The sequence below is a fragment of the Kribbella sp. NPDC050459 genome (assembly GCF_040655315.1).
GTDB lineage: Bacteria > Actinomycetota > Actinomycetes > Propionibacteriales > Kribbellaceae > Kribbella.
In genome coordinates this window covers 109599-165201 of the sequence record NZ_JBFAJQ010000017.1, presented here as the reverse complement: position 1 = coordinate 165201, position 55603 = coordinate 109599, and the positions used below count along the sequence as shown (strand labels likewise).

Here is a 55603-nt window from a genome sequence, read left to right as displayed (position 1 = left end):
GAAGGCCACACGCTCGTACGGCGATGCCTGCGCCGCAACCAGCCCGGTCCGTACCAGCTGCAGGCCGCGATCAACGCCGTCCACGCCGACGCCGCGACCCCCGAGGCCACCGACTGGCCGCAGATCCTCCAGCTCTACGACCACCTGCTCGCCCTCGACCCCACGCCCGTCGTGGCGCTCAACCGAGCCGTCGCCGTCTCCGAAGTCGAAGGCCCCGCCGCCGCCCTCGCCCTGGTCGATGCGTTGAACCTCGACTCCTACTACCTCTTCCACGCCATCCGGGCCGACCTCCTCACTCAGCTGGACCGTTCCGCCGACGCCCGAGCTGCCTACGAGTCGGCGCTGGGCCTCACCTCCAACGAAGCCGCGCAGGACTTCCTCCGGACCCGCATGAGATAACCCGGCCGGCGGCGTGCACCTTCGGTAGGGTCCCGAGGGTGTTCGAGTTGATCTGTGAGGTGGAGCCTCCGACGCGGCCGGACCTGAAGAAGGTGCGGCACCAGATCGGCGTGATGAGTCCGATCGCGGACGGTTTCCTGATCCCGGACAACCACATCGGGCGGGCGACCGTGTCGAGTGTCGCGGTCGCCAACGAGGTGCAGCTGATGGGCGCACGCGGGATCGCCTGCCTGAACTCGCGGGACCGGAACCTGCTCGGTTTCCGGCGCGACCTGCTGACCGCGGCGGCGTACGGCGTCGAGCAGTTCCTGTTCGTGCACGGTGACGACCCGGCCGAAGGTGCGCGGACCAGTCAGCTGACCGTGCGGCGGATGATCGAGCAGACCCGCGAGACGACGTACCCGGGCTGTGCCCCGTTCAAGGTCGGCGCCGCCACCCGCTTGTCGAAGGTCCCGCGCTGGAAAGCCGAGGCCGATTTCCTCTACGTCCAGGTCAGCTACGACCTGGACGAACTGCTGCGCTGGCGCGCGTCGGTCGACCTCGACATCCCGGTGTACGCCGGGGTGATGGTGCTCGCGTCCGCCCGGATGGCACGCAATCTCGCCGGGCTGCCGCAGCTGACGATCCCGGCCGAGCTGGTCGACGCGGTGGAGCGGGACCGGGACGCCGGTGTCGACCACGCCTGCGAGCAGATCCTGAAGATCCGTGACTCCGGGGCCTTCGAGGGCGTTCACCTGATACCGGTCAGCCGGTACCGCCAGGTCGCGGCCCGCCTAGAACGCGAGCTGTAAGGCGTGCAGATCGGCTAATGTCCTGCTAAGAGACCGGAGGTGGAGCGTGGGACTGCCTGGCAAGGGCCTGGTCGAGGGGTTGAAGGTCACCGCGAGGACCCTGGCCCGTCGTTCCGTCACCGAGCAGTACCCGGACGTCCAGCCGGAGTTGCCGCCGCGCAGCCGCGGCGTGATCGCGCTGATGGAGGAGAACTGCACCTCCTGCATGCTGTGCGCCCGCGAGTGCCCGAGCTGGTGCATCTACATCGACTCGCACACCGAGACCGCGCCGTCGGTCGGTGAGCAGGCCCGGGAGCGCAGCCGGAACGTGCTGGACCGGTTCGCGATCGACTTCAGCCTCTGCATGTACTGCGGGATCTGCATCGAGGCCTGCCCGTTCGACGCGCTGTTCTGGTCGCCCGAGTTCGAGTACGCCGAGACCGACATCCGCAACCTGACCCACGAGAAGGACCGGCTCCGCGACTGGATGTGGACGGTGCCGGCGCCGCAGCCGATCGACCCCGGTCCGGACTCCGGGGACGACGCGTGACCACAGTCCTGTTCTCCGTTGCCGGCGCGGTGGCGGTGGCCGCGGCCGTGCTCGTGGTGGTCTCCCGCCGGATCGTGCACGCCGCGCTCTGGCTGGTGGTCGCGCTCGGCGCCGTCGCCGGCTGCTTCGGCGCGCTGCACGCCGAGTTCGTCGCGCTGGTCCAGATCCTGGTGTACGTCGGAGCGATCGTCGTCCTGGTCCTGTTCGCGCTGATGCTCACGAAGGCGCCGACGAATCCGCTGCCGGAGCTCACCACCGGGCGCAGCCCGTTCGCGGCCGTGGTCGCCGCGGTGCTCGCGCTGATCCTCGGCGCCGGCGTGGTTCTTGCCTTCGGCAACGAGAAGATCGAGCCGGTGACCGGCGGGTCGGCGACGGCGATCGGCACCCAGGTGTTCAAGAACTGGGTGCTCCCGTTCGAGGTCTTGTCGGTGCTGCTGCTGGCGGCGCTGATCGGCGCGATCGCGCTGTCGCAGCGCAAGAAGGAGGACTGACGGTGCCGCTGATCCTCCCGCTGCTGCTGGCCGTCGTCCTGTTCTGCATCGGTGTGTACGGCGTCCTCGCGCGCCGCAACGTGATCACGATGCTGATGTCGTTCGAGCTGATGCTGAACGCGGTCAACCTGAACCTGGTCGCCTTCGACGCCTGGCGGGTGGACGAGGCCACCGGGCAGACGCTCGCGATCTTCGTGATCACGCTGGCCGCGGCCGAGATCGGCCTCGGCCTGGCGATCGTGCTGCTGTTGTTCCGCGGCCACGGCCATGTCGACGCCGACGCGGCCCGTGACCTGGTGGAGCGGCCATGATCGCGACGGTCTGGCGCGTCACCGGTGTGGCCTTCTCGCTGCTGATCTTGTTGTTCGCCGCCCTGCTGTACGGCGCTGCCCCGGATCAGGTCGCGTTCCTCGACTCGCCGGTCGGCGACCTCACCATCGGCTTCGCGGTCCGCACCGACGACCTGACGGTCCTGATGCTCGCGGTCGTCGGCGTGATCGCGACCTGCGTCCAGGTCTACTCGCTCGGGTACCTGCACCAGCGCCCGGCGTCGTACCACGCGCTGGTCACCTTGTTCACCGCGGCGATGGTGACCGTCGTGGTCTCGGACAGCTTGTTCTTCCTGCTGATCGGCTGGGAAGTGATGGGCGCCTGCTCGTACCTGCTGATCGGCCACTACTGGGAGCGCCGGGACGCCCGCTCCGGCGCAGTGAAGGCGTTCCTGATGACCCGGTTCGCCGACGTCGGGTTCCTGTTCGGCATCTTCGTGCTCGGTGTCGGCGCGGGGACGTTCCGGATTTCCGAACTCGATCCGGCGCGGATTTCCGCCGGGGTGCTGACGACCGGCACGCTGCTGCTGCTCGTCGGGGTCGTCGGCAAATCGGCGCAGGTCCCGTTGCAGACCTGGCTCCCGGACGCGATGCCCGGCCCGAGCCCGGTCAGCGCCCTGATCCACGCGGCCACGATGGTCGCCGCCGGCGTCTTCCTGATCGCCCGGCTCTACGACGTCTTCGCCGCGTCCGAGACCACACTGACCGTGCTCGCGATCGTCGCCTGCGTGACGATGCTCGTCGCCGCGCTCTGTGCGTCGGCCGCGGTCGAGGTGAAGCGCGTCCTCGCCTGGTCGACGGTGAGCCAGCTCGCGATCATGTTCTCCGCGCTGTCGCTCGGCACGGCCGAGGGCCGGCACGCCGCGCTCTTCCACCTCGTCACGCATGCCGCGTTCAAGGGTCTGCTGTTCCTCTGCGCGGGAGTGCTGCTGCACCAGGTCGGCAGCGCGGCCCTGGTCGTCCTGCGCCGCTACACGCGCCGCGGAAAGCTGCGGAAAGCGCTGCCGGTGACGTTCCTGACCATGAGCGTCGGTCTCGCGGCGCTGGCCGGCGTCCCGGGGTTCGCCGGGTTCTTCTCCAAGGACGCGGTGATCGAGGCGGCCTGGGAACAGGCGCACGACGGGTCGGTCGTCGGGTGGGTCGTGCTGCTGTCCGTCTGCCTGACCGCGGCGCTGACGGCCTTCTACTGCGTGCGGCTGTGGCTGTGGACCTTCTTCCGGACCCCGGCGCTGGCCGGCGGCATCGGCGCGTTCGAGGACGGTGACGCGGCGGCCGACCTCGACGAGCCCGACACCTCCAAGCTCCGTGACGCGCCGTGGGTGATGCTGGCGCCGCTCGTGCTGCTCGCGGTCGCCTCGATCGTGCTCGGGTACGTCGACGGCGTGCACCTCAGCTGGGTCATCGGGCTGGTCTCGACCGCGCTCGTGCTGCTCGGCGCGCTCCCGGCGTACTCGCTGTGGCGGCGCGGGGCGGATCCCCGGCCGGTGGTGTTCGAGCGCGAGTTCGGCGTCGACCCGGCGTACCACGGTCTGGTCGTCGTGCCCGTGCGGTGGCTGGCCAAGCTGACCGTGGCGGGGGACCGCGACGTCATCGGTGCGTACGTCCGCGCGGCCGGCCGCACCGGGACGCTGGCGTCGCAGGGGTTCCGCCGGCTGCAGACCGGGAACGTGCAGACCTACCTGACGGCGGCCGTCATCGGCGCGGTCGCGCTGGCCGTGCTCGCGGGGGTGATCGGCTCGTGAACGCGATCCTGCTGGCGATCCTCGTGCTGCCGGCGCTGGCCGCGGGAGCGTTGTGGTCGATCCCGGCCGCGATCGGCGACCGTCTCGCGGCGGCGTACGGGTCGGTGATCTCCGGGCTCGTGCTGGTCGGGGCACTGATCCTCTGGCCGCGGACCGGGGGATGGTTCGCCTATGTGCCCGCGCAGGAACAGCTGCTCGGCGACGCCGTCCACCCGCTCGAGGCCGTGATCGACGTACCGTGGATCCCGTCCCTCGACGTCCGGTTCCACATCGGCGTCGACTCGATCTCGGTGCCGCTGATCGTGCTGACGGCGCTGCTGACCTTCCTGTGCTGCCTGTACTCGCTGAAGATCACGCCGCGGATCGGCCGGACCCGTTCCCTGATCGCGCTGCTGCTGGTGATCGAGACCGGCGTGATCGGGACCTTCTCGGCGATGGACCTGGTGCTGTTCTTCGTCTGCTTCGAGATCGTGCTGATCCCGATGTGGCTGGTCATCGACATCTGGGGCGACCATCACGACCCGGCCGGACGGAAACGCGCCGCGACCACGTTCGTGCTGATGACCGTGTTCGGTTCCGCGCTGATGCTGCTCGGTTTCCTGCTGGTGCAACGGGTGACCGGGACGTTCGACATCGTCGCGCTGACCAACTCGCCGGTCGCCGGCGGGCACGGGGTCCCGCTGGCCGCCGCCGTACTGATCGCGGTCGGGCTGGCCGTGAAGGTGCCGCTCTGGCCCCTGCACATCTGGCTGCCGGACGCGCACGCGAAGGCGCCGACGGTGGGGTCGGTGCTGCTGGCCGGTGTGCTGCTGAAGCTCGGGACGTACGGCCTGATCCGGATCCTGGTCCCGGTGCTGCCGGACGCGACGGCGACGATCGCGCCGTACCTCGGGGCGTTCTCGACCGTGGCGATCGTCGCGGGGTCGCTGGCCTGTCTCGCGCAGACCGACGTCAAGCGGCTGATCGCGTACTCGAGCGTCGGGCACATGGGCTTCATCGGGCTCGGCATCGCGACCATGTCCCCGGCCGGCCTGCGCGGCGCGCTGTTCGCGAACATCGCGCACGGGCTGATCACCGGGCTGCTGTTCTTCCTGGCCGGAGCGATCAAGGACCGGCACGACACCAGCGACCTGCGCGCGATCGGCCGGGCCCTGTACGCCCGGTTGCCGCGGATCGCCGCGCTGCTGACGTTCGCGTGTCTCGCCTCGCTCGGGCTGCCGGGGCTGGCCGGCTTCTGGGGCGAGATGCTGGTGCTGCTCGGCGCCTACGACCCGGCCGCCTGGTTGCCGCGGACGACGTTCCTGGTGTTCATGGTGATCGCCGGACTCGGCACGGTGCTGACCGCCGCGTACTTCCTGCGGCTGGTCCGCAACCTGTGCCAGGGCGACCCGGCCGAGAACCCGCCGGCCGCTTTCGCGGTCGACCTCAGCCGGATCGAGCTGATCACCTGGGCGCCGCTGGTCACGCTGACCGTCCTGCTAGGCGTCTGGCCCGGCCTCCTCCTCCAGCAGTGGGGTGCCCTGTGACGGCGTTGAATGCCGCGCTGCCGCGCGGCGGGTCATGGGGCTGTGACTCCCGCCCTTCCCTCGTCGCTCCGGTCGCTTCGCTCCCTCCGCTCCTCAGTCCAGGGCGGGAGGCCCCATGACCCTGACATGGACCGATTGGCAGGCAATCGCGGTACCGCTGGTGCTGGCGATCGGCGCCGTCGCCGTACTGCTGGTCGACAGCTTCTGGAAGAGTGCCTCGGCCGAGCTGCGGCACACCGTCGTGACCTTGCTGACCAGCGCGGTCATCCTGTTCGGGCTCGTGTTCGCGTGGGCGCAGCGCGACGACTTCAAGCCCGCGTTCTGCCGGCCTGCGGTCGAAGGGCCGGCGCAGTGCAGCCTGGTCTTCGAGCCGTTGACGGCCGGGTTGTGGGCGGTGCTGCTGATCGGCGGGCTCGGCGTCGCCGGCCTGTCGACGTACCGCCTGCTGGCCGCGGACATTCCGATCGGGGAGTACCACTTCCTGCTGCTCAGCGCGCTCACCGGCGCGACGGTGCTGGCCGGCGCGCGGGACCTGGCGACGCTCGTGATCGCGCTCGAGGTGGTGTCGCTGCCGAGCTTCGCGATGGTCGGGCTGCGCCGGGACCGGCGCGGTTCCGAGGGCGCGATGAAGGCGTTCCTGGTGTCGGTGCTGTCGACGGCCGTGATGCTGTTCGGCATCTCCTACGTGTACGGCGTGACCGGCTCGCTGTACCTGTCGACGATCGCGAACCGGCTGACCGGGCTGGATCCGGACCTGGCCCGGGTGGCGTTCGCGGCCGGGCTGTTCGTGATCGTCGGGTTCGCGTTCAAGATCGCGGCGGTGCCGTTCCACGCCTGGCTGCCGGACACGTACGTCGGCGCGCCGGTGGAGGTCACCGCGTTCCTCGCGGTGGTGTCGAAGTCGGCCGGTGTCGCCGGACTCCTGGTGCTGGTGACGTCCGGGATCGCGCCGGACGGCTCGCAGTTGCGCACCGTGGTCGCGATCCTCGCCGCGGTCACGATGACGGTCGGAAACCTGGCCGCGCTCCGTCAGGTCGAGGCGGTGCGACTGCTCGCGTGGTCGTCGATCGGGCAGGTCGGCTTCCTGCTCGCGCCGCTCGCCGTCGACGACGCACAGGCCGTCGTCGGGTACTTGGCGGCGTACGTCGTCGTCACGCTCGGCGCCTTCGGAGCGGTCGCCGTCGTGCAGCGCCATCGCCCCGGGGGACTGCTCACGGACTACCGCGGCATGGTCCGCTCCGAGCCCGGTCTGGCCGCCGCCCTGATCTTCTTCCTGGTCGTCCTGGCCGGACTTCCGCCTGGTCTCGCGGGTCTCTTCACGAAGTTCGCCGCGTTCCAGGCCGTGATCGACGGCCACCTCGGCTGGCTCGCGATCGTCATGGCCGTCAACGTCATGATCGGCCTCGCCGTCTACCTGCGCTGGATCGCCGAGCTCTTCCGCCTGCCCGCCGACGACCCGTTCTCGGTCGACATCGAGACCCCAGCGGTCACGATGCTCTCACTGTGCACCGCAGTGGCCGCCGTCCTCTCGGTCCTGCCCAGCATCATGTTCGCGCTTGCGACCTGACGAAGTCCTCGTACTGGGACCAGACGCGACGCCACAGCGCGTCCCGGTCAGCTGCGGAGTAGTGCGGCAGGGGCAGGCGGAAAACATCCGCGAGGGCGGCGAAGTAGTCGGCGGGGGTCTCGAGCAGAGTGTTGTCGACCCGGTCGGAAAACGTTTCGCTCAGCCCGACGGAACGTAGTACGACAACGGATTCCGGTGTCCGGCGGAACGCGGAGGCGAGTCGCACGAACGGGGACGCCGGGTCGGCGGAAAGCTGCCGGTGCTGGGCGGCGAACGCGTCCAGGGAGACCGGGGCCGACTCGAAGTCCATGCCGATCAGGTTCGCGCGCGGATCGTGGTCGAGTCGCCAGCCGTCGGTCTTCTCCGACGGGCGCAGGCGCAGCGTGAACGGGTACTGCTCGGCCTCGCCGGTCTCCAACGGCATCGGATGGCGCAGACCGTCGCCGAGGCCCGCATCGACGAGCCACCAACGCTCCGGGTCCTCGACCAGCCCGCTGACCGTCAGCACCATGTGACTGCCGTCGATGTCGCCCGGCCGGTTGACTGTCTGTACGCCGCCCCGGTGCATCCGCACGCGGTACTCGAGCTCGGTCAGCAGCAGCGCGAACGTCCCGTTCAGCTGGAAGCAGTACCCGCCGGTCTCGCGCGCGACGATCCGCTTCGCCACGTCCTCCGGCTCGAACGCGCCACCCGGCGCGAGCTGGTACTGCACGGTCTCGTACGGCACCTGATCCACGTACGCCGCATGCAGCTGATTCAGACCCTCCAGCCGCGGCGGGCCGTCGTACCCGCTGAGTCCGACTCGCCGGAGGAACGCCTCGGTATCCATAGGAACCTAGGCTAAGCGGGGTGATCGACGTGTTCGACCGAGTTGCCGCTCACGATGTCGCCGGCGAGCTCGGCGAGGTGTTCGCGGCTGCCTTCGGTGCTCCGGGGTACGACGACGAGCGCGCCGACGCCCAGCGGTTCGCCGGCGAACAGTTGCCGACCCACGCCGCTCGCGACGACTTCAAACTCGTCGTCGCGCGCCTCCCGCGTCCTGTCGGCACACCGCCCGCCGGCAACGGCGTCGGCTCGCTCGACGTCGCGGGCGTGATGGGTGGCAGCGGCCCGATTGCCGGATTCGCCTACGGTTTCACCGGACACCTCGGGCAGTGGTGGTCGGACCGAGTCGCGGCGGCGATCGGTCCCGAACTCGCGGCGGAGTGGATCGGTGGGCACTTCGAGGTCGTCGAGCTCGCCGTCCTGCCCGCTGCCCAAGGGCAAGGCCTCGGGACCGCGTTGATGCAGGAACTGATGCGGGACCTCCCGAACCGGAAAGCGTTGCTGACGACGTACGCCGACGACCGGCCGGCACCGCGGCTGTACCGGCGGCTGGGCTGGCAGCTTCTCGTTTCCGACCTCGGCTGGGGGTCCGCGCTCTACGGGATGGACAGAGGTGTGCCCGTCGGCTCCTGACCTGGCAGGGTATGAGCCATGACCTCTGAGCGGATCTATGTCGGGAGCTACACGAGTCAGGCCGGCGGCGGGGACGGGATCGCGTTCGGGCCGCTGGACGGGATCGAGACGGCGGCGACGGTCGCCGACCCGTCGTTCCTGGTCAGGTCCGCGGACGGGGGGTTCCTGTACGCCACCAACGAGGAGCCGGACGGTAAGGTCTCGGCGTTCGCGATCGGCGCGGACGGCGCGCTCGAGCTGCTCAACCAGCAGTCCACCGGCGGCATGCACCCGTGCCACCTGGACATCGACCCGTCCGGCCGGTTCCTGCTCTCGGCGAACTACACCTCAGGCTCCGTCGCCGTGCACCCTGTGCGCGAGGACGGTTCGCTCGGTGAGCGGGCGTACTTCGTGCAGCGGTCCGGGACCGGACCGAACGCGGAGCGCCAGGAGGGACCGCACGCACACCAGATCGCGTTCGACCCGGCCGGTGAGTACGTGTTCGACGTCGACCTCGGGTCCGACACGGTCTACTCGTCGACACTCGGCGAGGACGGTGCGCTGCATGAGGTCGACCGGCTGCGGATCCACCCGGGCGCGGGGCCGCGGCACCTGGTGTTCCACCCGACGGCGGCCGCGGCGTACGTGATCAACGAGCTCGACTCGACGCTGACCGTCTGCAGCTACGCCGACGGGAAGCTGACGATCGTGCAGACGGTGTCCACCCGGCCGGCCGACTCGCCCGGCGAGAACTTCCCGGCCGAGCTGCTGATCTCCGCCGACGGCCGGTTCCTGTACGGATCGAACCGCGGCGACAACACGATCGCGGTTCTCGCGATCGCGGCCGACGGGCTGAGCGTGGAGCTGGTGCAGACGATCGGGTCCGGCGGGGACTGGCCGCGGCACCTCGCCTTCGGAAACGACCGGAACACGCTGTACGCCGCGAACGAGCGGTCCGGTCAGATCGCGACCTTCACCATCGCCGACGGCCGGCTCACCCAGGCGGGCGAGCCGGCCGCATGGCCGAAGCCGGTGTGCGTCCTGCCGGTCTAGACGAGCTTCTCGAAGAAGAACTCGTGCTTGAGGAAGGACACGTCGTACTCGTGCCCCGGGTACGGCGGGTTCAGCTGGGCCGCCTGGAAGAGGCGCCAGCCGTCCTTGAGCGCGTCGAGCCCGGTCTCGTACGGCGGTACGTCGCTGTCACCCGTCGTCGGGTGCGTCTCGCCCGTGCCGTCGTACACCGACCAGCCGACCACGCGCGCGTCGAGCGCCGAGGAGGCCAGGTAGAGGACCAGCACCTGCTGACGGAGGCCGGTCACCTGTGGGGTCTCTGCCGTGGCGGTCATGCCATCTCCTTCTTCGCTGCGTGCGGGTTGTTCGCGCGGTCGGTCACCACGCGCTGCGGACGGTTCGAGACGCGGGTGACCCAGTAGTTCGGGTCGTAGGTGTCGTCGCCGCTGATCGCGCGCCACAGCATGATGCGGTTGTACCGCTCCAGCCGGCCGGTCGCGTTCTCGTACCAGGGGAAGTTCTGCTCCAGCTCGGCCGCGACCTGGTCGTCGTACAGATCGTCGGTGTTCCACAGCCGCACCTGGCGGACGGTCGGGTTGAACCGGATCTTGAACATGTAGCGGTCGATCTCGCTGTCGTTCTTGCGGCCGCCGTGCCAGATGCCGTGGTGCAGGAACTGGACGGTGCCGGCCGGGCAGACCAGGCGGGTCTGGCCGAGCAGGTTCTGGTAGCGGCCGGTGTCGGACTCGTTGGTCCGGCGCAGGTGGCTGCCGGGGACGCTGAGCGTGCCGCCCATCTCCAGCGTCACGTCCTGCGGGTAGTACATCAGCTGGACGTCGAAGGCGTCGGTGCGGACGTCGATGATCGCGTCACCGTGCAGGTTCTGCGCCTCGCCCTCGTGGGCCTTGCGGATGTGGACCGCGTGGTGGTCGACGGTCGGCTCGGGGCCGACCAGGCTGTGGATCGCGCCGGCCACCTCGGGCAGCTGCACCAGGCGCTGGACGAAGTCGCTGTCCACGAACGCCTCCGACAGCGGGGTGCCGTACGGGACCCCCGGGATGCCGGCCTTCAGGACCTCGATCGCCTGCTGGTTCATCTCGTCCGGCACGACGGCGTCCATCCGGAGCGCGCCGGTGGCCACGAACTGCGCCATCTGTACCGAGGTGAGCAGGTGTTTGCGATGCGGATGGGGCATGGAAACTCCCATGGTGGGGTGGTGGTTGCTACTCCTCCAGGCTAGGCACGGAAAGCGTGATCTCGCGTGGGTTGTGTTCACCACTGCTGGTAAATTCTCACCATGGTCGAGTTGCACCTCACGCAACCCCCGGAGGTGCTGAACGTCGGCGCCGGGATCCACGGCGTGCGCGGACTGCGGGACGTCTTCCGCCTGCCGGACCTGTGGCAGCTGCACCTCTACAACTACTCGGCCGAGCTGACCCTGCTCGGTACGACGTTTTCCGTCGCGCCCGGCTACGTCTCGCTGACCCCCGCGGGCACGCAGGTGCAGTTCGACTACCGCGGGCGTTCCGAGCATCTTTACGCGCATTTCCGGCCGGTCGTCGCGGGCGTCCCGTCGTCGGTCCCCGTCGTCCAGGACGCCGGCGAGGCCGCGCCGCTGCTGTCCGGGCTGCTGCGCTCCGCGATCGAGTCCTCCCCGTCCGGCTCGTCCCGCACCACCGCGGACGTCTGGAGCGCGCTGTGGCGGATCGCGGAGCTCACGCCCGCGACCGCCGAGACCCGGCATCCGGCCGTCGCCACCGCGATCGCGCACATCGAGGCCAACCTCGCCCAGCCGCTCACGGTCCCCGGCCTGGCCCGGGTGGCCGGCGTCTCCCACAACCACCTGACCCGCCTGTTCCGGTCCGAGACCGGCGCCACGGTGATCGCGTACATCCGGCGCCGGCGCATGACCCGGGCCCGCCACCTGCTCGTCTCCTCCACCCTGTCCATCCCTGCGATCGCCGCGTCAGTGGGCATCCCCGACCTGCAGGCCTTCAACAAGACCTGCCACCGCGAACTCGGCACCTCACCGCGCGCCGTCCGGGGGAAAGCGGTGGCCGGTGAACGGGTGGGTGGTTAATGTCCGGGGCATGTACGAACTGATCCCGGTGGCCGCGGCGCCCGAGCTGGACGAAGAAGCGGGGCAGCGGTTCGTGGAGGAGTGGCCGGAGTTCATCTTCCACGACGAGGGCGTGAAGCCGTTCCGCGAGCGGCGGCTCGAGTATTTCCGCGACTGGGAGTTCTACTTCGTCGACGAGACCCGGCGGCTGATCGCGGGCTGCTGGGGCGTGCTGCTCGCGTGGGACGGCACGGTCGAGGACCTGCCCGGCGGGTTCACGGACTCGCTCGCGCGGTCGGTCACGGAGTACGAGGAAAACGTCGTACCGAACACGTTCGTGCTGATGGCGGCCGCCGTGCGTTCCGACGAGCAGGGGCAGGGCCACGCCGGCCGGGTCATCACCGCCGTTCGCGACCGCGCCGTCGCCTCCGGCCTCGGGCAGGTGATCGCGCCGGTCCGCCCGACGCTGAAGTCGCGCTACCCGCTGACTCCGATCGAGACCTTCATGACCTGGACCCGCGAGGACGGCCTGCCGCTGGACCCCTGGCTGCGCACCCACGTCCGCCTGGGCGCCACCCTCCTGGCGCCCGCTCCGGCCTCACAGACGATGACCGGCTCGGTGGCCGACTGGGAGAAATGGACCGGAATGCAGTTTCCGTCCTCCGGCACCTACACCATTCCCGACGGCCTCACCACGCTCGAGATCGACCGCGACGCCGGCACGGGCAGGTACGTCGAACCGAACATCTGGCTCCGGCACGTCTAGTTGGAGTGCGTGCGGGGGAACGCGGTCGCGACCGCGGCGGTGCGGCTGGTGACGCCGAGCCGTTCGTAGATGTTCTCCAGGTGCTTGCGCACGGTGCCCTCGGCGACGAAGAGGCGATGGGCGATCTGGGTGTTGCTGTGCCCGTCGGCGACCAGCCGGAGTAACTGCAGCTGGCGCGTGGTCAGGTCGGGGACACGGGCTCGGCGACGCTCGTGCGCGCGGAGCACCTCGATGAAGTGCGGGCGGAGCATCGTGAGCAGCAGCCGCTCGCGTTCGGTGAAGTCGCGGCCGGTGGCACGGAACAGCAGGATCCGGCGGTCCTCTGCGCCGCGCACCGGCAGCGGTACGGCGATCTCGTGGCGGGCACCGAGGACGCGGAACCACTCACCGACGATCGAGTTCGCCAGTTGGCGGCCGGACAGATAGTCGGAGACCTTCCAGACCGACTGGTAGTCGCCGGTGAGCTGCGGCCGGCAACAGGTCTCACCTTCCCAGTAGGACCGCCAGAACAGCTCCTCCCAGCCGTCCGGGAGCGGGTCCGGCACGATGCCGAACTCCTCCAGCGCGACAACCGCGCGGTCCAGCGGACGGCTCACCTGGAAGCTGATCTCCTCGGCCGGGACCAGTTCGGCGAGCGCGGCCAGCAGTTCGCGCGGGAACAGCTCCTCAGGATCAGCCCGACGGCCGGAGTCGACGACGTCGAGGATCTGACGCAGATCGCGTTCGGTGACAGTCATGACCATCTCCCCCTCCCCAGGCTAGGCCGATCCGGCCGATGGCAATACGGCGAACGTCGTATGGCTGTCAGCGATCGGCCGCGGTGAGCTAGCCGCGTGGGGCGGCGCCGTGCTGTTCCGCTGTTCGGAGGGGAACGTCATGAGATTGCTGTTTCGCCCAGCCGTATTGCTCATCACCGGCACGTTGGCATTGGCAGGTTCCGTCGTCGCACCTGCGAGCGCCGGGCGGGTGGACGCGGCGCCGGTGCTCGACTGGAGCCGGTACGCCACGCAGGTGATCGTCGCGGGGCGCCCACCGGCCAGTTCCGAAGTACTGCTCGGCATCGTGCACGTGGCGATCGCCGACACCGTGGCCGGGCTCGGGTACGGCCGGCCGTTCCAGGTCGCCGTACGACCGGAGCGGAAAGCGTCCGCCGCGGCCGCGGTCGCCACCGCGGCGTACGACGTACTGCGGGCCCGCGTACCGTCACCCGGGCTGGAAACGACGTACGCCGACTACCTGGCCGGCGTGCCGGACGGGGGCGGGAAGACGCGGGGTGTCCAGCTGGGCCGAACTGTGGCGGCGGGCGTACTCGCGTGGCGCGCGGGCGACGGCCTGAGCAACACCGTGCCCTACGTGCAGGCCCCACCAGGTCCAGGCGTGTGGGAGCCGACGGCCGCGACACCTCCTGTCGACATCGTGCTCACGCAGGTCAGGCCGCTCGCGCTGCGCTCTCGTGCGCAGTTCCGCCCGGACGGGCCGTATCCGCTGGTCAGTAAGCGTTACGCGCGTGACGTCGCGGAGGTGGCTTCAGTGGGTCGCAAGGACAGCCCGACGCGTACGGCGGCCCAGACGGAAACGGCGATGTTCTGGTCCGAGCAGACGGCTCAGCAGTGGGGCCGGGCGCTGCTGCAGTTGGCCTCTGACCGGCACCTCTCGCTGGGCAGTGCCGCGCAGATGCTGGCGCTGGCCCACGTCTCGGCCGGCGACGCGGTCATCGCCTGCTGGGACGCCAAGTTCCACTACCTGTCGTGGCGGCCGGTCCACGCCATCCAGCGCGCCGACACCGACGGAAACCGTCGTACTCAGGCCGATCCGACGTGGCAGGCCCTGCTGAACGTCAACCACCCGGAGTACCCGTCCGGCCACGCATGCCTCACCGCGGGCGTGACAGGTGCGTTGCAGGCCTTCTTCCACACGGACAGGGTCCCTCTGACGATGAGCAGTCTGGTCACGAACACCACCCGCTCCTATGCAAACCTGGCCGCAGTACGCAGCGACGTCCGTGAGGCCCGGATCCTGGCCGGCCTGCACTTTCGCCACTCCATGCTCGACGGCGAGGCGTTGGGCAGCCAGGTGGCGGCGTGGGTCGCTACTGGACGGCCAGGGCGGCTAGGCCAGTCGTGAGGATGCCTTTGGTCACCTGGAGCGCATAGGGCTCCTCCGGGCCGGTGATGGCCTGGTGGGACCAGCCGACAACGTCTTCGAAGGCTCTGACGTGCCGGTAGTAGTGGACGGCTTCCTGGTCGACGGTGTGGGGCCCGTAGCCGGCCAGGAAGGCGTCCATCTGGCCTGTCGTGGTGGGGCCGACGTCGCCCATGCCGCCGAGCATGAACATCAGGTCCTGTTCGCGGGGCGCGAAGATGACGTCGTCCCAGTCGATCAGGTGCAGCCCGTCCCGGATCAGGACGTTGCCCAGATGCGGGTCGCCGTGGCAGACGACCCGCGGGCCGGCCGGCGCGGGAGGCCGGTTCGTGAGCAGGTCCTCGATGATGTGGTCGTACTGCTTCCACACCGCGGCCAGCTCCTCCTCGACCTCACCCTCGGGCGTCTCCAGCCGCGTCCGCACCTCCGCCGCGAGCGCCGGCGTCCGCGCGTCGATATGGCTGTGCTTCGGCAGCGCGTCCCGCAGCCGATGGGGCGGCTCGGCGTCGTGAACGCGCCGCAGCAACGCGCCGTACTCGGACCACTGCTCGTCCGTCAGCCCCGTCCGCGCCGCCCGCGGCCCGTCGATCCACGGCGTGATCGTCAACCGCTTCTTCGCGTGCACGCTCCACAACCCGCCCTCGACGGTCCGGATCATCTCCGGTACGCCGGGCAGCCCGGAATCGGCCAGAAACGCCGCGACCTGATGCCCCGTGTTCGTCCCCGCGCCGCTCCACTTCACGGCGTACACGTTGGTCGCCGTACTCGCCCGCCACACCTGCGCGGCGATATCCGCGCCCTCCGCCACCGGTGTGAGCTCCACCACGTCGAGCCCGAAGTCCGCCAGCAACCACTTCCGCAGCAACGTCTCACCCACACCGCCAGCATGCCCGGCAAACAGGTCCGCAGCGAACCGATTACCGGGCAGGGCGCGTCAGCGGTAATTCACGAACTGGACGGCGAAGTCGTAGTCCTGGGACTTGATCAGGGACTGGACCGCCTGCAGGTCGTCGCGGCTCTTGCTGGACACCCGCAGCTCTTCGCCCTGGATCTGCGCCTTCACGCCCTTCGGGCCCTCGTCGCGGATCAGCTTCGAGAGCTTCTTCGCGTTCTCCTGCGTGATCCCGGCGTCGATCGTGGCGTTGATCTTGTAGATCTTCCCGGACAGCTTCGGCTCGTCGGCTTGCAGCCCCTTGAGCGAGATCTGCCGCTTCACCAGCTTGTCCTTGAACACGTCCAGGACGGCGCTCACCCGCTCCTCGGTGTTCGCCTGCATGTCGATCGCCTCACCGGACCACTTGATCCCGGCGTCGACGTTCTTGAAGTCGAACCGCTGGCTGATCTCCTTCGCCGCCTGGTTCACGGCGTTGTCCACCTCCTGACGGTCCACCTTGTTCACGATGTCGAAGGAGGACTCCGAAGCCATGGGCACTTCCTTTCCGATTTGCTGTCAGGGCCACTACCTGTTGTATCGTCTCCCACGCCGGTTCACGAACCGGCAGCACCCTGGCGGGTTGCCCGAGCGGCCAAAGGGAGCAGACTGTAAATCTGTCGGCGTATGCCTACGCAGGTTCGAACCCTGCACCCGCCACGAAGGCGATGGGCGAGGTGTGTCGCGCAGTTCCTGCGCTGACCGCCTCGCCTTCGTCGTGTTGTGCGGCTGCGCTTCGCTTGCCGCGGGCGGGGGCTCCGCCACCCGCGCCCCTGCGCCTTCGCTTCGCCCGGCGGTTGGGGTCGGGTTTGCCAGTTACCGCCGGTACGCCTGCGCCTTCGCTTCGCTCGGCGGTTGGGGCGGGTTCGTCTGTTACTCACGGGTTGATGTGTAGGGTCGGGCGTCCGGTCAGGTGTTCTGGGGAGGACTGTCGATGAAGCTTCGGCGTTGTGTGCTTGCTCTGGCTGCGTTCGGACTGGTGGCTGTCGGCACCACTACCACTGCTTCTGCGGCGCCCGCCGCTGCGGCGCAGGTGTGTTACGACTCGGTCGTCTGGCCTACCAAGGCGAACGTCGTGGACACGGTCGACATCACCGCGCACAAGCCGCCGACCCCGGTGACGCCGCCGTACGTGTACTCGAAGTTCTTCGCCAGCCGCTACATGGACAGGTGGTACCTGGCGTGGAACGCCACGGGCACGCAGTACTACGCCTTCGGTCTGTTCCTGCTGGGCTCGAACCTGTACCGGCAGACGACCGTCTTCTCGGGGCCGCGTCCGTGGCAGTCGAAGGCGGTTCGGGTCGGTACCGGCTGGGGGAGCTTCAAGTCCATCGCCACCTCGAACTATCCCCTCAAGGGAGCCCGGCCCGCGTACCTGTACGGCCTGAACACCAACGGCAACCTGTACCGCTACGCCCCGAATGGCACCGGCTACCGGTCGGCGAGCTCGTTCGCCGGTTTCCGGGGCTTCAAGGCGATGACCATGATCAGCGAGGAGCGGACGTACGACACCCTGCTGATGACGACGACGGCCGGCGCGCTCTACACCATCCACATCCCGGTCGCGGCCGGTGCGAAGCCGGTGGCGGAGCTGGTCCGGAAGTCCGGGTGGGCGGCGTTCGAGTCACTGGCCGTCAACAAGTGCGGCGTCAACGGCCCGACGGTCATCATCGCCGTCGACCACGACACCCAGGCCGGCTACCAGTACGGCTTCAGCAAGTTCAACGGCACAGCCACCGCGATGGTGTCGTACGGCAAGGTGCCGGCGGTCTTCAACGGGCTGAATCACACCTCCCAGGTCGGATTCCAGGACATCCTCCTGGGCGAGTAACGGCCTCGTCGGCCTCGGACCGCAGGGAATAGGGTCGGCTCGGGCGGGAGTTGAAGGTTGCGACGGAGTGTCTGAGCGAGGAGAACGATGAAACCCACCGAGTTCGTGAAGGTGAACGGTCAGTTCTGGGGGGAGCACCTCAAGGGAGTGGCCGGGCATCTGCCGGTGAGTCACCGCAGCGAGTTGCCGGGGCCGATGCTGTTCCCGCGGATGATGGTGCTGACCGAGACGCCGGACTGGAACATCCTCGAGCTCGTCGGCCTCAGCCGCGAGTACCGCAGCCTCGAGGTCCGGCGGCAGAAGGTGGGCAGCATCGAGGAGTACTTCGGGCTCGGCGGCGGCCGCACCGTGGTCGCGAACCTGCAGGGGCAGAACTGGTTCAAGGACGCGACGATCGCGACCGAGGCCGGCCGGAAAACGCTGGTCGAGCAGTTTCCGAAGGCCGGAAACATGCTCGGCGAAGAGCTTGTCGGCCCGGCCGACGAGCTGCTGCGGTTCGCGCCCGGAAACTACTCGACCTTCGACCGCGCCCTACTCGTGCAGACGTCCGGGGACTCGCTGCGGGCGCACTGGGTGTTCTTCGCGCTGGCGATCCACCGGTCGGAACCGGCCGACAAGTACCTCGATTTCCTGCGGAACTACATCAACTCCCGCCCGCACCTCGACCCGGTGGGCACGATCAGCCTGCCGATCGACCCGGCCGCGCTGAAGGCCGACGCGTTCGAGAGCACCTACCTCGCGCACGGCCTGCAGGACAGCGGCGTCGACGATTTCCTGGACAAGCACGAGGGCATCCTGCTGTCGGCGTTCGACGCGACGAAGCTGGTCCGCCGGCCGGCGCTCGGCGACCTGCACCCGGACTTCATCCTCGAGCGCTCCGACGGCAGCCACATCGTCGGGCGGCTCGAGCTCCCGGTCGTCGACTCCGTGAACGGAAAGAAGCGGCGCCGCGTTTTCCGTACGCCGGTGCAGGACAGCGCGGCCGAGCTCGCGCAGTACGCCGAGTACCTGAAGAACGCGGAGAACCGCGCGCAGGTGAAGTCGAAGTACGACGTCGACGTCGCCGACCCGCGCGAGGTCCTGATCGTCTCCTCCCACGAGCCGGTCACCCCGGCCGCCGGCGTGGAGGTCATCGACTACGACACCATCCTCCGCTTCCACCTCGCCACGAACGGCTGACGCGCCTCCCCACCACCGTGCCCCGGCTGGTCCGTAGGGTCTGCCTATGGAGTACTTCGTGTACGGCCGGGACGCGGTGGACGGGTTCGACATCAAGGTCGCTCTGAACGAAGAGCACTGGACCTTCATGGACGGGTACGCCGACGGGCTGATCGCCCGCGGCCCGACGCTGACCGAGGACGGCGAGCGGACCACCGGCAGCCTGCACATCGTCGACCTGCCCGACGACGAGGCGGTCCGATCCTTCGCGTACGACGAGCCGTACTATCGCGCCGGCGCCTTCGAAACCGTGGAGATCCACCGTTTCCGCAACCACTACCCAGGCCGCACGATGTGGGACTTCACCGGCACCCCCGAACGCCGCTACCTGGCACTCACCAAAGACGCCGCACGCCCGCTCACCTCGGAACACCTGATCATGTACGGCGACCTGCTCGACGGCGACACCCACGTCGGCCGCGCCGCACTCCTGGAAGCCCCGTCCGCGGAAGCAGCCGCCGCACTGATCCAGGCCGACGCCGCCGAAGTACACCCCTGGGAGTTCGGCGGCCGCCGCTAGTCAAACGCGGAGCAGGCGATCCGCAACGACCTGGGCGACGCGCTGGCCGTCGGCCGACGCGTCGCCCAGCCCGCACGTGCTGTGATTCAGACCGTCGAACTCCAGGTACTCGAACCCGATACCTTCCAGCACCGGCCGCAGCCGCCGGAAACGCCGGATCGCGGGGTCCGCGGTGCCGAGGTAGGCAACCTTGGCGCCGGCGTACAGCCGGAGCTCGTGATGCCAGTCGTACGAACGGTACGTCCGCCAGAACTCCAGTGCAGCCCGCGGCAGCCGAGGCTCCCGTTCCATCCGGCGCATCTCGCCGTCGGTCGGGAACCCGATCGGTGTGACCCCGCCCATGACGAGGGCCGCGGCACGGTCCGTCGACCTGGCAACGAGGGCCGCCATGCAGGCCGGCTGCGAGAATCCCCAGATCCCGAACCGGCCGATCCCTTCGTGATCGAGAACCGCGAGGACCTGGTCGCCGACGGAGCCGAAGCCGTAGTCGTCCGGCCGGTCGCCGGCGCCGAAGCCGACCGGATGGATCTGCAGCACCCGGAAACGCTGTGCGAGCGGCGTGACGACCGGATAGTCCAGTGGGCGGCGATTGTTCTTCATCAGCACGAGGGCCGGCCCGGCGCCGCTCACCCGGTACGCGATGCGCGCGCCCGAGCGCTCGACGTACCGGTAGGTCATCAGATGATGGATTGCAGGGCGGTTGCCAGGGTTTGGCGGGTTGTGGTGGGGAGGGTTGCCGTCAGGGTATTGATGCGGTCGACGACGGCGTTGTGGGCCTCGTGGGCCAGGGACAGGCCCTCGGGGGTCAGTTCGATCTGACAGGCGCGGCGGTCGGTCGGGCTGGGGATGCGGGCCACCAGGGTGCGGCGCTCGAGGCGGTCGACCATGCTCGTCAGGCTGGAGCGTTCGATGCTCAGGATGCGGCTGAGCTCGGTCATGCCCAGCGGGCCGGCGATCAGCACGCACAGAAGGTGCGCCTGTTGCGGGGTGAGGCCGAGCGGCCGACTGGTCTCGGCGTGCACGTCCTGCAGCCGGTGCATGGTCTGCACCAGCGCACTCGCGAGGTCGGTGTCCCGGGCCGTCGTCGTCACCATGGCTCCATGATAGTCCGCTGGCCTAATAGTTTGTGGTTCGAATGATTCGTGCTAGAACTAGTTAGAACAGCGAACTACCTGAGGAGTGCGACATGAACGTGCGGTTCGGATACGGCTCGCCGGACGCGGTGCGGGAGGCCGGCGCGATCGTCCGGCTCGCGCAGCAGGCGGACCGGGACGGTCTCGACCACGTCAGCCTCGCGGACCACCCGTACGTCGCGGACATGCTCGACGGGTACGCCGCGATCGCGTTCGTCCTCGGACGCACCGAGCGGCTGTCCGCGTTCGTGAACGTGACCAACCTGCCGCTGCGGCCCGCGCCGGTCCTCGCCCGGACGGCGACCTCGCTGTCGGCGCTGTCCGGCGGCCGCTTCGTCCTCGGCCTCGGCGCCGGCGGAGCGTGGGACCGGATCACGATGATGGGCGTCCCGGAGCTGCGCCCGGCCCAGGCGGTCGAGGCTTTCGAGGAGGCGATGCAGCTCGTCCACTCGCTGTCCGACGGAGGTTCGCCGGCGCCGACGAAGCACTACCCGATCGGCGCGCTCCGCCCGGCCGCCGTACCCGCACCGCTGATCTGGACCGGCTCGAACGGCCCGAAATCGCTGGCCGCGACCGGCCGGAACGCCGACGGCTGGATCCCCGGCCACGCCGCCGACTGGCTCAGCGACCGGTACCGCTGGTCCCGGCCGATCATCGACGAGGCAGCCCTGTCGGTCGGACGGAAACCGTCGGACGTGGCGACCGTCTACAACTTCCCCGGCGCGATCACCGCGACCCCGCTGCCCCGCACGCGGGACGAGGACGGGCGCTGGCTCGGCGGATCGCCGGCGCAATGGGTCGAGGAGCTCACCGACGCGGTCCTGAACCACGATGCGGCTGGTTTCACGCTGTTTCCGCGCGGTACCGACCCGTTCGAGACGCAGCTGTCCCGCTGGTCGCAGGAGGTCGTCCCCGCCGTCCGCGCCGCAATCAGCTGAGCGCCGCGAAGCCGGCCGAGCCCAGCCGAGGGCGCGAGGTCGGCCGCGACCCAGCCGAGGGCGCGAGGTCGGCCGAGCCCAGCCGAGCGACGCGAGGGATCAGCTGAGGGATGCGAGGTCGGTCGCGGACAACTCGAGCGCGCCGGCCGCGACGTTCTCCTCGAGGTGCCGGACGCTGCCGGTGCCGGGAATCGCGAGGATGTTGGGGGAGCGGTGCAGCGTCCAGGCGAGGCGGATCTGCTGCGGCGTGGCGTCGTGGGCCGCGGCGACCGCGTCGACGGCTGCCGAGGAGATGGCGTCGGCGATGGATCCGAAGGGGACATAGGCGATCCCCTGCTCGGCGCAGAAGCGGATCACCTCGTCTTCGTCGCCGCGGCGGTCGACGGCGTAGCTGTTCTGCACGCACACGACCGGCGCGATCGCGAGCGCTTCCCGGACGTGTTCGAGCCGCACGTTCGAGACGCCGAGCTGCCGGATCAGTCCCTCGTCCCGCAGCGCCACGAGCCACCCGAACCGCTCGGCGAGCGAGCCGTCGCCGGTGATCCGCAGATTCACGACGTCCAGACGGTCGACGCCGAGCTGCCGCAGATTGGTCTCCACCTGCTCGCGCAGCTCCGCGGCTGTTGTCGCGTTGTAGAACCCGCGCTCCGGATCGGTGCCCGGCCCGACCTTCGTCGCGATCACGAGGTCGGCCGGGTACGGCGCCAGGGCCTCGCGGATCAGCTCGTTCGCGGGTCCGTAGAACGCGGCCGTGTCGATGTGGTTGACGCCGAGCTCGACCGCGCGACGCAGTACGGCGAGCGCGGCCGGTCGATCCGGGCCGGCCTTGATCCGCATCGCTCCGAAACCGAGTCGGCTGACGGTGACGTCACCCAACTGCCATGTGGTCATTCCTCGATCGCTCCACGGACCGCGCGCAGGTGCTGCCGGAACGTCAGCGACGGGTCGGCGGCCCGGCGCTCGAGGTACTGCGCGAAGCTCACCTGCTCGCGCAACGACCGCCCGGCCCGGATCGCGTCCGCCTGTCGGCGCTCGGTGTCCCGGATCGACTCCGCCAGCCCGAACAGCTCCTCCAGCCGATCCGCCGGGACGAAGATCGCGCCGTCCTCGTCCGCCAGGACGACGTCGTCCCGGGTCACCGTCCAGTCGCCGATCGTTGCCGTGGACAACGCATCGGCCGACTGCGGGTCGAGCCGCAGCGGACCGGTCGGCAACGCGCCGAGGCTGAACACCGGCAGGCCGATCGCGGCGATGTCGACCGTGTCCCGGTGCAGTCCCCAGATCACGATCCCCACCACACCGGCGGCCGCGGCCTCCAGTGCGAGCAGGTCGCCGACGCAGGCCTCGTCCCGCCGCCCGCCGTTGTCGACGACCAGTACGTCGCCGTCGGCCGCGGACTCGAGCGCCTCCAGGAAAACGTCGACACTTCCGACGTGCTGCGCCGGTAGCACCCGGCCCGCGACCCTGCTGCCGGTCACCGCGGTCAACGACACCGTCCGCACGGGAACCTTGGCCCGCAGACAAGCATCGGCCACATGCGCCGTCGTCAGCCCGGCAAACCGCTCCAGCATGCCCATCACTCCTCAGGTGGTGCCCAACGACAGGAGGTCTCTCTGCCCTCCCCGCTCGCAGTCTCCTCCCGAACCGCGCCCGGTGGGGGCATGTCCTGTCGTTAGGTACCTCACTCCCGGCGCAGGAAGGCGAGGATCTCGTCCAGTGGCGGCTCGGTCGTGGTGTCCACGGTCAGCGAGGGAACCGGGAGATCGACGGCCTGGAAGGCGTTGTGGGTCCGCAGCCGCGCGTCCGGACTGATCTGCTTGTCCTCGTGCGCCGCCCGGCGCGGGTCGCTGGTCGTCCGGGCGGTGATCCGCTGCAGCGCGACCTCCGCCGGGACCGTGCAGTGCAGGATCCGGAGGTCGGCGCGGCCGAGCAGCGGGCTCAGGCCGGGCGTCCACAACCGGTCCTGGAACGCCGCCTCCGCGACCACCGTCGTACCGCGGCCGACCAGCAGGCCGATCACGTCGAAGAACGTCGACAGCGTGCGCATCGTCAGCGGGTCGCCCGGGCCCGGCACGAATCCGGGGGTGGCGTGCGCCATGCCTTCCTTGATCTCGTCGCGGCAGATCGCCGGGCAGCCGATCGCCGTCGCGATCCGGTGCGCCAGCGTCGTCTTGCCGGTCCCAGGAGGACCACTGACCACGACGAGCATCGGTTTCGGCTGCACCCGCCGTACCTTATCCGTCACCGTGGGCACTCGGTGTAAACCGCGTGTCAGGAACTGTCGGAGGCCGCCTCTAGCGTGGCTTCCGTGACCACGTACTCGGCGGTGCGGACGACCGGGATCTACTGCCGGCCGGGCTGCGGAGCCAAGCCGCTGGCGGAAAACGTGAGCACTTTCGAGCTGCCCGCCGCCGCGGAGGCGGCCGGGTATCGCGCCTGCCTGCGCTGCCGGCCGTACCGGGTGGCCGGGACGGTCGCGGACGAGACCCCCGAGCTGGTCTGCCGCGCGGTGCAGCTGATCATCGCCGGCCTGCTCGACGAGGCCGGCGAGGACGCTTTGGGGGCGCGGCTGGGGGTGTCGGCGCGGCACCTCCGGCGGATGTTCCACGAGCACCTGGGGGTCACGCCGGACCAGTTCGCCCGCTCCCGCCGGGCGCATTTCGCGCGCCGCCTGCTGGACGACACCGACCTCGGCATCGCGGAGGTCGCGTTCGCGGCCGGGTTCGGAAGCCTGCGGCAGTTCAACCGGGCGATGCGGGAGATCTTCCGGGCCACGCCGCGGGAGTTACGCGACCGGCGCCGTCGCGGCGATCGCCTCGCGGCCGACGGCGGGCTGGTGCTGCGGCTGCCGTTCACCCCGCCGTACGACTGGGAGGCCATGAGTTCGTACCTCGCTGCGCGGGCCGTCCCGGGCGTCGAGTCGGTCGTGGACGGTGTGTACCGGCGGACGATCTCGCTCGACGGCGAGCCCGGCCTGCTGGAGATCGGTGCGGGCGGCGAAGATCACCTGATCCTGCGTGCGCACCTGCCGTTCTGGGAGGGCGTCATCCATGTCGTCGACCGGGCCGCACGCCTGGTCGGGCTCGACTGCGAGCCGGTCCGTGCGCGTGCGCATCTGTCCGCGGATCCGGGGCTCGGGCCGCTGGTGACGGCTCGGCCCGGCGTTCGCGTGCCGGGGGCGTGGGGCCCGTTCGAGGTCGCCGTCCAGGCCGTCGTCCGGGACCGGCTCGCTCCGGACGAGGCGAGCGACGCGCTGCGCAAGCTCGTCGAGGTGTACGGCGTGCCGGTGCCCGGGCTCGGCCATGGCCTGACGCACGCGTTCCCCGGACCGGAGGCGCTGGCCGCGGCGGAAATGATCGGGCCGTTCGCCCGGGAAGTTGCTAACGGCAACATCAGGCTGGAGGACGCGGAGACGCTGGTCCCGGCGCTGGAGACCGTCGTCAGCGGCCGGGCGGCGCAGGAGATCGCGCTGCGCCTCGGCGCCCGGGACGCCTGGCCGCTCGGCGGCGAGGTCGAGCACCTCCGCCCATGGCGCTCGCTCGCCGCCGTCTACCAGCTGGTCGCCTAGTTGCCGACGGTCATTCCCAGATAGGTGCCACTCGTCAGCAGCTCCTGGGCCGCGGCCGTCGCGAGTGCGTACGCCGCGCTGGTGATCGCCGGCCCGACGCTGATCCGCGCCACGCCGACCTCCGCGAGCTCGGCGACCGACGGCGCCCCCGGACCGGCCATCACGTTGAGCGGCAGCGGCGAGTCCCGGACGAGTCCGGCGATCGTCGGCAGGTCGACCACGCCCGGTACGAACAGCACGTCCGCGCCGGCGTCGGCGTACAGCTTCGCGCGCTCGATCGTTCCGGTCCGGTCGCCGAACAGGTACGTATCGGTCCGTGCGTTGATCACCAGGCCGGCGTCGACGGCGCGGGCCGCCTTGATCCGCGTGGCGTGCACCTCCGGTTCGTCGAGGACCCGTTCGGTGCTGTCCTCGAGGTTGATGCCGACGGCACCTGCCTCGAGCACCGCGGCGACAGTGCCCGCGACGTCGCCGTACCCGGCCTCGACGTCGACCGTCACCGGCACCGAGACCGCCGCGCACACCGCGCGTATCATCGTGAGCGCCGCCGATTGCGTCAGCTCGCCCGCGTCGTCCACGCCGAATGCCCAGGCGACACCTGTGCTCGTCGTCGCGATCGCCGCCGCGCCCGCGGCCTCGATCGCCCGCGCCGAGCCGGCGTCCCAGGCGTTCGGCAGCACCAGCGGCGGCTGCCCGTGCAGTTCCCGCAGCCGCCGCGCCAGGTCGTTCACAGGCTGACCAGCAGTTCGTGGTCGACCTCGACGAACTCGACGATCAGGTCGGCGAACCGGCCCGCGATCAGTTCCTTGTACGCCGCCGACCCGGTGTGCGCGTCGTACGCCGCCTGGTCCGCGAAGTGCTCGACGAACAACAGGTAATCCGGGGTCGCCGGGTCGCGGTACACCCGGAAGGACAGCGTGCCTTCCTCGGCGCCCGGCCCCTTCGGCGCGAACTCCTGCACGATCGCCTCGGCGGCTGCCTGGTTGCCGTCCTTCAGCTTGATCGGAAACACCTTTGCCAGCATCGGATTCCTCCTCGATGGTCGAAGTACTGCAAGGTTCGCGCGCCCGAGGGGGTCCGGTCTGGCCATATTCGGCCATGAACGTGGTCTCGAATTGCAAGACAATATGTCTCATTGAGCAAGACTCTGGATTAGCGTGGGGTGCGATCGGCGAGGGCAAAGGAGCCTGGTATGAACAACGTCTACACCCACGGCCACCACGAGTCGGTGCTGCGGTCGCACAGCTGGCGGACCGCGCAGAACTCGGCCGGCTACCTGCTCGAGCAACTGCGGCCGGGGATGTCGCTGCTCGACGTCGGCGCCGGTCCCGGCACGATCACCGCCGATCTCGCCCGCCTGGTCGGGCCCGGCCGGACGACGGCGCTGGAGGCGAACGCCGCCGCGCTCGACATCACCAGGGCGGCGTTCGAGAACCTGGATCTCGACGTCGAGTTCGTCGTCGGTGACGTCCACGCGCTGGACCTGCCCGACGACACGTACGACGTCGTGCACGCCCACCAGGTCCTGCAGCATGTGGCCGATCCGGTGCAGGCGCTGCGGGAGATGCGGCGCGTCTGCAAGCCCGGCGGGCTCGTCGCGGTCCGCGACTCCGACTATCACGGGTTCGTCTGGTACCCGCAGCTTCCCGAGCTGGACGAGTGGATGGAGCTCTACCAGCGGATGGCGCGCGCCAACAGCGGCGAACCGGACGCGGGCCGGCGGCTGCTGTCGTGGGCGCTCGCGGCCGGCTTCGACAACGTCGAGGCGACCACGTCGACCTGGGCGTTCACGAACCCCGCGGACCGTGCGTTCTGGGGCGGCATGTGGGCGGACCGGATCCTCCAGTCGGCGCTCGCGGACCAGGCGCGCGCGGCCGGCGTACCGGAGGAGACGCTGACCGCGATCTCACAGGCCTGGCGAACCTGGACGGATACCCCCGACGCCACGATCTCGATCCTGCACGGCGAGATCCTCTGCAGGGCGTGAGGCCACCGGTGCTAGCGGACGCGGCGCTGGCGGGAGATCTCGTAGAGGACGGCGGTCGCGGCGTTGGCGGCGTTGAGCGAGCTCGCTGATCCGGTGATCGGGATCCGGACCAGGTGATCGGCGGCGTCCTTCCACGCCGTACTCAGGCCGGCGGTCTCGTTCCCGATCAGCAGCAGCACCGGTTGGGCGAAGTCGAAGGCGTCCACGTCGGTCGGCCCGTGCTCGTCGGTGCCGACCACGACGACGGGCACTGCGGACCGGCGTACCCAGTCGAGGACCTCGCGATGCGACGGCGCGCGGACGGCGGGGACCGCGAACAGCGATCCCGTCGTCGCGCGCACCGCCTTCGGGTCGTAGACGTCGGCGGCGTGTCCCGTCACGATCACGCCGTCGGCCCCGAACGCGTCGGCGGACCGGATGATCGACCCGATGTTCCCCGGTCCGGTCGGCCGGTCGAAGACGACGCCGAGGAACTCCGGCCCGACCGGGATCCGCTCGAGCTCGTCGGCCGGCAGTTCCAGTACGGCGATCAGCTCGGGATCGTCCTTCTCGCCGAGCTCGGCCAGCAGCTCCGGCGCCATCGCGACCCGCTCGACGTCCGGCAGCCGGCGGAGCAGGTCCGAAGCCCAGCGGGACAACGGGCGGGACGCGTCGGTGATGATCGTGCGCACCGGCCAGCCGTTGTCGACGGCAACCGATATCGGCCGGACGCCCTGCACCAGGAACTCGCCGGACCGCTGCCGTTTGGTGCGATTGGTCAGCGACGCCTGCCACACCTGGAACCGGGCGTTCCGCGACGAGATCCGTTGCACCGGGCTCATTTTACGACGGCGTCCGCTCCGCCGGCGGCGCGGTCGACTCGCGCACAATCAGCTCTGGACGGAACAGCAACGACTGGCCCTGCGTCGGCCCGGAGTCGTCGAGCCGGGACCGGAGCTGGGTGAAGGCGGCCGCGGCCATCTCCTTCATCGGCTGCCGGACCGTGGTCAGCGTCGGCGCGTAGAGGTCCGCGAGCACGATGTCGTCGAAACCGACCACCGAGACGTCCTTGCCCACCTCGAGCCCGCCGTCGCGCAGCCCGCGGCAGACGCCGAGCGCGCACATGTCGTTGATCGCGACGATCCCGGTCGGCGGCTCCTCCAGCGCCAGCAGCTCGGCCGCGGCGGCGCGACCCAGCTCGGAGGCCTCGACGTCACCGAAGTCGTCCGCGTCGCCCTTGACCGGCGCGCGCACCGACGTCGCCGGATCGATCCCCGCCTGCTCGAGAGCGGCCGTGAACCCGCGGTACCGCTCCTTGCGGTTGACGCTCGCCAGCGCGCCGGACACGAACGCGAGCCGGCGGTGCCCGAGATCGGTGAGGTGTTGCGCGGCGAGCTGGCTGCCGATCGCGTTGTCGACGCTGATGCTGACCAGCGACGCCGGGTCCCCAGCCTGCGACGTCCGGTCGAAGGCGACGAGCTGCAGTCCGCGCTCGACGAGCGGCATCACGTGCTCGAGCGACGGCAGCGACGAGCACAGTACGACGCCGTGGACGCCATCGGCCCACAACTCGTCGACGTAGTCGCGCTCGCGGCGCGGATCGCGCTCGGAGTTGCAGAGCAGCACGTGGTACCCCTCGGCCAGCGCCGCGGACTCCAGGTGCCGCGCGAGCGCACCCCAGAACGGGTTGCCCACCGACGGGACGACCAGCCCGATCGTGGTGTTCCGGCCGGTCCGGAGCTGCCGGGCGGCCCGGTTCGGCCGGTAGCCGAGCTTGTCGATCGCGCGCTCGATCCGCTGCCGGGTCTCGGGCAGCATCCGGTGGTTGCGCCCGTTGAGCAGGTTCGACACCGTGCTCGGCGAGACGCCCGCCTCGGTCGCGACCTGCTGGATCGTCACCTCGCCAGTTCTCAATTCACCGCCCACCCGCGCATTCTGTCACCCCGTGGTGCTGCCGTATCGCAGTGCAACGATGCATCAGGTATCGCCGAAAGTCCAGCGACAGCTCGTCGGCGTCTACCTCTTGACGTGCCGCGAAATCCGTTCCTAGCATGCGGTGCATCGTTGCACCAGCCGCGCATAGCTGCGCCGCTCCGGTTGGTAGATCGTTGCACCACTCCTCTTCCGCAGCACCACGAAAGGCGCGCCATGGAGTACACCCGCAGATCAGTCCTGACCGCCCTCGGGCTCGGCGCCGTCGCCGCGGCCACCGGGTGCTCCGCGTCGGGCGGCACCACCCAGGCGGCCGCCGACGGGCCCGTCGAAGGCGAGATCAGCCTGCTCACCCCGCTGTTCGAGGGCAGCACCGGCAAGGAGTTGCTGGAGGGCAAACTGCTGCCGGCGTTCAAGCAGAAGAACCCGAACGTCACGGTCAAGGTCGACTACACGACGTACGCGGCCCTGAACGAGAAGATCACCACCAGCCTGGCCGGCGGCCTGATGCCGGACGTCGTGATGCTCGGCGTCGGCTGGATCCCGCCCTTCGCGCACAAGAAGGTGCTCGCGCCGCTGCCCGACGAGCTCGCCAAGCGGTACGACTACGAGGACCGCGTCCTCGAGCCGTCGCGGTTCGACGGCAAGCTGTACGCGTTGCCGATGGTCCTGGACACCCGGATCGTCACCTACCGCAAGGACCTGTTCGCCGAGGCCGGGATCACCGCGCCGCCGAAGGACTGGGCCGAGCTGCGGTCGATGGCGAAGGAGCTGGCGCGGACCGATGCCTCCGGCAAACTCACCCGGGTCGGGTTCGACCCGTTCTCGATCGATCTGCGGCAGTGCTGGGAGACGTTCCTGTTCGCCAACGACGGGAACCTGTTCGACGAGGCCGGGCAGCAGGTCAAGTTCGACGACGAGCGTGGTGTCGAGGCGCTGCAGCTGTTCCTCGACGTCATCAAGGACAAGTCCGCGGACTACTCGTTCAAGTCGTCGGCCGGTCAGCCGACCACGCTGCAGCAGGGCCGCTCCGCGATGATGATGTCGAACAACTCGCTCTGGGTGCAGCTCAAGAAGCAGAACCCGGAGCTGCTCGCGGAGGACAAGGTCGGCGCGTTCATCCTGGCCAACAAGGTGCCCGCGATGCTGCAGGGCGGCACCATGGTGGCCCGGTCGGCCTCCTCGAAGCACGCCGCGGCGGCGCAGGCGCTGGTCGAGTTCATGGGTACGCCGGAATCGATCCTGCCGACCGCGGAACAACGCGGTTCCGTGCCGGGCGTCCAGGACCTGCGGACCTCGGACTACGTGAAGAACAACGGTTTCGTGAAGCTTGCCCTGGACAACATGAGCAAGGCCCGGTCGGAGGGCGGCACGGCGGCCTGGATGGAGATCCGGGAGAAGATCAAGACCACGCTGGAGACCGCTGTGGTCGGCAAGCGGACCGCCAAGGAAGCGATCGACGAGCTCGCGAACCTGAGCAAGGAAGCGATCTCGCGGCTGTGAGCGGAACGATGGTGTCGACGCGGGACCGGGTGCGGGCGACCGCATCCGGACCGTCCGCAGCCCCGCCGCGGCAGCGGGGGCTGCTGCGCGCCCGCCGCCGCGCCGGTCTGCTGATGGTCGCGCCCGCCGTGCTGCACGCGCTGATCTGGATCGGCATTCCGCTGGTCGCCGCGGTCGTGCTGAGCTTCACGTCGTACGACGTCCTGACGCCGCCGCGGTTCGTCGGGCTGGATAATTTCCGCGACCTGGTTTCCGACAGCGTTTTCCGGCGCGCTGTGCTGAACACCAGCATCTACACGTTCTTCACCGTTCCGGTGGCGATGGCGATCGCGCTGCTGATCGCGCTGATGCTGAACACCCGGCTGGCCGGGCGGGCGATCTTCCGGACCGCGATCTTCATCCCGCAGGTGACCGCGACGATCGCCGTCGCGCTCGTGTGGCTGTGGATCTATGACCCGCGCAGCGGCCTCGCCAACGCCGTCCTGTTGTTCCTCGGGCTGGACGGCCCGGCCTGGCTGTCCTCGACGGACTGGGCGATGCCGGCCGTGATCGTGGTCGGGATCTGGCAGGGGATCGGCCTGAAGATGCTGATCTACCTGGCGGCGCTGCAGAGCCTGCCGACCGACCTGTACGAGGCGGCGTCGGTGGATGGCGCCTCGAAGGTCCGGCAGTTCTTCAGCCTGACCCTGCCGCTGCTGCGGCCGGCGACGTTCTTCGTCTTCGTCACCTCGGTGATCGGCGCGTTCCAGTCCTTCGACCAGGTGTACATCCTGACCGACGGCGGGCCGGCGAACAGCACGACGATGATGACGTACGAGATCTACAAGTCCGCGTTCCGGGAGTTCCGGATGGGATACGCGTGCGCGCAGAGCCTGGTGTTGTTCGCGCTGCTGCTGTTCCTGACCCTGCTGAACCGGCGGATCACCGGAGGCGACCGTGCCACCCGTTGAGACCTTGACGCGGGTCCGAACCGGCCGGATCGCGCTCTACCTGACGCTGACCGCGATCTCCGTCGTGATGATCGTGCCGTTCGTCTGGATGCTGCTGACCTCGGTGAAGACCCCCGGCGACATCGCCGCGGTGCCGCCCCGGTTGTTCCCCACGGAATGGGCTTTCGGAAACTACGCCGACGCGTTGCGGGCGGCGCCGTTCGCGACGTACGCGCGGAACAGTTTCGTGATCGCTGTCAGCCACACCGTGCTCAATGTGCTGATCGCGTCGATGGCCGGGTACGCGCTGGCGCGGTTGCGGTTCCGGGGGAGTTCGCTGATCTTCCTCGGGTTCGTCGGGGCGCTGATGATCCCGACGTACACCAAGATCCTGCCGGAGTTCCTGATCGTGCGGTTCATGCCGCTGTTCGGCGGGAACGACATCACCGGGCAGGGCGGCACCGGGTGGCTGGACACCTGGTGGGCGCTGATCATCCCGGGCGCGGTGAGTCCGTTCTCGGTGTTCCTGTTCCGGCAGTTCTACCTGGACCTGCCGGTGGAGCTGGAGGAGGCCGCCCGGCTGGACGGTCTCGGTGAGCTCGGCATCTACGCGCGGATCATGACGCCGCTGGTGAAACCCGCGTTCATCACCGTCGCGCTGCTCACCTTCGAGGGGTCGTGGAACAACTTCCTCTGGCCGCTGCTGGTGACCAAGAGCGACAGCCTGCGGGTGATCCAGGTCGGGCTGTCCGTGTTCCGCACCGAGAACGACACCCAGTGGGCGTTCCTGATGGCCGGCACCACCCTGGCCACCGTGCCGATGGTGGTGCTGTTCCTGATCGGGCAGCGCTACTTCGTCCAAGGTTTCGCGACCGCGGGCATCAAATGACAATCGACGGAAGGACTGTTTCTATGACCGGGGAACTGCAGGGGACGCGCGCGCTGGTGACCGGGGCCGGGCACGGCATCGGCCGCGGGATCGCGCTCGGCCTGGCGGCTGCCGGCGCGGACGTGGTGGTGCACTACGGAAAGTCCGCCGCCGCGGCCGCGCAGACCGTTTCCGGCATCGAGGAACTCGGCCGGAAGGCGATCGCGGTCGGCGCCGACGTGACCTCGACGGCGGAGGTCGACCGGTTGCTCGACGAAACGGTCGGTTTCCTCGGCGGCCTCGACGTGCTGGTCTGCAACGCCGGCCACCTGATCGGGCGGGTCCCGGTCGAGGAGATGACCGACGAGCACTACCAGCAGGTCGTGGACGTGAACCTGGGCGCGACGTTCCGGACCACCCGGGCCGCGATTCCGCACCTCGCGCAGTCGGCGAACCCGCGGATCGTCACGATGGCCTCGCTCGCCGCGCACAACGGCGGCGGTCCCGGCTCGGTGATCTACGCGGCGGCGAAGGCCGGGATCCGCGGGTTCACCAAGGGGCTGGCGAAGGAGCTCGGGCCGCGCGGGATCACGGTCAACGCGGTCGCGCCCGGATACATCGCGGACACCGCGTTTCATAACACGTTTTCCACGGCCCAGGCGCAGACGAACATGGTCGCCGGAACGCCGATCGGCCGCGCCGGACAGGTCGAGGACGTGGCGAACGCGGTCCGGTTCCTCGCGCTGCCGGCGTCTGGTTACCTGACCGGTATCACCATCGACATCGACGGTGGCACGTGGCCGCGCTGACTCCGCCGACGGAACGCGGTGGCTGGTGGCACGAGTACGTGTGTCCGGCACACGGTGTCGAGCTGGCGCACGTCGGATTCGATTCCGGAAACTTTCCGGAGGGCGGCGTTCCGTGCTCCTACGGTTGCCGGGTCGACACCCCCGCGGTGCGCGGCGCGTGGACGGTCCTCGCCCATCACTTCTGGGCGCGGCGGATCCGGCTGCTCTCGTACGACGGCGGCGGGGCTGACCTGCTCACGTCGTACGCGCGGTTGTACGTGGAGCTCACGAAAGCGGGGGAGCACGAGCAGGCGCAGGGGTGGATGCAGCGCGGACGGTTGTTCCACCAGGCGCTGACCGATGCGGTGTGGGGTGTGCCGATCGCCCACTCGATCCTGAACCTGGCCGGCCGGGCCGAGCTGGGGGAGACGCTCCCGATGCTCGACGACATGGTCGCCGGCGCACGCCGGGCCCGCGACGCGATGGTTGCCCAGGACAAGTTCTCGTCGAACTACACCGCGTGGTTCAACGCCCTCGGGACGACCGCGAGTCAGGCGGGCGCTGCTGTTCGGGGCGAGAGCTGGTCCGGAGCCGAGGAGTGGTTGACCGGTGAACGTGGCCAGTTCGCGCACATGGAGGCCGCGACCGGCGAGGACGGCTGGGAGTGGGAAGGAAGCACGTACTACCACGGCTTCGTTCTGCGGGCCTATCTGCTGAGTCTGCGCGCTGTCGATCCGTCATCGGTGCCTGATCGCCTGGAGCGGATGCTCGCGGCGCTGGCCTCGATCGCCACCGACGGCGGCATCCTTCCGGCCCTCCACGACGGTCCGTATCTCCGGGCTCCGTTGGCCTTGGAGTGGCTGGAGATCGCTTCGCTCGCCCGCCAGTTCACCACCGCGTACGACCTGAGCGCTGTTGCGGACCGGGCGCTGGCGGAGGTCGGCCCCGAGTACGACGGCCTCGAGGACAAGCTGACCAACTGGTTCGACGGCCCACCCCGTACCCCCGCGGCGGACCCCGCCCCGGTCGAGGGTGGCTCGCCGGCCGGCGGGTCGTTGCTGGTCAGTTCTTTCTACGCGGTGCTTCGCGTGCCCGGTCTTCAGGCGATCCTCGACCACGGCCCGCATGGCGGCTCCCATGGGCACCACGACAAGCTCGCGCTCTACCTGTACGGCGCGAAGACACCGTGGCAGCCCGACCCCGGCCAGGTGCCGTACGGCCATGCCGAGTGGCGCGCGCACTACAAGTCTGCCGCCGCGCACCCGACGATCCGCATCGACGGCCTCGAACCCGCCGAGGCGACCGGCCGGCTGACGTCCGACGCGGAGTCGGTGACGGCCACCGTCGACGGCTGGTACGACGGGGTCCGCGCAACCCGGAAACTCATTTCCGGAAACAGTTACCTGGTGGATGTCGTCCGGGTGACGGCGGATCGCGAGCGCGAGATCGTGCTGCAGTTCCGCCCGGACGTCGACCTGACCGTGGAGGTCGGTCCGGACGCGGTACGGACGACGTGGGCGGGCGACGAAACGCTGTACGGCTACCACCTCGCCGACGCCGTACCGGTGACCCGCCCGGGCCCCGGTCCGGCCGACGATCCGCAGCGGACCCGGACCTGGCTCGACTGGACAGTTGTCGGCGCGACCGCGACGTACTGCTCCGTCTACTCGACCACACCGCTCGACGTGCGGCTGGTCGGCGACGTGATCACGGTGGACGGAAACGATCACGCGATCGGAGGACTGTGATGTTCGACGATCGCATCGACGAGGTACGCGCCGGCCTCGACGGACGGTACGCCGCGCAGTGGCGGCGGTTGCGCGAGCAGTGCGACTGGTACCGAGCGCAGACCCCACCGACCGAGCACCCGTCCGCGAGCATCACGTACTTCGGCCCGGCCGCCGCCAACCTCGCGCTGGCCTACCGCCTGACCGGCCACGAGGGATACCGCCGCGAGGCGGAGCGTTGGATCTCGGCCGCGATCGGCTTCCCGCACTGGGGCAAGGCCCACCTCCCGGACCACGACCTCGACGCGGGTTGGTTGTTGCACGGGCTGTCCCTCGCCTACACCTGGTTGGGCGACGACTTCGCTCTGGCCGGCGACCTGCGCGCCAAGCTCGAGCTGCAGGGGGCGCGGCTGTACGAGTTCGCCGTCGAGACCGAGGGCTCGTGGTGGAGCTCGTCGTACTGGCAGAACCACAACTGGATCTGCTACACCGGGCTCGCCGCGGCCGGTTATGCGCTGGGGCGCACCGAATGGACCCAGCGCGCCAAGCGGAACTTCGAGACGGTCGTCGAGTTGCTGCCGGCGGACGGGTCCGACATGGAGGGCGTCGTCTACTGGCGGTACGGCGTGCCGTGGCTGGCGACGTACCTGGACCTGCTCCAGGACCGGGAGGGTCTCGACTGGTGGCAGCGCTGCCGGTTCCTGGCGAACACGTTTTCCTACCGGCTGCAGCAGTGTGCGCCGGGATTCGAGGAGAACATCGATCACGGCGACTGCCACGACCGGCGCAGCGGACACGGCGTCGCGCTGTACCGGAAACTCGCTTCCGCGTACCGGATCGGCGAGGCACAGTGGCTGGCCGATCTCGTGTCCGAGCGGTTCTTCTGGCGGGAGGCGTACGCGAGCGGTGTGAAACCCGGCGTGATGCCCGAGGCGTACCTCGAGCTGCTCTGGTACGACGACTCGCTGTCCCCGGTCGATCCCGCGAAGAACACGCCGCTGTCCGCGTACTTTCCGGACCTCGGCCTGGTCACCGCGCGGACCGGATGGGACGACGAGGCAACGATGGTGTCGTTCAAGGCCGCGCCGGGCGGTGGGCATCAGGCGTGGGAGACATCGCACCGGCTGGACCGCGAGCGCGGCTGGGACACGCTGAGCGCCGGGCATCATCACCCCGACTCGGGATCGTTCGTGCTCACCTCGCGCGGCGCTTTCCTGGCCGTGGACGAGGGATACAGCAACCGCAAGCGCGCGGGCGACCACAACCTGATCCTGGTCGACGGCCTCGGGTACGCCGACGAGGACCGGTACCACGTCTACAAAGGAATCCCGTACGAACGCCAGGCGCGGATGGTCGACGTCCGCGCGGCCGACGGGATGGCCCACGCCACAGCACAGATCGCGGCGATGTACCCGCCTGAGCTGGGCATCACCCGACTGGACCGGACCCTCGTCTTCACGCCCGCCGGCCGGCTCGTCCTGCTCGACCGGTGCGCGGCCGAGGCGCCGCGCGACTGGACACTGTTGCTGCACGCCGACTGGCCGATCGAGTACGGCGACGAGATCGCGCTGCGGTCGGGGTCCGCGCAAGCCTGGGTCCGGCTGCACACACCGCTGACCGTGGAGTCCGCCGTGACCGAGGTCGAGGCCAACCCGACGTCCAGCACGCCCAGCCTTCGCCTGACCCGCACCATGCACACGCTCCGGGCCACTGCTCGCCGGACGATGACCACCACCCTTCTCACAACCATCGAACCCACGTCGTCGCTGCACCCGGCACCACCGACCGCACGCCGCCTCGACCTCGCCCGCGGCCACGGAGTCGCCTTCGCCGACGAGACCGTGCTGCTCGGCGACGACGAGGGCACCATCGAAGGCGCCGACCTCCAGCCTGATTGGGCCGGCGCGGGGATCCGCGCGGTCATCGTGACGCCGGACGGGCGGATCACGGTATGACCGGGGGAGGGCTCGGCCGGCGCGCGCTCGACTGGCTCGGCTGGATCGCGAGCCCGGCGATGGCCGGCGCGGCCTTCACGATCCTGTGCCTGGGGATCGTGACGTGGCTTCCCGCCCTGGCGGCGGTCGGGTTCGCGCTCCACCGGTGGCGGACCGACGGCGACGCGCGGTGCTTCACGGGGGTGTTCGCCGGATGGCGCAGGTACTGGCGCCCGCTGCTCCCGCACTCGGTGCTGATGACGATCGCCGCGGTGATTGCTGCCAGCAACTTGTCGTTTCTTTCCGGTCGTTCCGGCCCGCTCGTCCTGACGCTGTTCATGATCCACGTCGGCCTGTTCGCCGCCGCGGTCACCTATCACCTCGCGCTCGCGGTCGCCGCGGGCCGCCACCCGTCCGGATCAGCCGCCGACTGGCGTCGTACGGCGTTCCGCCTGGCCTTCACCTCCGTCCCGCGCGGCACCGCACTCCTCGGCGCCGCCGTCGCCGCACCGGTCTTCTCGCTTCCGATACCAGCAGGTCCCTTGCTCCTCGGCACCACAGTTCCGGTTCTGGTCGGCCTGCTCGTCGCCGACCGCCCATAGGCAGCAACCGCCCACTCAGGAGGACCACCATGTCCAGAGCTGTCCCGATCCTGCTTCTCGGCGCCGCGCTGGCGCTGCCTGCGATCCCGGCGCACGCCGCGACCGACTACTACGTCGCCACCACGGGCAGCGACGCCAACTCGGGTACCTCGACCGGTACGCCGTTCGCGACGATCCAGAAAGCGCTTGACGTCGCTCCCCGCGGCGCGACCGTACACCTTGCCTCCGGCACCTATCTCCAGGACGCGGTGACGATCCGGTCCGGGGTCACGATCACCGGGCCGTCGAGCGCGGTCGTGAAAGGCGCCGGAAACTCGCGCATCCTCCAGATCCAGCACGACGGCGTGACGCTGGACGGGTTCACGATCGACGGCTTGTTCGGGTCGTCGTCCAGTAAGGCCGGGTACCGGGACAAGCTCGTGTACGTGATGAGCACGTCGCCTGGTGACGGCGTGGGCACGTTGACGATCCGGAACTTGCGGTTGAAGAACGCCGGCGGCGAATGTCTGCGGCTGCGGTACCTGATCACGAACGCCGACGTGCACGACAACACCGTCGGCCCGTGCGGCGTGTACGACTTCAAGTTCGGCGACGGCGGTAAGAACGGCGAGGGGATCTACCTCGGCACCGCGCCCGAGCAGCAGGGCGCGAACGGTGCACCCGACGACCAGCCCGACCGCAGCCGGAACAACCACATCCACGACAACACGATCGCGACGTACGGCAACGAGTGCGTCGACGTGAAGGAGAACTCGACCGCGAACGTCGTCGAGCACAACGACTGCAGCCAGCAGCAGGACCCCAGCTCGGGCGGGCTGGACGCGCGCGGCAACGGAAACACGTTCCGCTACAACACGATCCACGACAACGCCGGCGCCGGCGTCCGCCTCGGCGGCGACACGGAAACCGACGGAACCGACAACAACGTCTACGGAAACACCATCACGAACAACGCCTCCGGCGGCATCAAGTTCATGCGCACACCCCAGGGCCAGATCTGCGGCAACACGATGTCCGGCAACACCGGAGGAAACTCCGTAGGCACCTACGCCACCAACTTCAACCCGACAGCGACCTGCTGATGCCCGGGACACAACACACCCCCGAGTCCGGCGCCGCTCAGGAGGGCTCGCGTCGGGTGTCGTCAGAAGTGACGGCTGGTGGGGTGTCGCGACGGGTTGTTCTTGGTGGGACGGCCGGTGGGGTTCTTGGTGGGTTGTTTGGCGCGGTAGGTGCGGGATCGGCGGCCACCGCGTCGGTTAGGCAGGGCGTGGGATCGTCGGTGGGGACTCATGGTCAGTGGGCCGCGAGTTGGGCGACTGCGCAGACTGCTCCGACGCCCACGGACGCCGACGCAAGCGCCGGGTTCACCGACACCACCCTGCGCTACGCCCTTCACCTCTCGGCAGGAACAGGTGCTGGCGTTCGGCTGCGGTTCGCGAATCCGTTCGGCGCGACGGCTGTGGTGGTCGGACCGGTAGCGGCGAACGGTACGCCGGTGCTGTTCGGCGGGGAGAAGGAGATCCTGCTCGCGGCCGGCGCGACTGTAGTGAGCGATCCGGTGGAGATGGTGGTGCCGGACGGCGGGGAGCTGGTGGTGAGTATGTACCTGCCAGGCCCCACCGGCCCCCTGAGCTTCCACCGGAACGTGCACGCGACCGGCTCCATCGGCAACCGCCCGACCAACTCCGTGTTCCTGCTCAACGGCGTCGACGTACCGGCGGCCGGGCGCCGCGTGGTCGCGATGCTCGGCGACTCGATCACCGAAGGAGTCGGCACGCCGGACAACGCGAACCTCCGCTGGCCGGACCAGTACGCCGCACGGTTCCGCCGGCGCCCCGCCGTCGCCAACCTCGGAATCAGCGGAAACCGTGTTCTGCTCGACGACGCCCGCTTCGGACCCAGCGGCCAGTCCAGGTTCGACCGCGATGTACTCGGCCTGCCGAGTCTCCGGACGCTGGTCGTGTTCCTGGGCATCAACGACATCCAGCAACCGCCCAGCCAGACCGACCCGGCACGGATCCTGCAGGCCTACGACCAGCTGGTACGCCGCGCGCACGATCACGACCTCGAGGTGATCGGCGCGACGATCGGCCCGTTCAAGGGCTGGATCCGTTACACCGACGCTCTCGACGAGGTCCGCAGCGACGTCAACGCCGCACTCCGGCAAGGCCGTGTCTTCGACCGCCTCCTGGACGTCGATGCGGCGCTCCGCGACCCGGCCGACCCGGCCCGGCTCCGCCCCGGCTTCAACAGCGGCGACGGTCTGCATCCCAACGCCGCCGGCGCAAAGGCGATCGCCCTAGCCCTCTGAGAGGACCCACATGCCTGATTTCACCCTTCGTCGCCGTACCGTCCTCGGCGGCATGCTCGGCGGAACGGCGCTCGTCGCCCTCCCCACACCGACCTGGGCCGCCGGGTCCACCGACGAGCTCCGCCTCCGCTGGCAGACCCTGCTCACCGGCGGGCCGACCGTCGACCCGAGTGATCCGGACCTCGCGGTAGCGATCGCCCGCGTCGACCGCCTCGCCCAGTCCGCGCTCAGCACCCTCGACCGCTCGGCAGGCCGCACCACGCTCTGGCCGGACCTCGCGAGTACAACGCTTTCCAACCACGTCGCGTCGAACTTCCGCCGGATCAAGCAGATCGCGGTGGCCTGGGCCACCAACGGATCGGCGTACCAAGGAAACGCGTCCGTCGCCGACGACATCCGCGGTGCGCTCGACTGGATGTACACCAATCGCTACAGCCCCACACTCCCGCGCTACGACAACGACTACGACTGGGAGATCGGCGGTGCCTCCGCGTTCGCCGACACCCTGGTTCTGCTGTTCGACGCGATCCCGGCGGAAACCCGGACGAAGTACACGGAGGCGATCAACCACTACACGCCGGACCCGAACCTGTGGCGCGCCGACCGGCAGATCGCGACCGGCGCGAACCGGGTCTGGATCGCCACCGTGGTGGCCACCCGCGCGGTCCTCGACGGCGACACAGCCGCGCTGGTCCGCGTGCGCGACGCGATCAGCGACGTCGAGGGCAGCGGTGCGAACAGCGTGCTCGCGTTCAACGACGCGCCCGGCCGGGTCGACGGAACGGGCGAGGGTTTCTACAGCGACGGCTCGTTCCTGCAGCACTACAAGCACCCGTACAACGGCGGGTACGGCAAGGAACTGCTCGGAACGCTTTCCGCCCTGCTCTACCTGCTCGGCGGTACCGAGTGGACCGTGACCGATCCGGACCTCGAGAACATCTACGGCTGGGTGACCGACGCCTTCGACCCGTTGATGGTGCGCGGTGACCTGATGGGCTCGGTCTGCGGCCGGGAGATCGCCCGGCCCAGCAAGCAGAACCACGCCCCGACGCAGACGGTCGTCGAAGGCACGCTTCGCCTGATCCCGGCCGCGCCGGCCGACCGCGCAGCGCAGTTGACCGCGCTCGTCAAGCAATGGATCACCGAAGACACTTTCCGGGATTTCCTGAAGGTCACGGATCCGGCCTCGCTGGTGGCGGCCCGGAACATCCTGGCATCGCCGGCACCCGCCCGCGGCCCGCTCGTGCTGCACAAGCAGTACCCGCGGATGGACAAGGTCGCGCATCACCGGCCCTCGTTCACGATCGGGCTGAGCGCCTACTCGTCGCGGATCTACAACTACGAGTCGATCCAGACCGAGAACCTGCACGGCTGGCACCTGTCCGACGGCATGGTACTGCTGTACGACGACGACCTCGGCCACTACTCGGGCGACTACTGGCCGACGGTCGACCCGTACCGGTTGCCAGGGACAACGGTCGACACCCGGCGACTGGCCGACTCCTACGGTTTCCGCAGCACCAGTGAGGCTGATTGGGTGGGCGGCGCCTCGGTTCCGCGACGGACGATCGGTGCCTACGGCATGGACCTGCGTGGGTACGGAACCGGTCTGCGGGCTCTGAAGAGCTGGTTCCTGATCGATGACGTGATGGTGTGCGTCGGCTCGGACATCACGGGCGACGGCACGGTCGAGACGATCGTCGAGAACCGCAAGCTGCGCACCGGGCAGGAGACGTTCACGGCGGCACCCGGCTGGTGTCACCTCGAGGGCACCGGGGGCTACGTCTTCCCGGACCGGACGCCGATCCGGACGCTGCGCGAGAACCGGACCGCGACCTGGCGGGAGATCAACCTCAAGTACGGCACCGACACGCCCGTCACCCGGTCATACCAAACCATGTGGTTTGCCCACGGCACGGCACCGGTCGCGCAGGGCTACTACTACGTGCAGCTGCCGACCGCGACGCCGGAGGCGACGAAGTCCTTCGCCGGCAAGCTTCCGGTGCAGAAACTGCGAGCCGACTCCACGGCGCACGCGGTCCGGATGAAGAACGTCCTGGCCGCCAACTTCTGGAGCGCCGGCACTGTCGCCGAACTGACCACCGACGGACCGGCCTCCGTCGTGGTCGCCGGCGGCACGGTCGCGATCTCGGATCCGACCCAGACCCGTCCGTCGGTCACCGTCGACCTCGACACGCCGGATCTCCTGCTGACGAAGGCCGATCCGGGCGTCACAGTCACCCGCCGCGGCCGCGGTTGGCGCATCGTCGTCGACACCACCGGTCGCCACGGCAACGCCGCCACTGCCTGCTTCCACTGAAGTCCACTGAGAGGAAACACTTCATGCTGGTCGATATGCCACTGGACCGGTTGCGCGAGTACCGGCCGGAGCCGGAGGAGCCCACGGACTTCGACGCGTTCTGGAAGCAGACGCTCGACGATGCTGCCGGGCGGCCGATCGACACCCGGTTCGCGCCGTACGACGCACGTCTGGCGACCGTCGAGGTCCAGGACGTGACGTTCAGCGGATGGGGCGGTCAACCGGTCAAGGCGTGGCTGCTCCTGCCGCGCCACCGGACCGGTCCGCTGCCCGCGGTCGTGCAGTACATCGGGTACAACGGCGGCCGGGGGATTCCGTACGAGTGGCTCACCTGGAGCGCGGCCGGATACGCGCACCTGATCATGGACAACCGCGGCCAGGGCGGCGGCGGAAAAACCGTTTCGGAAACTCCGGACATCGCGCCGGAAGGACACGGATCGTCGGCACCGGGTTTCCTGACCCGCGGAATCGAGGATCCGGCCAAGCACTACTACCGGCGGCTGATCACCGACGCGGTGCGCGCGGTCGATGCGGTGCGGAGCAGCCCGGACGTCGACGCCGACCGCGTCGCGGTGGTCGGTGGCAGCCAGGGCGGCGGGCTCGCGCTCGCGGTCGCCGGGCTGCGCGCGGACCTGTCCGCGGCGATCGCCGACGTACCGTTCCTGAGTCATTTCCGGCGCGCCTCGCAGATCACCGACAACGGGCCGTACGCCGAGATCGCGCGCTGGCTGAAGGGGCACCGGTTCGAGACCGAGACCGCGATCGGCACGTTGTCGTACTTCGACGCGGTGAACTTCGCCGCCCGTGCGACGTGCCCGGCGTGGTTCTCGGTCGCGCTGATGGACAACATCTGCCCGCCGTCGACGGTGTTCGCGGCCTACCACGCCTACGCGGGGCCCGCGCAGATCGAGGTGTTCACCTACAACGGTCACGAGGGCGGCGCCGAGTACGACCTGCCGCGCAAGCTCAATGCGCTCGCCGGCGTCTTCGGCCGCGGTGCCTGAGCCGGAGCGCGCCCCACAGGAGCAAGGCCGGTAGCCAGAGCAGCACCAACCAAGGAAGTCGCCACCAGCCGGACTCGCCGTCGAGTTCCGGCTGGGCGGCGGCGACCAGCGGCCGGGCAGACGTCGACCAGGCGAGAAACGCGTCCCCGATCGGCACCGCGCCGAACGCGTACCGCTTCGTCTTCAGCCCGCTGAACGGCAACCCGACCAGCTCGCCCGTCCGCGCCAGCCGATCGGCGAGCGGGTCGTGGTGAATCCGGGCCGCGCCCAGCGCGACGACCGTCGCGGAAAGACTCATTCCGAACACCAGCGGCCCGGAGTCCACGTCCCCCTGGCCGCTGGTGCCCTCCGGGTACTCGCGGACTCCGAGCCCGTTGACGAACTTGTCCTTGAAGCTCGCGTACTGCGTTCGCGCGAACGCCGGATCGATGTCGGCCAGGAACCGCTGGATCATGGCCTGCGACGAGCCCCGCGCGCCGGAAACCCGCGGAACGACCTGATGCGGAAGCAACCCGGTCGCCGGATCCAGCCGCGTCTTCGCCGCCGTCACCCAGTTGCGCGCGGTCCGGTCGAAGCGCGGCGCGACCAGCGCGTCGTACAGCCGGAGCGAGGCGATCGCGACGACCGAGTCGACCGGCCAGGCCTGTCCCGGGTAGGCGGCCAGGAACGGCGTCTTCGCGGTCCGGAAAGCGGTGGCGATCTCGACCGAGTCGCTGCTGAACGCATCCCGGTCGGCGGCCTCGGAGTGGCCGAGCGCGATCAGACCGCCGCGGAGCCAGTTCGTCCAGCCTGCGTAGAAGACGCCGTACCGCGGTTGCAGCGACGCGTCGAACGGAGCGGTCCCGTCCTCCGAGGCGATCCGGTCGAGCGCCCAGCGCACTTCCGCGGTCGCGTGGGCGGAGCGCGCCGGATCGTCGATGCCGACCTGGACCCAGCTGAGCCCGTAGAGCACGTTGAGGAAGAAGAAACCTTCCGGAAACTGTTTCTGCGCGGCCAGGTCCGCGCCACCCTCGAGCTCGGCGCGCAGGAACGCCAACTGCTTCACCACACCCCGGGCAGGATCGGTCCACGGAAGCACCAGACGCGCGGTCCCCACCCCTGCCACCAGCGTGGCGACGACCGCCACACCGATCACCAGCTTGCGCAGCACCCGGCTCAATCTAGACGGTGACCGGCAACCAACGGCAGTCGAACGGATGACCATCCGGAAACGGAACCATGCGACGTGTCCGGTGCCGTCACGTGCCGAGCGTCGACTCCCGGGTGATCAGACGGGTAGGCAGGATCAGCTGACCGCGGCGCGGTTCTCCGGCGATGACGTCGAGCAGCAGGTTGGCGGTCCGGCGACCGAGCTCCTCGAGCTCCATGTCGACGGTGGTCAGCGGCGGCCGGCTGGCCAGTGCCATCACCGACCAGTTGTCGAAGCCGGTGACCGCGATGTCGTCCGGCACCGAGCGGCCGAGCTCGCGCAGGCGATCGCAGACGCCGCGGGCGATCTGGTCGCTGCCGCAGGTGATCGCCTCCACCGTCGGCTCGGCCCGGAGCAGCACGTCGACCGCGTGCCGTCCCCAGCGCTCGCTCCACTCGCCGTACAGCGGCTGGCCGACGAAGCCCGCCCGCGCGGCGCCCATCGTCGACGCCGCGCGGATCTGCGCGCTGAGATGCGACTCCGGACCGGTGACGTGGGCGATCCGCTCCCGGCCGAGGGACTGCAGGTGGCGCACGGCCGACGCGGCGCCGCCGTGGTCGTCGACGATCACCGACGTGTCGTCCGGATCGGTCGACGGGCTGAACGCGTACACCACCGGGATCGGTACGTCGATCGGCTCGCGCGCCTCGGTCCGGCGACCGGTCACGATGATGCCGTCCACCCGGCGGGAAACCAGCGACTTCAGGTAGTGCTGCTCGCGGAGCGGGTCGTCACGGGTGTCGCAGAGCACCAGGGCCATCTCGCCGGCGCTCAACGCGTCCTCGGCGCCGAGCATGATCGGTATGCTGAACCGGCCGGAGCTGTCGGTCGTGATCAGGCCGACCGTGAAACTGCGCCCGGACGCGAGCGCGCGACCGCGGCTGTCGGGGCGGAAACCGAGCTGGTCGGCCGCCCGGCGGACGCGCTCGCGGGTCTCCGCGCGGAGCTGCCCGGTGTCGTTCAGCGCCTTCGACGCCGTGCTCGCCGAGACACCGGCCAGCGCGGCCACGTCCTTGATCCCGGGCACGCGGATGATCCGTGACGCCATGCAGCAACTCCTTTCCGAGGTTTCCGGCACAGTACCGCACGGATCGCGACCGGCCCGGAGTTTATCCACAGGCAGGGGTTGACCTGACGCGTTCGGCTCTCTACCTTCGTCCAGGAAAACGTGTTCCGGATTTTCCTAACTCAGGAGTCACGGTTGATGAGCTCTTCCCCGGAAACTGTCAGCACTTCCCGCACTCCGGCGGCCACCGCGAAGGGCCGCCGGCACCCTCTCGGACTCGGTCAGGTCGCGATCACCGGCGGCTTCTGGGCGCCGCGGCAGGCCCGCAACGGCGCGGACGCGATCCCCAGCGGCCAGGACCAGCTCGAGAAGGCCGGCAACCTGCACAACCTCCGCCTGGCCGCCGGTATCGGCGAGGGCGAGGCGATCGGCCCGGTGTTCGCCGACTCCGACGTCTACAAGTGGCTCGAAGCCGCCGCGTGGGAGTACGGGCGCAACCCCGACGACGACCTGCTGCGGCGCATTCGTGAGCTGACTGCGGTCGTCGCGGCCGCACAGCGCGAGGACGGGTACCTCGACTCGGTCGTCCAGCTCCGCTACGGCGACGAGGGCCGCTACCAGCAACTCGTCTGGAGCCACGAGCACTATTGCGCCGGCCACCTGATCCAGGCCGCCGTCGCGCAGGTCCGCTGCACCGGTGACCGGGCGCTGCTCGACGTCGCGACCAAGCTGGCCGACCACCTCGTCGCGACGTTCGGCGACGGCAAGACCGTCGACGTCGACGGTCACCCGGTCATCGAGATGGCCCTGGTCGAGCTTTATCGAGAAACCGGTACGGCGGCGTACCTGGACCTGGCCACGTGGTTCGTCGAGGCCCGCGGCCACGGGATCATCGAGCGGCACGGGCACTCGCCGGCGTACTTCTCCGACCGGGTCCCGGTCCGCGAGGCGACCAGCGTCGAGGGTCACTCGGTCCGCGCGGTCTACCTCGCCGCCGGTGCGGCCGACGTCGCGCTGGAGACCGGTGACGCCGAACTGCTCGACGCTTTGAAGCGGCAGTTCGACCACATGTGGTCCACGAAGACCTACCTCACCGGCGGGCTGGGCGCGCGCTGGGAGGGCGAGGCGTTCGGCGACGAGTACGAGCTGCCGCCGGACCGTGCGTACGCGGAAACATGTGCGGCAATCGGCGGAATCCAGTGGGCCTGGCGGATGCTGCTCGCGACCGGCGAGGCGGCGTACGGCGACGCGATCGAGCGGATGCTGTACAACGGTTTCCTGGCCGGCGTGTCGCTGGGCGGTTCGGAGTACTTCTACGTCAACCCGTTGCAGCTGCGTGGCGCGGCGTACCCGGACACCGGCCGGAGCCCGGCGCACGGGCGGCGCGGCTGGTTCGACTGCGCGTGCTGCCCGCCGAACATCATGCGCACGCTGTCGAGTCTCGACGGCTACCTCGCGACCACCGGCGACGACGCGGTCCAGATCCACCAGTACGCCGCGGGCACGATCAAGGCCGGCGACGTGGAGCTGACCGTCGAGACGAACTATCCGTGGGACGGCGCGGTCCGCATCACCAGCGCGGCGCCGGCGGTGGTCGACCTCCGCATTCCGGCGTGGGCGGAAGGCGCCACCGTCAACGGCGAACGCGTCGAGCCCGGCACCTACGCTCGCGTCACGGCTGCGCAGATCGATCTCCAGCTGCCACTGGAGTCCAGGGTCGTCGGGGCGGATCCTCGGATCGACGCGGTGCGTGGTTGCGTCGCACTGGAGCGCGGTCCGCTGGTGTACGCCGTCGAGCAGGCGGACAACGAGGCGAACGTCGACGATCTGCATCTGGTACCCGACGCGCCTGTTGCCGAGAGCACGAATCTCCTGGACGGAGTGACAGTGCTGAAGGCCAAGGGACGAGCAGGTACAGGTCATCGGCCCGGCTGGTCGTTCGAGGTGGGTGTCGAGGACTCGACCGGGGACGAGGTCGAGGTCACCGCGATCCCGTACTACGCGTGGGCGAACCGGGAGATCGGTGCCATGCGCGTCTGGCTGCCCAGGGCCTGACGTGTTCACCCGGCGGAAGTTCTTCGGCGTGTCGGCCGCTGCGGCGGCCGGCATGACGGGGGCCGGTCTGACGTCGAGCTGCAGCTCGGTCCTGCCCGCACCCGACGTCCAGGCGGCGGGTTTCGGGCAGGACGCCACCGGCACCGTGCAGGTGTGGTGCCGTGCGGCGACGCAGAGCGGCCTGACCGACCTGGTGAAGAAGTTCAACGCGTCGCAGGACCGGCTCACTGTCGAGCTGACACCGGTCCTGGACGCCCAGTACGTGACCAAGCTGGCAACCGCGATCCGCGGCCGGAGTGTGCCGGACCTGGTCGACATCGACGACATCAATTCGATGCTGTTCATCTACCGCGACGCGTTCACCGACCTCACCGAACCGCTTTCCGTCCTGGACTTCCGGGACAAGCTCAGCCCGGGCCACCTGCGGCTGGCGACCAAGGACGACCGGGTGTACGGCGTTCCGTACCTCGCCGACAACTCGATGTTCTGGTTCAACACCGAGCTGTGCGACCGGGCCGGCGTCGACCCGGACCAGGCCGTCAAGACGTTCGGAAACCTGCTCGACGCGGCACGGAAATTCCGGAAACTCGGCGACGACATCTACGCGTGGAGTTTCCCGGCGAACAGCCCGGGCGCCCTCGGGTTCGTCGTCCAGCCGATGGTGTGGGCGGCGGACACGGACCTGATCCAGGGCACGATCCCGGACCAGTCCGGACACATCGTCGGAAACGACGCGGTCACGCAGATGCTCGAGCTGCACCGGCAGCTGTGGGTCGACGGATTGGTGCCCAGGGCGAACTTCTCCGACGACGCGTCGCGCTGGGGCAGCGATTTCCGGGCCGGCAAGATCGGGATCTTCCCGTCGAACTACAGCGTGGTCGTCTCGGCGTCCGACAAGGCGTTCCACCAGAAGGTCACGCCGCGGCTGCTGTCCGGCCCCGACGGTGGCGCCGCGTTCTTCGACGGCGGCGACAACATGTGCATCCCGCGCGGTGCCCGGAACGCGTCCGGCGCGTGGGAGTTCGTCCAGTTCGCGCTGGACCTGCCGCAGCAGATCGACCTGCCGGCCGGCGGCTACACACCGGTGCGGTCGGACGCCCGGACCCCGGAGTTCGCGGAGAAGTACCCGTTGGCGACGCTGCCGCTGGAACGCATCCAGGAGGGATACGCGCCGACCACCCTGTCCTACAACCTCCTCTACAACCAGCCGGACGGGCCGTGGCTGCAGATGTTCCGCCGCGCCGTGTTCGACGGCGAGCTGGAGGCCGCCATGAAGGAAGCACAGCAGAACTACGACCGCATCCTCCGTCAGGGGCAGGCATGAACGGGCGCAGCGAGTTCATCATCAGACACTGCGGACCTCGTGCCTCATCGGCGCCCGGAGCGAAGCGAGGACGCCGATGAGTACCGCGGTCAGAGGCGCCCGCCGGCTCGACTCCGGCTCGCGCAGAGCCGCCTCTGCCGGCCGCCGGGTCGGGCAGGGCTCGCTCACGCATCCGTCCCGGACCGGGCTGCTCCTGGTCAGTCCCGCCGTACTGTTCGTCGGCGTCTTCGTCCTGGTCCCGCTCGTGTTCGCGCTGGTGATCTCGCTGACCAACTGGCCGCTGATCGGCACCGTGAAATTCAGTGGGCTGAAGAACTACACCGCGATCGTCTCCGACGCCGCGTTCGCCAAGTCCGTCCTCTACACGCTGCTCTACATGGTCATCGTGACCGGGCCGATCCTGGTGCTCGGCTACGCGCTCGCGGTCCTGGTCCGCCGGAAACGCCGCGGCTCGACGGTGTTGCGCACCGTCTTCTTCCTGCCGTTCGTCGTCGGACTGTCCACGCTCAGCTTCGTGACCGTCCTCGAGGCGCAGCCGGACAGCGGCGTGATCAACATCGTGCTCCGCGACCTCGGCATCACCGACGGTACGACGGCCTGGCTGGTGGACGGGCCGCTCGCGACCGGGCTCATCTGCGTGCTGGTGGTCTGGGCGGTCAGCGGGCTGACGATGATGCTGCTGATGGCCGGCATGCAGGCGATCCCGCGCGAGTACTACGAGTCGGCCGAGCTGGACGGCGCCGGCTGGTGGAAGCAGGAACGCGAGATCACGATCCCGATCCTGCGCCGGACGATCGCGATGGCCGTGATCATCTCGGTGATCGGCTCGCTGCTCGCGTTCTCGCAGTTCTACATCCTCACTCGCGGCGGTCCGGGAACCGACACCACGACGGTGGTCCAGTACATCTACAACCGGGCCTTCGTGCAGCTGCAGCTCGGTGCCGCGACCGCGCTGTCGATCGTGCTGGTGATCGTGGTCGGCCTGGTCACCGCGGCCCAGTTCCGCCTGCTCCGGGAGAAGGACTGACGATGCGACTCAAGAACACGTTTTACGTGATCGGCGGTGGCGGCGCGTTCCTGGTCTTCGCCGTACCGTTGCTGTGGGCCCTCTTCCGGTCCGTGCAGCCGAACGACGTGATCGTCGCGGCCCCGGACGGGAAAACGTTCTTCGACCTGACCTGGGACAACTTCCGGACGCTGATCGAAGGACCCGGAAACCTGCTCCGGGCGGTCGGGAACAGCCTGGTCGTCGCGATCAGCACCGCCGCCCTGACGGCCCTGCTCGCGACTCTCGCCGGGTACGGGTTCGCGCGCTTCCGGTTCCGCAGCGGGCCGGTGCTGTTCGCGCTCGTCGTGGTGTCGATGATGATCCCGTTCCAGGCGATCCTGACCCCGCTGTACCTGGAGATGAACGTTCTGCGGCTGACCGACAGCCTGCTCGGGCTGGTGCTGTTCTACACGACGGTGAACCTGCCGTTCGGGGTGTTCGTGATGCGCAACTCGTTCGCGTCGGTGCCGGTGGAGCTGGAGGACTCGGCGCACGTCGACGGGTGCGGAACGCTCCGCATGCTCGGTTCCGTCCTGCGTCCGCTCATCACGCCGGGCGCCGCGACGGTCGCGCTGTACGCGTTCCTCGCGGCCTGGACGGAATTCCTCGGTGCGCTCACGTTCCTCACCAAGGACGAGCTCTACACGCTGCCCGTCGCGCTGGTGAACGTCCAGGCCGGCGCGTACGGCGAGATCAACTTCGGGTCGCTGGTGGCCGGGTCGGTGATCGCGATGATCCCGTGCGTGGTGCTGTACGTAGGACTGCAACGGTTCTACGTCAGCGGCCTCGCATCAGGAGCCGTCAAAGGCTAGGCCGGTTCACAAGCTGGGGCGGATCTCGTGGTCGGCGTGGGCGGCGGCGTGCGCCTCGCCGACCTGGCGGCACAGGTCCATCAGGTCGGCCTCGTTCCGCACCTGCTGCTTGGCCTTCGGGCCCAGGTCGGTGATGTGGTCGCGGGCCCGCAGCAGCCGCCGGAACACGCGTTCCCGCTCCGCCGGGTCGTCGGTGTACTCCGGATCGAGGTACGCCGTCGCGTCCCGGCGGATGTGGGCCATCGCGGTCTGCGTCCGCCCGCGGGTGCTGAACAGCGACGCGAAGATCGTGATCAGCAGGACGGCCAGGATCACCGCCAGCGAGAGACCGGTGCTGATCTCCACCACCTCGACGTGCTCGCCGCCGTTCACGAACGGCAGGTTGTTCTCGTGCAGCGCGTGCAGGATCAGCTTGGCGCCGATGAACGCCAGGATCGCCGCGAGCCCGAACGACAGGTAGATCAGCCGGTCCAGCAGCCCGTCGAGCAGGAAGAACAGCTGCCGGAGGCCGAGCAGGCTGAACGCGGTCGCCGTGAACACGACGAACACGTTCTGGGTCAGGCCGAAGATCGCCGGGATCGAGTCCAGCGCGAACATCAGGTCGGTGGCGCCGATCGCGACCATCACCAGCAGCATCGGCGTCAGCATCCGGCGGCCGCCGGACACGGTCGTCAGCCGGTCCCCGTCGTACTCCTCCGAGGTCCGGAACAGCCGGCGGCTGAGCCGGACCACCACGTTCTGCGCCTGGTGGGATTCCTCGGTTTCCGGCTTGAGCATGCTCCCGGCGGTCAGCAGGAGGGCGATCCCGAACACGTAGAACACCCAGGAAAACGTGTGCAGCAACGCCGAGCCGATGAAGATGAACCCGGCCCGCGCGATCAGGCTGACCACGATCCCGACCAGCAGGACCTTCTGCTGGTTCTCCCGGGGCACCCGGAAGCCGGTCATGATGATCAGGAACACGAACAGGTTGTCGACCGACAACGCTTTCTCGGTGATGTAGCCGGCGAAGTACTCCGACCCCATCGCGACGCCGCCGAACACCAGGGTGCCGAGGCCGAACAGCACCGCGATCCCGACGTACAGCGCGGACCAGATCGCGGCCTCGCGGATCGTCGGCACATGGGCCGCCCGCACGTGGAAGAAGTAGTCGAACAGCAACAGGCCGACGATCGCGAGCAACGTCAGCACCCAGACCACCAGGGACACGGTCATGGGCCAACCCAACCACGCCTGGCCGCCGAGTCCAGCCTGCTCCGAGAAAGTTGCCTAAAGGGCATCTTTGCTCTTTGAGCAAGTTCTGCTACGGTCGCTGTATGGCCGACGGGTTGCGGGAGCGGAAGAAGCAGGAGACGCGGATCGCGTTGAGCTGGGCCGCGGTCCGGCTCGCCGTCGAGCGCGGGTACGGCAACGTGCGGATCGAGGACATCGCCGCGGAGGCCGGCGTCTCGCTGCGGACGTTCCGCAACTACTTCGACAGCAAGGCCGACGCGATCGCCGCGCGCGAGGTCGACCGCAGCCTGCGGATCGCCGAGGAGCTCCGGGCGCGGCCCGCCGACGAGCCGCTGTGGGTGGCGGTCCGCGCGGCGATCGAGAAGCACTTCGCCCTCGGCGAGGAGGGGCACGGCGGGCGACGGCCGCCGGACGAGCAGTGGCTCGCCGGTATTCGCTTGATGATGAGCGAGCCGGCCCTGCAGGGCGCGACCGCCCGCGCCTACGCCCGCGCCGGTGACGAGCTGGCGGCCGCGGTCGCCGACCGGACGGGCACCGCGGGGATGTATCCGCGGCTGGTCGCCGAGGTGATCGGCGCGACTCGGGGCGTCGTGATGGCGGAGTGGCTGCGCGCCGATCCGCCGCGCTCGATCGCCGAGCTGCTGTCGTCGGCGCTCGACCAGGTCGAAGCCGGCCTGCCCGTCCCCGAATAACTCATCGAACCACTCGACCCCGGCGGGTTGCCGGGGCGGTCAGTCATGCCTGTGGAGGGATGTCATGGATGCCGAAGTCGTCATTGCCGGGGCCGGCCCGAACGGCCTGATGCTCGCGAGCGAGCTCCGGTTGGCCGGGGTCCGGCCGATCGTGCTGGAGAAATTGCCGGAACGCAGCACTGTTCCGCGCGCCAACGGCCTGGTGGGCCAGGTGGTCCGGATGCTCGACCGGCGCGGACTGTACGAGCGGCTGAGCGGTACGCCGGGGCCGCCTCGGCCCGCACCCGGTTTCGTGTTCGGTGCGATGCCGCTGCCGCTCGACCTGCTCGAGGAGAACCCGGTCTACCTGCTGCAGGTGCCGCAGGTGCGCATCGAGGAAGTGCTGCAGGAGCGCGCGCTCGAGCTCGGCGTCGAGATCCGCCGCGGCCACGAGCTGGCCGGATTCACCCAGGACGAGGACGGCGTCACGGTCACGCTGTCCGGCCCGGACGGCGAGTACCAGCTGCGGGCCGGCTATCTGGTCGGCGCCGACGGCGGGCACAGCCGGACGCGGAAACTCGCCGGAATCGACTTTCCCGGCGTGACCAACGACTCGATGGTGTCGCGGACCGGGAGCGCCGCGGTGCCGCCGGAGTACGTCGAGGACGGAGTGCTGAAGATCCCGGGGTACGGCGTGGTGCCGCCGTTCATGCACCAGCGGACGGAGCGCGGCCTGTTCGTGTGGGCGCCGTTCCCGAATCGGCTGCCGGCGATCAGCACCGGCGAGTGGGACGCCCCGCCTGACCGGGAGATGACGTTCGAGGAGCTGCAGGAGAGCGCGGACCGGGTGCTCGGCGTGCACCTGCCGTTGGCCGAACCAACAGGTGAGGGTGTCCGGCAGTTGCGCCGGGTGGTCGGCGGCAACAGTCGGCTGGCCTCGAGTTTCCGTTCCGGTCGGGTGCTGCTGGTCGGCGACGCCGCGCATGTGCATTCCGCGATCGGCGGGCCGGGGCTGAATCTCGGGCTGCAGGACGCGGTCAACCTCGGCTGGAAGCTGGCGGCCGAGGTGCGGGGCTGGGCGCCGCCCGGGCTGCTCGACACATACGAGTCCGAGCGCCGGCCGGTGGGGGAGCGCGTGGTCATGCAGACGCAGGCGCAGTCCGCCCTGATCGCGCCGGGCGCCGACGTGACCGCGTTGCGGAAACTGTTCGGCGAGTTCCTGACCGATCCGCGGAACGTGCAGCGCGTTGCGGACCTGATCTCCGGCGCCGACATCACGTACTCCGAGGGATCGCATCCGCTGGTCGGCCGGTGGGCGCCGGACTTGACGGTCGGGTCGGTGCGGCTGGCCGAACTGATGCGATCCGCACGCCCGCTCCTCGTCGACCTCACGCCCGACGGTGCGTTCGCCGGCCTCGCGGCGGATCCGGTGGAGGCGGTCACCGGCCGGAGCGAGACGCCGCTCGCCCTGCTGATCAGGCCGGACGGCTACGTCGCCTGGGCCGCCGATCAGGACGGCACCGCGGAACGCGACGGGCTGCGTGACGCGATCGCGCAGTGGTTTCAGCCGCGCCCTTTGACCAGCGCGACCAGATAGCGGCACCCCGACGTACCAGGGTTGTGGAAGGTTGTCGGAGACGGCGGGCCGAGCTGCAGGCAGTCCCCGGTGTGCAGCTCGTGGATCTGCGATCCCTCGTGAAAACGGAGGATTCCGTCGAGGATCCACAGCTGCTGGTACTTGAAGATGTACGCGTCGGCCGGGTACGAGACCGATGCCCCGGGCGGCAGTTCGACCTCGACCAGTTCCAGCGGCCCTTCGGTCATCGGGGACACCGCGCGGCGGCGGTATCCGGTGACCGGGTCGGTCCAGACCGGCTGGTCCTCCGCTTTCCGCAGCAGGTCGCCCGTGTTCTCCGCGCGGGCGACCAGCTCGGACAACGTCATGCCGAGCGCTCCCGAGAGCTTCCCGAGCAGGACGGCGGTGGGCTGCGCCTCGCCCCGCTCGATCTTCCCGATCATCGCGCGGGAAACGCCCGACCGCTCGGCCAGCGCGTTCACCGACAGGTCCTGGGCGACCCGCGCCTGCTGCACGGTCGCGGCCAAGGATCGAGACAGTTCATCCATCACGCTTGCCACTATAGCGACAGTTGTGGCTACTATCGTGTCATGGTTCAGGTCAGAGACGCCTCGGCTGCCGACGCCGAGGCCTGCGCGGCCATCTACGCGCCGTACGTCAGGGGCACCGCGATCACGTTCGAGCTCGAGCCGCCGACGGTCGAGGAGATGGCCGAGCGGATCACGACGGCGCAGTCCACCCATGCGTGGCTGGTCCTCGAGGACGACGGCGACGTGGTCGGCTATGCGTACGGCGGTGCGATGAAGCCGCGTCCGGCGTACCGCTGGTCCTGCGAGGTCAGCGTGTACGTGGCGCCCAGCCACCACCGCACCGGCGCGGGCCGGACTCTGTACAACGCCCTCTTCGACCGGCTTTCCGAACGCGGTTTCCGCACCGCCGTCGCCGGTGTGACCCAGCCCAACCCCGCCAGCGACGCCCTGCACAAGTCGCTCGGCTTCGAGACCATCGGTACCTACCGGAACATCGGCTGGAAACTCGATTCCTGGCACGACGTCGCCTGGTCCCAGCGCCCGCTCGCCAAGCTCCCGGATCCCCCGGAAGAACCGAGCTAGCCGGCCCGGACCGCGTCGGGGGTGGTGCCGGTCCAGGACTTGAACGCCCGGTAGAACGAGTTGGTGTCGTCGTACCCGAGCAGGAACGCGATGTCGGTGGTCCGCAGGTCGCCGTTCGTCAGGTAGTGCCGCGCGAGGTCTTCCCGGGTTCTGGTCAGGATGGTCTGGAACGAGGTGCCTTCGTGGCTGAGCTGCCGCTGGAGAGTACGCGCGCTGGTGGCGAGTTGGTGTGTGACCGCACCGATCGACGGGTCACCGGCCGGCAGCGTCTCGAGGAGTGCGGCGCGGACCCGGTCGGCGATCGTGGCGGAGGCCTGCAGGTCGGAGAGCCGGCGGCGGAGCTCGGGGGCGAAGACTCGCCACATCTGTTCGTTCTCGGTCAGGAAGGGACGCCCCGCATCGGCGGCGGTGAAGGTGATCGACGACCGGCTGCCCTTGCGGACCCGGGCGCCCAGGTAGCTCTCCATCGCCGACGGGTCGGCGGGTGGGCTGGGCATGGTGACCCGTGCGGGCCGGATCTGCTCGCGCGTGGCGATGCGGGCCAGAGCGACCCAGAAGATCAGCTCGGTGGCCGCCAGCAGGATCGGTGGCTTCGGTCCCGGCGGCCAGACGCAGGTGATCGTCAGCGCGGTGCCGGCGTCGACGTCGATCCGCAGCGGGCCGATCAGTGGCTTGTGGACCGCGAGTCGCTGCGCCGCCGCGGTGAGATTCGGGCTGCAGAGCGCGCCGAACATCGGCGGCGAGAAGAACTCGACGGAGATC

Annotated in this window: 56 protein-coding genes, 1 tRNA gene and 1 pseudogene (2 of these 58 only partly in view); 38 read left to right on the top strand and 20 right to left on the bottom strand. The window is 69.5% G+C overall.

All coding sequences use genetic code 11. The features are described 5' to 3' along the window. From AB0I12_RS38050 to AB0I12_RS38015, 8 genes and pseudogenes are all read left to right on the top strand, one after another. Positions 1 to 399: the end of an RNA polymerase sigma factor gene (locus tag AB0I12_RS38050; protein ID WP_359939795.1), read on the top strand. The gene continues 798 nt to the left of window position 1, outside the view; 399 of the gene's 1197 nt are visible here — the last part of the coding sequence; the start codon falls outside the window, past its left edge; its stop codon occupies positions 397 to 399. Positions 400 to 437: 38 nt separating this feature from the next. Next, positions 438 to 1190, top strand: a complete 753-nt coding sequence (locus tag AB0I12_RS38045; RefSeq protein ID WP_359939792.1) for a methylenetetrahydrofolate reductase — start codon at positions 438 to 440, stop codon at positions 1188 to 1190. A gap of 181 nt (positions 1191 to 1371) precedes the next feature. Then, positions 1372 to 1593, top strand: a pseudogene (locus AB0I12_RS38040) (4Fe-4S binding protein); the annotation flags it as partial. 122 nt (positions 1594 to 1715) lie between these two features. Further along, positions 1716 to 2210 (top strand): NADH-quinone oxidoreductase subunit J, encoded by a 495-nt coding sequence (locus AB0I12_RS38035; RefSeq protein WP_359939789.1) that lies wholly within the window; start codon positions 1716 to 1718, stop codon positions 2208 to 2210. A 2-nt stretch (positions 2211 to 2212) separates the two neighbouring features. Beyond that, the gene (gene nuoK, locus AB0I12_RS38030; RefSeq protein WP_355482322.1) at positions 2213 to 2521 is read left to right on the top strand and encodes an NADH-quinone oxidoreductase subunit NuoK; all 309 of its coding nucleotides are present in this window, start codon (positions 2213 to 2215) and stop codon (positions 2519 to 2521) included. Beyond that, complete coding sequence (locus AB0I12_RS38025) at positions 2518 to 4281, top strand: NADH-quinone oxidoreductase subunit L (protein ID WP_359939786.1); 1764 nt, start codon at positions 2518 to 2520, stop codon at positions 4279 to 4281. The genes nuoK and AB0I12_RS38025 overlap by 4 nt, the downstream gene beginning before the upstream one ends. Next, on the top strand, positions 4278 to 5807 hold the full coding sequence (locus AB0I12_RS38020; RefSeq protein WP_359939783.1) for an NADH-quinone oxidoreductase subunit M: 1530 nt from the start codon (positions 4278 to 4280) through the stop codon (positions 5805 to 5807). The genes AB0I12_RS38025 and AB0I12_RS38020 overlap by 4 nt, the downstream gene beginning before the upstream one ends. A gap of 115 nt (positions 5808 to 5922) precedes the next feature. Further along, on the top strand, positions 5923 to 7374 hold the full coding sequence (locus AB0I12_RS38015; protein ID WP_359939780.1) for an NADH-quinone oxidoreductase subunit N: 1452 nt from the start codon (positions 5923 to 5925) through the stop codon (positions 7372 to 7374). Here the strand turns inward: AB0I12_RS38015 and AB0I12_RS38010 are convergent. After that, entirely contained in the window at positions 7352 to 8203 is an 852-nt protein-coding gene (locus AB0I12_RS38010) for an arylamine N-acetyltransferase (RefSeq protein WP_359939777.1), read from the bottom strand. The two genes, AB0I12_RS38015 and AB0I12_RS38010, sit on opposite strands and share 23 nt — an antisense overlap. 20 nt (positions 8204 to 8223) lie before the next feature. Between AB0I12_RS38010 and AB0I12_RS38005 the strand changes: the two genes are divergently transcribed. Both AB0I12_RS38005 and AB0I12_RS38000 read left to right on the top strand, forming a co-directional pair. After that, positions 8224 to 8832 (top strand): N-acetyltransferase, encoded by a 609-nt coding sequence (locus AB0I12_RS38005; protein WP_359939774.1) that lies wholly within the window; start codon positions 8224 to 8226, stop codon positions 8830 to 8832. Between the two features lie 18 nt (positions 8833 to 8850). Beyond that, on the top strand, positions 8851 to 9864 hold the full coding sequence (locus tag AB0I12_RS38000; RefSeq protein WP_359939771.1) for a lactonase family protein: 1014 nt from the start codon (positions 8851 to 8853) through the stop codon (positions 9862 to 9864). Here AB0I12_RS38000 and AB0I12_RS37995 read toward each other — a convergent pair. Beyond that, positions 9861 to 10157, bottom strand: coding sequence for a hypothetical protein (locus tag AB0I12_RS37995; RefSeq protein WP_359939768.1), 297 nt, complete (start codon positions 10155 to 10157; stop codon positions 9861 to 9863). The two genes, AB0I12_RS38000 and AB0I12_RS37995, sit on opposite strands and share 4 nt — an antisense overlap. Beyond that, the gene (locus AB0I12_RS37990; protein ID WP_359939765.1) at positions 10154 to 11017 is read right to left on the bottom strand and encodes a phytanoyl-CoA dioxygenase family protein; all 864 of its coding nucleotides are present in this window, start codon (positions 11015 to 11017) and stop codon (positions 10154 to 10156) included. Before AB0I12_RS37990 ends, AB0I12_RS37995 begins: the two co-directional genes overlap by 4 nt. A 102-nt stretch (positions 11018 to 11119) precedes the next feature. Between AB0I12_RS37990 and AB0I12_RS37985 the strand changes: the two genes are divergently transcribed. Both AB0I12_RS37985 and AB0I12_RS37980 read left to right on the top strand, forming a co-directional pair. Further along, positions 11120 to 11902, top strand: a complete 783-nt coding sequence (locus AB0I12_RS37985; RefSeq protein ID WP_359939762.1) for a helix-turn-helix domain-containing protein — start codon at positions 11120 to 11122, stop codon at positions 11900 to 11902. Between the two features lie 10 nt (positions 11903 to 11912). Beyond that, on the top strand, positions 11913 to 12647 hold the full coding sequence (locus AB0I12_RS37980; protein ID WP_359939759.1) for a hypothetical protein: 735 nt from the start codon (positions 11913 to 11915) through the stop codon (positions 12645 to 12647). On the opposite strand, the gene AB0I12_RS37975 is transcribed toward AB0I12_RS37980, so the two are convergent. Continuing rightward, complete coding sequence (locus tag AB0I12_RS37975) at positions 12644 to 13384, bottom strand: response regulator transcription factor (protein ID WP_359939756.1); 741 nt, start codon at positions 13382 to 13384, stop codon at positions 12644 to 12646. The two genes, AB0I12_RS37980 and AB0I12_RS37975, sit on opposite strands and share 4 nt — an antisense overlap. A 139-nt stretch (positions 13385 to 13523) precedes the next feature. Here AB0I12_RS37975 and AB0I12_RS37970 point away from each other — a divergent pair, with 139 nt between their 5' ends. Next, positions 13524 to 14771 (top strand): vanadium-dependent haloperoxidase, encoded by a 1248-nt coding sequence (locus AB0I12_RS37970; RefSeq protein WP_359939753.1) that lies wholly within the window; start codon positions 13524 to 13526, stop codon positions 14769 to 14771. Here AB0I12_RS37970 and AB0I12_RS37965 read toward each other — a convergent pair. After that, a complete protein-coding gene (locus tag AB0I12_RS37965; RefSeq protein ID WP_359939750.1) occupies positions 14737 to 15666 on the bottom strand; it encodes a phosphotransferase in 930 nt (309 codons plus the stop codon). The genes AB0I12_RS37970 and AB0I12_RS37965 overlap by 35 nt on opposite strands. Before the next feature lie 57 nt (positions 15667 to 15723). Further along, a complete protein-coding gene (locus tag AB0I12_RS37960; RefSeq protein ID WP_359939747.1) occupies positions 15724 to 16215 on the bottom strand; it encodes a YajQ family cyclic di-GMP-binding protein in 492 nt (163 codons plus the stop codon). An 82-nt stretch (positions 16216 to 16297) separates the two neighbouring features. On the opposite strand from AB0I12_RS37960, the gene AB0I12_RS37955 reads away from it, so the two are divergent. From AB0I12_RS37955 to AB0I12_RS37940, 4 genes are all read left to right on the top strand, one after another. Further along, positions 16298 to 16380, top strand: a tRNA-Tyr gene (locus AB0I12_RS37955). Positions 16381 to 16654: 274 nt separating this feature from the next. Next, the gene (locus AB0I12_RS37950; RefSeq protein WP_359939744.1) at positions 16655 to 17551 is read left to right on the top strand and encodes a hypothetical protein; all 897 of its coding nucleotides are present in this window, start codon (positions 16655 to 16657) and stop codon (positions 17549 to 17551) included. Positions 17552 to 17638: 87 nt separating this feature from the next. After that, positions 17639 to 18730, top strand: a complete 1092-nt coding sequence (locus tag AB0I12_RS37945; protein WP_359939741.1) for a hypothetical protein — start codon at positions 17639 to 17641, stop codon at positions 18728 to 18730. Positions 18731 to 18776: 46 nt separating this feature from the next. Then, positions 18777 to 19289 (top strand): YciI family protein, encoded by a 513-nt coding sequence (locus AB0I12_RS37940; RefSeq protein ID WP_359939738.1) that lies wholly within the window; start codon positions 18777 to 18779, stop codon positions 19287 to 19289. On the opposite strand, the gene AB0I12_RS37935 is transcribed toward AB0I12_RS37940, so the two are convergent. Together AB0I12_RS37935 and AB0I12_RS37930 are read right to left on the bottom strand one after the other, a co-directional pair. Further along, entirely contained in the window at positions 19290 to 19967 is a 678-nt protein-coding gene (locus AB0I12_RS37935; RefSeq protein ID WP_359939735.1) for an alpha/beta hydrolase, read from the bottom strand. After that, positions 19967 to 20383, bottom strand: a complete 417-nt coding sequence (locus tag AB0I12_RS37930; RefSeq protein ID WP_359939732.1) for a MarR family transcriptional regulator — start codon at positions 20381 to 20383, stop codon at positions 19967 to 19969. Before AB0I12_RS37930 ends, AB0I12_RS37935 begins: the two co-directional genes overlap by 1 nt. 92 nt (positions 20384 to 20475) lie before the next feature. On the opposite strand from AB0I12_RS37930, the gene AB0I12_RS37925 reads away from it, so the two are divergent. Continuing rightward, positions 20476 to 21360, top strand: coding sequence for an LLM class flavin-dependent oxidoreductase (locus AB0I12_RS37925; protein ID WP_359939729.1), 885 nt, complete (start codon positions 20476 to 20478; stop codon positions 21358 to 21360). Between the two features lie 99 nt (positions 21361 to 21459). On the opposite strand, the gene AB0I12_RS37920 is transcribed toward AB0I12_RS37925, so the two are convergent. The 3 genes from AB0I12_RS37920 to AB0I12_RS37910 form a co-directional block, all read right to left on the bottom strand. Further along, on the bottom strand, positions 21460 to 22251 hold the full coding sequence (locus tag AB0I12_RS37920; protein WP_359939726.1) for an oxidoreductase: 792 nt from the start codon (positions 22249 to 22251) through the stop codon (positions 21460 to 21462). Continuing rightward, on the bottom strand, positions 22248 to 22931 hold the full coding sequence (locus tag AB0I12_RS37915) for an RraA family protein (RefSeq protein WP_359939723.1): 684 nt from the start codon (positions 22929 to 22931) through the stop codon (positions 22248 to 22250). The genes AB0I12_RS37920 and AB0I12_RS37915 overlap by 4 nt, the downstream gene beginning before the upstream one ends. A 110-nt stretch (positions 22932 to 23041) precedes the next feature. Continuing rightward, a complete protein-coding gene (locus AB0I12_RS37910; protein ID WP_359939720.1) occupies positions 23042 to 23584 on the bottom strand; it encodes an AAA family ATPase in 543 nt (180 codons plus the stop codon). A gap of 84 nt (positions 23585 to 23668) precedes the next feature. On the opposite strand from AB0I12_RS37910, the gene AB0I12_RS37905 reads away from it, so the two are divergent. Further along, positions 23669 to 24928, top strand: coding sequence for an AlkA N-terminal domain-containing protein (locus AB0I12_RS37905; protein ID WP_359939717.1), 1260 nt, complete (start codon positions 23669 to 23671; stop codon positions 24926 to 24928). On the opposite strand, the gene AB0I12_RS37900 is transcribed toward AB0I12_RS37905, so the two are convergent. Together AB0I12_RS37900 and AB0I12_RS37895 are read right to left on the bottom strand one after the other, a co-directional pair. After that, a complete protein-coding gene (locus AB0I12_RS37900; protein ID WP_359939714.1) occupies positions 24925 to 25659 on the bottom strand; it encodes an isocitrate lyase/phosphoenolpyruvate mutase family protein in 735 nt (244 codons plus the stop codon). The two genes, AB0I12_RS37905 and AB0I12_RS37900, sit on opposite strands and share 4 nt — an antisense overlap. Then, entirely contained in the window at positions 25656 to 25952 is a 297-nt protein-coding gene (locus tag AB0I12_RS37895; RefSeq protein ID WP_359939711.1) for an antibiotic biosynthesis monooxygenase, read from the bottom strand. The genes AB0I12_RS37900 and AB0I12_RS37895 overlap by 4 nt, the downstream gene beginning before the upstream one ends. A 168-nt stretch (positions 25953 to 26120) precedes the next feature. Here AB0I12_RS37895 and AB0I12_RS37890 point away from each other — a divergent pair, with 168 nt between their 5' ends. Then, a complete protein-coding gene (locus AB0I12_RS37890; protein ID WP_359939708.1) occupies positions 26121 to 26915 on the top strand; it encodes a methyltransferase domain-containing protein in 795 nt (264 codons plus the stop codon). 11 nt (positions 26916 to 26926) lie between these two features. Here the strand turns inward: AB0I12_RS37890 and AB0I12_RS37885 are convergent, their stop codons facing one another. Together AB0I12_RS37885 and AB0I12_RS37880 are read right to left on the bottom strand one after the other, a co-directional pair. Further along, entirely contained in the window at positions 26927 to 27736 is an 810-nt protein-coding gene (locus AB0I12_RS37885) for a TrmH family RNA methyltransferase (RefSeq protein ID WP_359939705.1), read from the bottom strand. Position 27737: 1 nt separating this feature from the next. Continuing rightward, positions 27738 to 28820, bottom strand: a complete 1083-nt coding sequence (locus AB0I12_RS37880; RefSeq protein ID WP_359939702.1) for a LacI family DNA-binding transcriptional regulator — start codon at positions 28818 to 28820, stop codon at positions 27738 to 27740. A gap of 222 nt (positions 28821 to 29042) precedes the next feature. Between AB0I12_RS37880 and AB0I12_RS37875 the strand changes: the two genes are divergently transcribed. The 11 genes from AB0I12_RS37875 to AB0I12_RS37825 all read left to right on the top strand — a co-directional run bounded on the left by AB0I12_RS37875 (position 29043) and on the right by AB0I12_RS37825 (position 42815). After that, positions 29043 to 30329 (top strand): extracellular solute-binding protein, encoded by a 1287-nt coding sequence (locus tag AB0I12_RS37875; RefSeq protein WP_359939699.1) that lies wholly within the window; start codon positions 29043 to 29045, stop codon positions 30327 to 30329. Further along, positions 30326 to 31279 (top strand): sugar ABC transporter permease, encoded by a 954-nt coding sequence (locus AB0I12_RS37870; RefSeq protein WP_359939696.1) that lies wholly within the window; start codon positions 30326 to 30328, stop codon positions 31277 to 31279. Before AB0I12_RS37875 ends, AB0I12_RS37870 begins: the two co-directional genes overlap by 4 nt. After that, positions 31266 to 32147, top strand: coding sequence for a carbohydrate ABC transporter permease (locus AB0I12_RS37865; protein WP_359939693.1), 882 nt, complete (start codon positions 31266 to 31268; stop codon positions 32145 to 32147). The genes AB0I12_RS37870 and AB0I12_RS37865 overlap by 14 nt, the downstream gene beginning before the upstream one ends. A gap of 23 nt (positions 32148 to 32170) precedes the next feature. Further along, a complete protein-coding gene (locus tag AB0I12_RS37860) occupies positions 32171 to 32935 on the top strand; it encodes an SDR family oxidoreductase (protein WP_359939690.1) in 765 nt (254 codons plus the stop codon). Further along, entirely contained in the window at positions 32923 to 34662 is a 1740-nt protein-coding gene (locus tag AB0I12_RS37855; RefSeq protein ID WP_359939687.1) for a heparinase II/III family protein, read from the top strand. Before AB0I12_RS37860 ends, AB0I12_RS37855 begins: the two co-directional genes overlap by 13 nt. After that, on the top strand, positions 34662 to 36596 hold the full coding sequence (locus AB0I12_RS37850; RefSeq protein WP_359939684.1) for a hypothetical protein: 1935 nt from the start codon (positions 34662 to 34664) through the stop codon (positions 36594 to 36596). The genes AB0I12_RS37855 and AB0I12_RS37850 overlap by 1 nt, the downstream gene beginning before the upstream one ends. Then, positions 36593 to 37177, top strand: a complete 585-nt coding sequence (locus tag AB0I12_RS37845) for a hypothetical protein (protein ID WP_359939681.1) — start codon at positions 36593 to 36595, stop codon at positions 37175 to 37177. The genes AB0I12_RS37850 and AB0I12_RS37845 overlap by 4 nt, the downstream gene beginning before the upstream one ends. A gap of 29 nt (positions 37178 to 37206) precedes the next feature. Then, positions 37207 to 38259 carry a right-handed parallel beta-helix repeat-containing protein gene (locus tag AB0I12_RS37840; RefSeq protein WP_359939678.1) on the top strand — a complete coding sequence of 351 codons (1053 nt, stop codon included), beginning with the start codon at positions 37207 to 37209 and terminating at the stop codon, positions 38257 to 38259. 200 nt (positions 38260 to 38459) lie between these two features. Continuing rightward, on the top strand, positions 38460 to 39491 hold the full coding sequence (locus tag AB0I12_RS37835) for a GDSL-type esterase/lipase family protein (RefSeq protein WP_359939675.1): 1032 nt from the start codon (positions 38460 to 38462) through the stop codon (positions 39489 to 39491). A 10-nt stretch (positions 39492 to 39501) separates the two neighbouring features. Then, positions 39502 to 41811 carry a polysaccharide lyase 8 family protein gene (locus tag AB0I12_RS37830; RefSeq protein ID WP_359939672.1) on the top strand — a complete coding sequence of 770 codons (2310 nt, stop codon included), beginning with the start codon at positions 39502 to 39504 and terminating at the stop codon, positions 41809 to 41811. A gap of 35 nt (positions 41812 to 41846) precedes the next feature. After that, a complete protein-coding gene (locus AB0I12_RS37825) occupies positions 41847 to 42815 on the top strand; it encodes an acetylxylan esterase (RefSeq protein ID WP_359939669.1) in 969 nt (322 codons plus the stop codon). On the opposite strand, the gene AB0I12_RS37820 is transcribed toward AB0I12_RS37825, so the two are convergent. After that, positions 42778 to 43965, bottom strand: coding sequence for a hypothetical protein (locus AB0I12_RS37820; protein WP_359939666.1), 1188 nt, complete (start codon positions 43963 to 43965; stop codon positions 42778 to 42780). The two genes, AB0I12_RS37825 and AB0I12_RS37820, sit on opposite strands and share 38 nt — an antisense overlap. An 88-nt stretch (positions 43966 to 44053) precedes the next feature. Then, entirely contained in the window at positions 44054 to 45052 is a 999-nt protein-coding gene (locus AB0I12_RS37815) for a LacI family DNA-binding transcriptional regulator (RefSeq protein WP_359939664.1), read from the bottom strand. 156 nt (positions 45053 to 45208) lie between these two features. On the opposite strand from AB0I12_RS37815, the gene AB0I12_RS37810 reads away from it, so the two are divergent. The 4 genes from AB0I12_RS37810 to AB0I12_RS37795 all read left to right on the top strand — a co-directional run bounded on the left by AB0I12_RS37810 (position 45209) and on the right by AB0I12_RS37795 (position 50249). Beyond that, entirely contained in the window at positions 45209 to 47065 is a 1857-nt protein-coding gene (locus tag AB0I12_RS37810) for a beta-L-arabinofuranosidase domain-containing protein (protein WP_359939661.1), read from the top strand. A gap of 1 nt (position 47066) precedes the next feature. Continuing rightward, entirely contained in the window at positions 47067 to 48389 is a 1323-nt protein-coding gene (locus AB0I12_RS37805; protein WP_359939658.1) for an extracellular solute-binding protein, read from the top strand. Positions 48390 to 48465: 76 nt separating this feature from the next. Next, positions 48466 to 49416: a sugar ABC transporter permease gene (locus AB0I12_RS37800; RefSeq protein WP_359939655.1), complete on the top strand. Its 951-nt coding sequence runs from the start codon at positions 48466 to 48468 to the stop codon at positions 49414 to 49416. A 2-nt stretch (positions 49417 to 49418) separates the two neighbouring features. Further along, a complete protein-coding gene (locus tag AB0I12_RS37795; protein WP_359939652.1) occupies positions 49419 to 50249 on the top strand; it encodes a carbohydrate ABC transporter permease in 831 nt (276 codons plus the stop codon). Between the two features lie 6 nt (positions 50250 to 50255). Here the strand turns inward: AB0I12_RS37795 and AB0I12_RS37790 are convergent, their stop codons facing one another. After that, positions 50256 to 51464: a TerC family protein gene (locus AB0I12_RS37790; RefSeq protein WP_359939649.1), complete on the bottom strand. Its 1209-nt coding sequence runs from the start codon at positions 51462 to 51464 to the stop codon at positions 50256 to 50258. A gap of 101 nt (positions 51465 to 51565) precedes the next feature. On the opposite strand from AB0I12_RS37790, the gene AB0I12_RS37785 reads away from it, so the two are divergent. Beyond that, positions 51566 to 52174, top strand: coding sequence for a TetR family transcriptional regulator (locus tag AB0I12_RS37785; protein ID WP_359939646.1), 609 nt, complete (start codon positions 51566 to 51568; stop codon positions 52172 to 52174). A gap of 64 nt (positions 52175 to 52238) precedes the next feature. Further along, positions 52239 to 53750: an FAD-dependent monooxygenase gene (locus tag AB0I12_RS37780; RefSeq protein WP_359939643.1), complete on the top strand. Its 1512-nt coding sequence runs from the start codon at positions 52239 to 52241 to the stop codon at positions 53748 to 53750. Here AB0I12_RS37780 and AB0I12_RS37775 read toward each other — a convergent pair. Further along, positions 53717 to 54277 carry an XRE family transcriptional regulator gene (locus AB0I12_RS37775; RefSeq protein ID WP_359939640.1) on the bottom strand — a complete coding sequence of 187 codons (561 nt, stop codon included), beginning with the start codon at positions 54275 to 54277 and terminating at the stop codon, positions 53717 to 53719. The two genes, AB0I12_RS37780 and AB0I12_RS37775, sit on opposite strands and share 34 nt — an antisense overlap. Before the next feature lie 42 nt (positions 54278 to 54319). Here AB0I12_RS37775 and AB0I12_RS37770 point away from each other — a divergent pair, with 42 nt between their 5' ends. Continuing rightward, on the top strand, positions 54320 to 54841 hold the full coding sequence (locus AB0I12_RS37770; RefSeq protein ID WP_359939637.1) for an N-acetyltransferase family protein: 522 nt from the start codon (positions 54320 to 54322) through the stop codon (positions 54839 to 54841). Here AB0I12_RS37770 and AB0I12_RS37765 read toward each other — a convergent pair. Then, a protein-coding gene (locus AB0I12_RS37765; RefSeq protein ID WP_359939634.1) for an AraC family transcriptional regulator ligand-binding domain-containing protein crosses the window boundary here: on the bottom strand, positions 54838 to 55603 show its 3' portion. 218 nt of this gene lie beyond the right edge of the window; the window shows 766 of its 984 coding nt (coding positions 219-984); its start codon lies off the right edge, out of view; its stop codon occupies positions 54838 to 54840. The two genes, AB0I12_RS37770 and AB0I12_RS37765, sit on opposite strands and share 4 nt — an antisense overlap.

What these genes read in the sequence shown, in the direction of transcription:
- AB0I12_RS38025 (WP_359939786.1), top strand. Translation starts at nt 2,518, where the DNA reads ATGATCGCGACGGTCTGGCGCGTCACCGGTGTGGCCTTCTCGCTGCTG.
- AB0I12_RS38015 (WP_359939780.1), top strand. Translation starts at nt 5,923, where the DNA reads ATGACCCTGACATGGACCGATTGGCAGGCAATCGCGGTACCGCTGGTG.
- AB0I12_RS38010 (WP_359939777.1), bottom strand. Translation starts at nt 8,203, where the DNA reads ATGGATACCGAGGCGTTCCTCCGGCGAGTCGGACTCAGCGGGTACGAC.
- AB0I12_RS38000 (WP_359939771.1), top strand. Translation starts at nt 8,851, where the DNA reads ATGACCTCTGAGCGGATCTATGTCGGGAGCTACACGAGTCAGGCCGGC.
- AB0I12_RS37995 (WP_359939768.1), bottom strand. Translation starts at nt 10,157, where the DNA reads ATGACCGCCACGGCAGAGACCCCACAGGTGACCGGCCTCCGTCAGCAG.
- AB0I12_RS37990 (WP_359939765.1), bottom strand. Translation starts at nt 11,017, where the DNA reads ATGCCCCATCCGCATCGCAAACACCTGCTCACCTCGGTACAGATGGCG.
- AB0I12_RS37985 (WP_359939762.1), top strand. Translation starts at nt 11,120, where the DNA reads ATGGTCGAGTTGCACCTCACGCAACCCCCGGAGGTGCTGAACGTCGGC.
- AB0I12_RS37980 (WP_359939759.1), top strand. Translation starts at nt 11,913, where the DNA reads ATGTACGAACTGATCCCGGTGGCCGCGGCGCCCGAGCTGGACGAAGAA.
- AB0I12_RS37975 (WP_359939756.1), bottom strand. Translation starts at nt 13,384, where the DNA reads ATGACTGTCACCGAACGCGATCTGCGTCAGATCCTCGACGTCGTCGAC.
- AB0I12_RS37970 (WP_359939753.1), top strand. Translation starts at nt 13,524, where the DNA reads ATGAGATTGCTGTTTCGCCCAGCCGTATTGCTCATCACCGGCACGTTG.
- AB0I12_RS37960 (WP_359939747.1), bottom strand. Translation starts at nt 16,215, where the DNA reads ATGGCTTCGGAGTCCTCCTTCGACATCGTGAACAAGGTGGACCGTCAG.
- AB0I12_RS37950 (WP_359939744.1), top strand. Translation starts at nt 16,655, where the DNA reads ATGAAGCTTCGGCGTTGTGTGCTTGCTCTGGCTGCGTTCGGACTGGTG.
- AB0I12_RS37945 (WP_359939741.1), top strand. Translation starts at nt 17,639, where the DNA reads ATGAAACCCACCGAGTTCGTGAAGGTGAACGGTCAGTTCTGGGGGGAG.
- AB0I12_RS37940 (WP_359939738.1), top strand. Translation starts at nt 18,777, where the DNA reads ATGGAGTACTTCGTGTACGGCCGGGACGCGGTGGACGGGTTCGACATC.
- AB0I12_RS37935 (WP_359939735.1), bottom strand. Translation starts at nt 19,967, where the DNA reads ATGACCTACCGGTACGTCGAGCGCTCGGGCGCGCGCATCGCGTACCGG.
- AB0I12_RS37930 (WP_359939732.1), bottom strand. Translation starts at nt 20,383, where the DNA reads ATGGTGACGACGACGGCCCGGGACACCGACCTCGCGAGTGCGCTGGTG.
- AB0I12_RS37925 (WP_359939729.1), top strand. Translation starts at nt 20,476, where the DNA reads ATGAACGTGCGGTTCGGATACGGCTCGCCGGACGCGGTGCGGGAGGCC.
- AB0I12_RS37920 (WP_359939726.1), bottom strand. Translation starts at nt 22,251, where the DNA reads ATGACCACATGGCAGTTGGGTGACGTCACCGTCAGCCGACTCGGTTTC.
- AB0I12_RS37915 (WP_359939723.1), bottom strand. Translation starts at nt 22,931, where the DNA reads ATGCTGGAGCGGTTTGCCGGGCTGACGACGGCGCATGTGGCCGATGCT.
- AB0I12_RS37895 (WP_359939711.1), bottom strand. Translation starts at nt 25,952, where the DNA reads ATGCTGGCAAAGGTGTTTCCGATCAAGCTGAAGGACGGCAACCAGGCA.
- AB0I12_RS37890 (WP_359939708.1), top strand. Translation starts at nt 26,121, where the DNA reads ATGAACAACGTCTACACCCACGGCCACCACGAGTCGGTGCTGCGGTCG.
- AB0I12_RS37885 (WP_359939705.1), bottom strand. Translation starts at nt 27,736, where the DNA reads ATGAGCCCGGTGCAACGGATCTCGTCGCGGAACGCCCGGTTCCAGGTG.
- AB0I12_RS37875 (WP_359939699.1), top strand. Translation starts at nt 29,043, where the DNA reads ATGGAGTACACCCGCAGATCAGTCCTGACCGCCCTCGGGCTCGGCGCC.
- AB0I12_RS37860 (WP_359939690.1), top strand. Translation starts at nt 32,171, where the DNA reads ATGACCGGGGAACTGCAGGGGACGCGCGCGCTGGTGACCGGGGCCGGG.
- AB0I12_RS37850 (WP_359939684.1), top strand. Translation starts at nt 34,662, where the DNA reads ATGTTCGACGATCGCATCGACGAGGTACGCGCCGGCCTCGACGGACGG.
- AB0I12_RS37845 (WP_359939681.1), top strand. Translation starts at nt 36,593, where the DNA reads ATGACCGGGGGAGGGCTCGGCCGGCGCGCGCTCGACTGGCTCGGCTGG.
- AB0I12_RS37840 (WP_359939678.1), top strand. Translation starts at nt 37,207, where the DNA reads ATGTCCAGAGCTGTCCCGATCCTGCTTCTCGGCGCCGCGCTGGCGCTG.
- AB0I12_RS37830 (WP_359939672.1), top strand. Translation starts at nt 39,502, where the DNA reads ATGCCTGATTTCACCCTTCGTCGCCGTACCGTCCTCGGCGGCATGCTC.
- AB0I12_RS37825 (WP_359939669.1), top strand. Translation starts at nt 41,847, where the DNA reads ATGCCACTGGACCGGTTGCGCGAGTACCGGCCGGAGCCGGAGGAGCCC.
- AB0I12_RS37815 (WP_359939664.1), bottom strand. Translation starts at nt 45,052, where the DNA reads ATGGCGTCACGGATCATCCGCGTGCCCGGGATCAAGGACGTGGCCGCG.
- AB0I12_RS37810 (WP_359939661.1), top strand. Translation starts at nt 45,209, where the DNA reads ATGAGCTCTTCCCCGGAAACTGTCAGCACTTCCCGCACTCCGGCGGCC.
- AB0I12_RS37800 (WP_359939655.1), top strand. Translation starts at nt 48,466, where the DNA reads ATGAGTACCGCGGTCAGAGGCGCCCGCCGGCTCGACTCCGGCTCGCGC.
- AB0I12_RS37795 (WP_359939652.1), top strand. Translation starts at nt 49,419, where the DNA reads ATGCGACTCAAGAACACGTTTTACGTGATCGGCGGTGGCGGCGCGTTC.
- AB0I12_RS37790 (WP_359939649.1), bottom strand. Translation starts at nt 51,464, where the DNA reads ATGACCGTGTCCCTGGTGGTCTGGGTGCTGACGTTGCTCGCGATCGTC.
- AB0I12_RS37785 (WP_359939646.1), top strand. Translation starts at nt 51,566, where the DNA reads ATGGCCGACGGGTTGCGGGAGCGGAAGAAGCAGGAGACGCGGATCGCG.
- AB0I12_RS37780 (WP_359939643.1), top strand. Translation starts at nt 52,239, where the DNA reads ATGGATGCCGAAGTCGTCATTGCCGGGGCCGGCCCGAACGGCCTGATG.
- AB0I12_RS37775 (WP_359939640.1), bottom strand. Translation starts at nt 54,277, where the DNA reads ATGGATGAACTGTCTCGATCCTTGGCCGCGACCGTGCAGCAGGCGCGG.
- AB0I12_RS37770 (WP_359939637.1), top strand. Translation starts at nt 54,320, where the DNA reads ATGGTTCAGGTCAGAGACGCCTCGGCTGCCGACGCCGAGGCCTGCGCG.